Origin of the sequence: Variovorax sp. VaC1 (assembly GCF_043658315.1) — a bacterium.
GTDB lineage: Bacteria > Pseudomonadota > Gammaproteobacteria > Burkholderiales > Burkholderiaceae_C > Variovorax.
Genome location: NZ_JBIGLT010000001.1, coordinates 1,450,870 through 1,499,027, shown reverse-complemented (window position 1 = coordinate 1,499,027; position 48,158 = coordinate 1,450,870). Strand labels below are relative to the sequence as shown.

The following is a 48,158-nucleotide window of genomic DNA, read 5'->3' as shown; positions in this document are numbered from 1 at the left end:
CCGAGGCCTTGGCGCCGCTGCCCCCCGTGCCGCCTGTGCCGCCAGCCGCGCCGTCGCCACCGGATCCTCCACCACCGACGGCGGTTGCACCGGCTGCTGTGGCGCTCGCGCCGGCGCCGCCCGTGCCGCCAGTCCCGCCGGAGTTGGCGGTGCCGCCGTTGCCACCAGCGCCCACTGCCGTTCCACCATCCGCTGTGACGGTGGCCGCGACACCACCGGCACCGCCTGCTCCACCGAAGTCAGTCGCCCCATTGCTTCCGGCTGTTCCGCCGACGAAGCCGTCGGCGAAGGCGCTGCCAGCCGCGAGCAAGGCGATGACGGGCCAGTACCTCGTCGCGCCCCGCGACCGTCGCAGGCCTTTCGTGGTTTTCGTCGCGGCGCCGCTGGCATCGGCCTCAATGAGCATGGTGTTTCCTGTGATGAAGAGCAAGAAGGGACGACGAGCGATCCGGACGCGGGCGAGTGTGTCCTTTCGTTTCCAGCGGGGCCATACCCGAAAACAAGTAAATCGGAGGCTTGCTGCAAGGGCTTCGTGCTCTGCCGGGACCGAGCTGCCTGCGCCCGGCGTTGCGTCGTACCCAGCAGCCGTCCTTGATCGCGCGAAAGCGCCCTAGCCTTCGCGGCTAGTGCGCCAGCCCCTTCGTCCGACGACGATCACCGAAGGAACGGATTTCGCCGTGACGCCTCCGGCGGATCGCTCCGTTCCGTCATTCAAGGAGTTGGCGACATGCGCAGGAGCTGCCGTAGGACCGCTTCATGATCGCCGTCAGTGCTGCGATCAAGCTCGAGCGGCTGCTCATCGCATACGTGAAAGACCGCCGCGCCTTCGACCAGACTGTGTGGGACTTCCAGAACACGAAGTTCAAGCTGGCCGACATCAAGGCCCAGTCGGTGGCGCTGCGCACGATGGTCGACTACTACCTCGCGGTGCACATGAGCCGGCGCCTCACGGTGGAAGAAGCCGCCATCGCCAAGCTGTTCGCCACCGAGACGCTGTGGAAGTGCAGCGACGACATGGTTCAGCCGCACGGCGGCTACGTCGCATGCAGTCGACCACACCGCTCTCCTGCACGGTGGGCATCGCCGGCATCAACGCGTGGCGCTTGCCCGACGACACGGCCAACCCCTGCACCCTGCCCGAGGCGATCAACCGTCTTCATGTCGCTGAGTCATGCGGCCTTGCGCAAGACCCCCCGTGCCGCCGTTGCGGTTCGGCGCGAAACCGTTCTAGGTCTTGGTCTTGGACAGAAAGGCGTCGGCATCTCCAGCCTCGCACTTCCAATCCGCGAACACGCCCACCAAGTGGCAGTTCGCACATCGGCAACCGATGTAGTACCAGCGAACGTCGTTGCTGTCCGCGTACAACGCGACGCCCGACAACAATTCAAACGCCTCCGCATCGCAGATGCACTCGTGACGTTCAACCTGCGCTTCACTTGCGTACTCAGCGCTGTCTCCCATGAAATGAATGACGCCGCAACGAACACAAGTTCGCCTTGCCACGCCTTCATCTTCATCGGACTCGAGCTTGAACAAGCTGCTGCCGCACGCGCATGCCGACGGCGAGAACTTGACGGCCATGTACCCGTTGGCCTTGCTGTAGGCGATGACTTCGGCCTCGATGTCCTGAGGGGTTGAGCCGTACCAGTACTTGCCCTTTTTCTGCAATGTCATGGCTGAGTTGCCGAGAAGCGGTTCGGCGTTTCGACTTCTGACAACACTACGGTGTATTGCAGGACATCGTGGCGTCGACGTAGTGCTTGCCGTTCGACAGCGGCTTTTCGAATGTCACCTTGAATGATCCAGCGACAGGCTGCCCCTTGTAGTTCTTGCTGCAGTTCGTCTCCAGGGTGACCTGCGCCTTGGCGACCGCGTCGCTACGAGAGGCCCCTTCTGCCGTTCCACTGACAACAACGGTTTCCGCGAGAGCCACCTGGCTGGCCGCAAATGCGATGAGGGCTACTGCGATGAAACGCAACTTCATGCGAACAAACTCCCTGAGGTTGTGGTGTGTGAATAGCATAGCCATGGAACCCGGCACGGAAGGTAATTGCCTGTAAGTGCCTTGGCTCCTGCCGATGCCGAATGCTGTTGCCGGGGGCCTCACGCCAGGCGTGCTGCTGGCTCCTTTGACTCAAGGGATGACGCGGATGGTGGTGCGCGGACGCACGTCGGCCGAAGGTACGGTGACGCCCTTGGCTTCACTGCCATCGGCCTTCCAGACCAAGGTAGCGCCAGGAAACTCTTCCTTGCGCGTCATCGCATCGGCCTTCTCGGCCAGCACCGCGATGCTGCCCTTTGCTTCAGGGTTCCAGGCCAGTACCTTGACGGCGCCGTACCAGACCACCGGCATCTCGGCATCGAGGCGGCGGTCGGGGCACAGGATCACATCATTCTTGAGCAACACACGAAGCGCATCGACCTTGACTGCGCGCACACCGGGCGTGGTGCGATCCTTGGAATGGCCAGGGCAGATGGCCGACGAACGTTCAAGCGTGGCCTCGTAGGTGGTGGTGTCGCTTTGTGCATAGGCGGTGCCTGTGATAGCCAAAGTGGCGGTCAAAGCGAGACGAGACCAAGAGTGGCGATGGGGCATCGATGCGTCCTTCCTGAATGCTTGTTGTGCGCGAATGCCGCAGCAGTATTGCAAAAGCCGCCTCCCGCCATGTCAGCCTGGCACTTACGGCGTTGTCAGTCGGTGCCTTACGCTGCGGCCACACGCCACAAGCGGCCGCACTCGATCATCTTGAAGAGCTCTCGACAAAGCGGAGCCGGTCGACGGTCATCGTTCGCCGCCCTTCTAGCTTGATTGTCAAGTTTCGTTTGCGAGTGCATCAATTCATTAAGGACTACTGGTCTGCCAATCAAAGTCCTAGGATCAAGCGCAATTTTTCGCAAGGAGCGATTTCATGAGCGACAACAACATCGATGGCAAGGTCGTCGTCATCACCGGCGCGAGCAGCGGACTGGGCGAGGCTACGGCGAGGCACCTCGTGGCACAGGGTGCGCGCGTCGTCCTGGGCGCGCGCCGCATCGACCGGCTGCAGGCCATGGTCGAGGAAATGAAGGCGAACGGTGGCCAGGCGATCGCGGTCGAAACAGACGTCTCCGACAAGGCACAGGTCCAGCATCTCGTCGACACAGCGATCACGGCCTTCGGCCGCATCGACGTCCTGATCAACAACGCGGGCCTGATGCCGCATTCACCACTGGAACGCCTGAAGGTGGATGACTGGGACCGCATGATCGACGTCAACCTGAAGGGCGTGCTGTACGGCATTGCGGCCGTGTTGCCGCACATGCAGCGTCAGAAGTCGGGGCACATCATCAACGTCTCGTCCGTTGCCGGCCACAAGGTCTCGCCCAACGGCGCCGTGTATGCGGCCACGAAGCACGCAGTGCGCGCGCTGTCCGAGGGGCTGCGCCAGGAGGTGAAGCCCTGGAACATCCGCACGACGGTGATTTCCCCTGGCGCCGTGGCCACCGAGTTGCCCGGCAGTGCGACCGAGCCTGACATCGCCGACGGCATGAAGGCGTTCTACGACGCCACAGCGATCCCGGCGGATTCGTTTGCTCGCTGCGTGGCGTTCGCGCTCAGCCAGCCCGACGACATGGACGTCAATGAAATCCTGTTCAGGCCGACCCGGCAGGCGTACTGAGCAGCCGCGCAGTCATTCACTCCCATCAGGAGCGGAGAACATCGAGGCCGCCACGCGGGCCCAGACGCTCATCAGTCGTCGATACCTCATCGTCGCGCGGCTGAAACCGGCGGCGCTTCATTCATCTTGGGTTGGCGGCAAGCCCGTCGAATACGCCGTGCGCGCCGCGGCATGAGACCTCTCATGAAAAAACTGTTGCTGCCATTGGTGTTGGCCGTTGTCTCGATTTCGGGATGGACTCAATCCACGACCGCATCGGAGCGAAGCGCTTCTTCGATGAAGAGCGGGAAGGAAGTGTTCGCGCGGCACGCGGCAGCGTTCCATCGGTGCGCCCCGCTGAAACGAGGGGGCTTCGCTTTTATTTTTCGAACTTCTTGACTTGTACCAACCAGGAATTTTCAGCTGACAACAGCGGTTGCGCACCGAGCCTGGAACGTTCGAGAACGGAAGAAGAGACGCCACGCAATATAGGTATGGGGGGTATGCTATTCTTCATCGCATGACGCATACGATCTACGAAAAGCAGAAGCTCATGGCGCGGGTTCGCCGCATCCGCGGCCAGGTCGAGGCCATCGAGCGGGCCCTCGAAAGCGAAGCAGGTTGCGAACAGGTGCTCCACCGGATCGCGGGTGTGCGTGGGGCGATGGCCGGGCTCATGGCCGAAGTGGTCGAAGAGCACATCCGCACCCACCTGGTCGATGCAGAGAAATATCCCGACGCCCTCGACCCCGACGCCACCGAGCAACTGCTCGAGGTCGTCCGCTCTTACCTCAAGTAAGGACCCTCATGGCCAGCCTTGCGGACACTGCAGCGCCCCTCGCGCACTCCCACAACTTCCTCGGTGCCACGCATGCAACGAGCGAGCGCAAGACCTGGATGGTCATATGGCTCTGCGGTGCCATGATGGCCGCCGAAATCGTCGGTGGCCTGGCGTTCGGTTCCATTGCGTTGGTGGCCGATGGCCTGCACATGAGTACGCATGCAGGCGCCCTGCTTCTTGCCGCGCTTGCCTACACCTACGCCCGCAAGCACGCCGGAGACCGGCGCTTCACGTTCGGAACCGGCAAGCTCGGCGACCTCGCGGGTTTCACCAGCGCCATCGTGCTGGCGATGATCGCGCTGCTGATCGCCTACGAATCGGTTCTGCGCCTGCTCGCGCCAGTGCCGATTCACTTTGCCGAGGCACTGCCGATTGCCATCCTGGGTCTGGGTGTAAACGTCGTCAGTGCCTGGCTGCTGAGCGGCGGAGCCCATCACCATGGGCATGGCCACGGCACGGCTGACAACGGGCACAGCCATGAAGAAGAAGCGCACGCGATCATGACCAGCGCCGGCCTCATGACCCTGTCGATCTTCGAGGACGGCGTACCGCCGCGCTTCCGGCTGCATGCGGAAACCGGCCCCGCCCCGGCGGCAAGATCGGTCCACATCGAAACGGTGCGCCCCGGCGGTGTACGCCAACGGTTCACCTTGACCAACCGCGGCAGCTACCTCGAATCGGCCGAGGAGATTCCCGAACCCCATGCCTTCACCGCGCAACTCCATCTCGGCGAAAGCGAAAGCCACGCGGTCGTGTTCGAGGAGCCCGAGGGGGAACACGCGCATGGCGCGGCGCACCGGGACAACAACATGCGCGCCGCGGTGGTCCACGTGATCGCCGATGCGGCCGTCTCGGTGCTGGTCATCGTCGGCCTGTTGCTTGCCCGCGCCTTCGGCTGGCTCTGGATGGACCCACTGGCCGGCATCATTGGCGCCTGCGTCATCGCGAGCTGGTCCTACGGGTTGATCCGCGATACCGGTGCGATCCTGCTCGACATGAACCCGGACAGCCGCCTTGCGGACAAGCTGCGGCAAACCATCGAGCGCGACGGCGACACGCTGTCGGACCTGCATCTCTGGCGCCTGGGTCCCGGTCACTTGGGTGCGATCGTGTCGGTGCGCACCGCTCAAGGACGCAGCGCCGATTACTACCGAGAACGGCTGGCAGCGTTTTCGTCGCTCTCGCACCTGACCGTCGAGGTGCAAGGCTGAGCCCGCTTCACGTGCAGCACAATCTGGCGATGCCACAGACGCTCCTTCGCCCCACCATGCAACAAACTCAAGCCGCCGATGCGATCGCAACGGCACCGGTCGCAATCCGCACACCTTCGAGCGCCCAGCGTTTGCGCCACGCCAGGCCCGCGCGAAAGTTCGGCCGCCGGCGCCCGAATGTGTCGGGCTATCGCTTCCTCATGCTGGTCGTGTTCGCAGGCATCGTCATGGTCGACAGCTGGTTCGACCAGCACCTGTCGTCGGTGGTGAACGCCGATGTCGTCGGCCCGGTCTCCATCGTCGTCTGGATCCTCATCCTGCTCGGATCGTTCGATCTCGGCCCCTTCGCTGAAATCAAGAAAGCGATGCGCTGACGCGGCTCCAAGAAGGGTCGGGCGTCAACTGAGATGCCAAACGGCGTCGCCCGCCAAGACGATAGCTTTCGATCAGGAGCGCGCGGCCGTTGCGGCCGCACGCTCCCGACGACAACAACCGCACTCGACTCAGGCGAGGTCGAACCGGTCGAGGTTCATCACCTTGGTCCACGCAGTCACGAAGTCATCGACAAACTTCTGCTGAGCGTCCGAGCCCGCATAGACCTCCGCGATGGAGCGCAATTGTGCGTTGGAGCCGAAGACCAGATCGACGCGCGTGCCAGTCCACTTGAGCGCGCCCGTCTTGCGGTCGCGCCCTTCGAACAGGTCCCGGGTGTCCGAGGTGGCCTTCCACTCCGTGCCCATGTCGAGCAGGTTGGCGAAGAAATCGTTGCTCAACGTACCGGGCTTGGCGGTCAGAACGCCGTGCTTTGTCTGTCCGACATTGGCATCGAGCACGCGCAGGCCGCCCACGAGCACTGTCATTTCGGGCGCCGTCAGCGTCAGCAGTTGCGCCTTGTCGATGAGCAGTGCTTCCGCAGCCACGCCGTAGCGTGCCTTCGCGTAGTTGCGGAAACCATCGGCGACCGGCTCCAGCGGAGCGAAGGACTCCACATCGGTCTGCGCCTGCGAAGCGTCCGCGCGGCCCGGTGCGAAGGGAACCTTGATCTCGCGGCCGGCGTTTCGGGCGGCTTGCTCCACGCCTGCGCCACCAGCCAGGACGATCAGGTCGGCGAGTGAAATCTTCTTGCCGCCCGTCTGCGCAGCGTTGAACTCGCCGCGGATGCCCTCGAGCACCTGGAGGACCTTGGCCAGTTGCTCCGGCTGGTTGGCCGTCCAATCCTTTTGCGGCGCCAATCGAATCCGGGCACCGTTCGCACCGCCTCGCTTGTCGGAGCCACGGAACGTGGACGCCGATGCCCAGGCCGTCGAGACGAGCTGTGCCGGGGTGAGGCCCGACGCGAGAACCTTCTTTGTGAGGGACGCGACGTCTTGCGCATCGACCAGCGGATGGTCGACAGCGGGGATCGGGTCTTGCCAGATGAGTTCTTCGGCAGGCACCTCCGGCCCCAGGTAGCGTGCGCGCGGCCCCATGTCGCGGTGAGTGAGCTTGAACCAGGCGCGTGCGAAAGCGTCGGCAAGCTGGTCGGGGTTCGCGAGGAAGCGGCGCGAAATCTTCTCGTAGGCGGGGTCCATGCGCAACGACAGGTCGGTGGTGAGCATCGTCGGTGCATGGCGCTTGGACGGATCGTGCGCGTCGGGAATGGTGCCTGCACCGGCGCCACCCTTGGCCACCCACTGATGCGCGCCGGCGGGGCTCTTCGTCAGCTCCCATTCGTAGCCGAACAGGTTTTCGAAGAAGTTGTTGCTCCACTTCGTCGGTGTGGTGGTCCAGGTGACTTCCAGCCCGCTGGTGATCGCATCGCCTCCCTTGCCGGTGCCGAAGCTGTTCTTCCAGCCCAGGCCCTGCTCTTCGAGGCCGGCGGATTCAGGTTCGTGCGAGACGTGCGACGCCGCGGCAGCGCCATGGGTCTTGCCAAAGCTGTGGCCACCGGCGATCAGTGCCACGGTCTCTTCGTCGTCCATGGCCATGCGCGCAAAAGTGTCGCGGATGTCGTGGGCTGCGGCGACCGGATCGGGGTTGCCGTCCGGACCTTCGGGGTTCACGTAGATCAAGCCCATCTGCACTGCGCCAAGAGGGTTCTCCAGGTTGCGCGTGTGCGCGTCGCCGTCGGCCTTGTCGTCGGACGCCAGCACCGCGCCGCTCTTCTCGACACCCTCCGAGCCGTGGGCATAGCGCAGGTCACCGCCGAGCCAGGTCTTCTCGCGGCCCCAGTACACGTCCTGGTCCGGCTCCCACACGTCGGCGCGGCCGCCGGCAAAGCCGAAGGTCTTGAACCCCATGGTCTCCAACGCAACGTTGCCCGTAAGAATCAGCAAGTCGGCCCACGAAATCTTCTGGCCGTACTTCTGCTTGATCGGCCAGAGAAGCCGCCGCGCCTTGTCCAGGCTCACGTTGTCGGGCCAGCTATTGAGCGGCGCGAAGCGCTGCTGGCCGCGGCCGGCGCCACCGCGTCCGTCACCGATCCGGTAGGTGCCGGCGCTGTGCCATGCCATGCGGATGAAGAGCGGCCCGTAGTGGCCGAAGTCTGCGGGCCACCAATCCTGCGAGTCGGTCATCAAGGCGGCGAGGTCTTTCTTCACCGCTTTCAGATCAAGGCTCTTGAACGCCTTGGCGTAGTCGAAGTCCTTACCCATGGGATCGGATTTCGATGAGTGTTGATGGAGCAGATCGAGACGCAACTCCTTCGGCCACCAGTCGCGGTTCGTGGTGCCGGCACCTGTGGCCTGATTGAACGGGCACTTCGCTTCGGACTTGTCACTACTCTTCATGTGGGGCTCCTGGTTTCTGCAATGCGGGGGGACTTGAATTCTGTGGCAGAAACCTCTTCGACGGGAATAGAAGCCTCTTATGCCGACGATAGTTCGCGCCTGCAGCCGAGCGCCAACTTCGCGCACCCTGGCAGCTGCATACAGAAGTTCGCGGGAGCCGTTCTGACCGCCAGGCCGACTACAAACTGCGACAGCTTTCTTTCGTGAGACGGGTATAAGCGCGAAACCCTTTGTCCTCCCTCCCCTTTGGCCGAAAGAACCCACCATGTCCAGACATCTGCTCAAGCTTCAGCACCTCTTTGCCAAGTTGCAGACCCGGTACGGAGAGGACGACGAGGCTGTGCGCGAGCTCGGTGCCCAGCTCGCGGCTTTGGAAATGATCGAAGCAAAAGGCGAAGAGCTGCAGGTCGATTCGCACACGCCGCAGGTGGCCGGCAGATTCAGGTCCGGCGCGGTCGCTGCCTCGCAGGCAGCCCGACTTCTATAGAGCGGCTCTGCAGCCGAGCATCGCGCTCGGTTGCGGGCCCCACGCCGGGCCCGCCTGAAGCCCTCGTGTGTCGCCTCAGCGATTGCGCCGCAGCGCACTTGCACCGATGCTGCCGCATGACCTCATCGACGACACCTTTCAGCGCATCCCCTGCCCTCTGCGGCCCGCTGCGCAAGCCGCGCCAGATGCTCAACGACCAGAGCTACGACGGCCACAAATCCATTCACGATGACAGCATGGCCGAGGGCCTGGGCCTTCGCGCCGGCCCCATCGAAGGGCCGACGCATTTCAGCCAGTTCGACCCGTTGCTGTTCGACGTCTTCGGCAAGGCCTGGTTCGAAACCGGCTGTATCAGCGCGCACTACCAGAACATGGTCGTCGAGGGCGAAGAGGTGCGCGCCTTCGTGCAGCGCCCCGCGCCGGGCGAGCGCTTCGTACGCCTGTGGGCCGAGAAGCGCGACGGCACGCCGGTGCTCACGGGCTCGGCCTCGGTGGGCGATGCGGCCGGCTTGCCGCATGAACTCGAGCAGCGCATCGCCAAGCTGCGCCCAGCCACCGGCCTGGTCATCAACCGCGACCTGAAGGTCGGCCAGCGCGGCGCCGTGACCGAGAAGGTGCGCATGGGCTTCGATCAGCACATGGGCAACTACTACCCCTTCAGCCTGGCCGACAAGCTGCAGGTCATCACCGAGCCGAGCCCTTGGTACACGCCCGAAGGGGCCGCCGGTTCGCCGTGGGGCCGCGCCATCATTCCGTTCGAGATGATCTCCGTGCTGTTGGGCAGCACCGTCGGCGAGGCCGGCTTCAAGGGGCGTGGGCCGGCCGTTGGCCTGTTTGCGGGGCAGCAGATCCGCCTGCTGAAGGGCCCGCTGTTCGTCGATCATCCGTACGAGCTGGAGCGCGAAATCATCGCGCTGAGTGAGAGCGCGCGTACCGAATCGTGCTGGGTGCTCACCCGCGTCTATGACGGCCAGCCCGGTGCGGCCCGCGAGCCACTGGCCGAGATGATCCTCAATGGCGCGGTGCTGAAAGCGTCTTACGCGAACTACGAGGCTGAGGCGCGCGAACTGGGCCTCGCTGCCTGACGGCACATTTCAACTGCAGCGCGCGGCCCCGCCGCGCTTACCAGGTGCCCCTGCGGTTCGTCGGGGCGCTATTGCAACGCCTCTCATGCTCTCCTGCTCCCGCGCAATCAGCATCCCGTGGGCCATTCAATTCAAACGGCAGCGTCATTGCGACGATGCGCAAAGCGAGCTCGATACATCAAGGGCGTGACGCCTAACTGCTGGCGAAAGATTCGGTGGAGTGCATCGGGTGTCCCCAGCCCGCTTCTTTCCGCGATGCGCTCCAACGGCCATGACGATTGTTCGAGATGGCGGCACGCATGGTCGAGGCGCATTTCCAGCACATAGCGTGCAGGTGTCTTGCCCACTTCGCGCAAGAAGCGCCTTGCGAAATTGCGAGGACTCATGGCAGCGCGCTCTGCAAGAGCGGGAACACGCAAGTCGGCCTGGGGGTTGTCCAGCATCCAGGCCAGCAACTCATCGAACAGGTCGCCGCTGGCGGCTTGCGCAGTCAGCGTCGAACTGAATTGCCGTTGCCCACCCGGCCGGTGTACGAAAAGCACCAGGTCGCGAGCAATGGCTGCAGCGACTGCCCGCCCCAGGTCCGCTTGAACCAGGGCCAGCGCCAGGTCAATGCCGGTAGTGACTCCGGCGGAAGTCCAGACGATGCCATCGGTGCGATAGAGCGAATCCGTGTCCACCACCGCGTTGGGGAAATAGCTCTGAAGCGCCTCGGTGGCGGCCCAATGCGTGGTCACCTCGCGGCCATCGAGAAGGCCCGCTGCGCCGAGTATGAAAGCACCCGTGCAGATGCTGCAGGTGCGTCGGGTCCGAGGCGCGCGCTCCCTCAGCCAGGAGACAAGGGACTCATCATGGGCGGCCTGTCGTATGGCAGCTTCCGTTCCACCTACGACCAGCAGGGTATCGATGTTCCCGGTTACGTTGGACAGCGGTTCGATACCCGACAGGCTGAGCGGGGAGCCCGTGCGAAGTGGCAAGCCTTGAGTCGATGCCACCTGAATGTCATAGCTGCCTGGGCATTGCTGCTCTGCGCGCGTAAAAACCCCCAGGGGACCGGTCAGGTCCAACGGCTCTGCGCCCTCGAATGCAACGAACACAACTTTGCGGGGAGATGCTCGCGGGATGTCGCGTGGCAGAAAATCAGAGTTCTCTGTCGTTGTGCTCATGCCATCGCCAGCCTACGCTGCTCGCATCTGAAAAACGGTGTCACGGCGATATGCAAAGGCGAGAATTCTTGAAGGAAATAGCGACCACTGTCGCGACGGTTTCGGTGATTGTAGGAACGTCAGGTGTCCACGGCGGCACGCGATTTTCAGAGGTGGGGCAAGCCTTTGCCACCGAGTTGCGGACGCCGAAAAGAGCTCGACCCGTGGTGGCGATCCTGGCGGACAACCGCGGAGCCGAGCTCACCGATTGCCTGGTGCCCCACGCTGCACTCTCTCGCTCCGGCGTTGCCGACGTCATCCTCGTGGCTCCTACGGCGGGCAAGATCGATCTCATGCCCGCGCTGGCCATCAAGGCGCAGCAGACGCTGGGCGACTTCGATCGCGAGCACTCCATCGGCGCTGACTACGTCATCGTGCCGGCGATGCACCACGACGACCGTACAGGTCCTGTTGTCGAATGGCTGAGGCGCCAGGCAGCGCTGGGCGCCACCATCATCGGCATCTGCGAGGGAGCCAGGGTGCTGGGCCGCGCCGGGCTTCTTGACGGACGGTGCGCCACTTCGCATTGGTATGCACAGTCGGACCTTCGTTCGGCCTATCCATCCATGAAGTGGGTGGCTGACCGGCGCTACGTGGCGGACGATGGCGTCGTCACAACCACTGGCGTCACGGCTTCACTGCCTGTGTCTCTGGCCCTGGTCGAGGCGATTGCCGGTACACCGGCGGCGAAGAAGCTGGCCGATGCGCTCGGCGTCGAGAACTACGGCGACATGCATGACAGCTCTCGCTATCGCTTGAACGCTTCGCACGTGTGGCGCATCGTTGCCAACAGCGCAGCCTTCTGGCGCCACGAAACCATCGGCATTCAGGTCTCCGAAGGCGTCGACAGCATCGCCTTGGCGCTCACCGCCGATGCCTGGGCCAGGACATACCGTTCCAAGGTTCTTGCGCTGGGAGGGGCTGCATGTATCAAGACACGCGATGGAATCGACCTCATGGTCGATGACCACAAGGGCAAGACTTCATCGGACTTGTCTATGACTCTCGACCCGGGCTTGAGCGCGGCTGCGCATCTGGACCGAGCACTTGAAGAGATCTCGCATCGCTACGGACAAGACAGTGCGCAACTGGTCGCCCTCCAACTGGAATTCGCGTGGCAGCCGACATTGCTGTCGTCCGTCAAGTCGTGAATGGAGGGGTGCTCCTGCACGCCGGCGGATCAAGCGGCCCGAAGGTGACGGCGCCGTGGCACCGCACGACGCGGGAGCGCCTCGTGTCGTGAATCCAACTGGCCCGAAGAATGAAATGCACCCACTCATTTCTCAGCGCAATCGCGCGGCCTGCTCGGCAGGCCGAACACCGCGCCTCTACGCACCAGATGCGGGCATCCATTCCTGCTGGCTCAGCTTCTCCACCGCCATGTCGGCAAACATGGAAACGGCGAGCGGACGTTGCTGGCGACTGGGGTAGACGACGTTCATGCCGCGGCCGGCCCGCGTGTATTGCGGCAGCACCCGCACCAACCTGCCGGCAGCGATGTCGGAGACTGTCAGGATCGACGGCAGCGATGCGATCCCGAAGCCTGCGCATGCGGCCTTGCGCAGCACCTCCGGTGCGTTGCTGTTGAAGCGCCCTCGCACGTGCACTTCCCTCTCGGCGCCCTCCGCGTCCTGCAGGCGCCACGTGGCATTGCCACTGCTGTCGGGCTGCACCAGGCACTCGTGTTCGCTCAGGTCTTCAAGCACCATGGGCACGCCACGCGCCGCAAGGTAAGTTGGGCTGGCCGTCAGTTCGCCATAGCTCGCGAAGATCCTTCGGGCCACATAGCTTGAATCGCGCAGGGGCCCGCTGCGAAACGCAATGTCGATGCGATCGGCGATCAAGTCGGCCAGGAGGTCGCTGAGAACGAAGTCCAGGCGCACCAGCGGATGCTCGGCCAGAAACTGCCGCACCCATTCCATCTGGAAGAAATCGAAGAAGCTGGTCGGCGCGGCCACCCTCACGGTGCCGCTCGGCTCCGCGTTGTCCGCCACATGCAGCTGACCGGCCTCGATGAGTTCTTCAATCGCTGCGCCGCACCGCTCATGAAAGGATTCGCCCGCGCTCGTCAACGTGAGCTTGCGGGTCGAGCGCTGCATGAGCCGCGTGCCCAGCCGCACTTCGAGTTGTTGGACGCGGCGGCTGATCGTGGCGGAAGGCACGCTCAGCCGTCGGGCCGCCTCGGCAAAGCTGCCACTGCGAGCCACCTGCACAAACATGGCCACTTCATTCAGGTCGAGCACAAGGATTCTTTCTGTCGTTGTCGTCGTAGGGTTCACAGCGCCTTCGTTCGATGCCTTCGAGGGCAGCGCAAGAAGGCACCAATTCAAGGCGCTAGCCATGCACCAAAGATGCGCGCCATCGCGTGTGCCGCGCGCGTTTCGCGGATCACACTGAGCAGCAGCTGACAACCCGCAGGCGCGATGTACTTTGCAAAAAAAAGCTAGTCGTCCGTTTCGGGTTCCAGCACATTTCGCGCTGTTGCTGGTTATAGAAACATAACTATCAATTGACCTAATCAACTACCCGGCAGCTTCACTTCCGCCTCGTCACGAACAAACACCTGATCCGCATGCAAGCCTTTCCTGACACGACGGCATTACGTGCGCCGCGCACGCTGAACGATCTCCTCCTGTACCGCCTGTGGCACGCCACACGCGCAAGCAAGGCCATGGCGACGCGTATCGTCGAAGGCGGCTTCGGCATCACCCATCGCGAGTGGGGAATGATCGGAATGCTTGCGCAGGTCGGAGAGATCAGGCCCTCGGCACTCGCCGAGCAACTGCAACTGGATCGCGTGAGCACATCGCGCGGCCTGCGCAGTCTTCTCGACAAGCGCCTGATCGAACGACGCCGCAACGCCGAAGACGGCCGCGAAGTCCATGTGCAGCTGAGCGCTACCGGTCGACAACTCTTCGACAAGCTGTTTCCGTGCATCGCCAGGCTCAACGTCGCTCTGCTCGACGGTCTCGATGCCGAGCACCATGAAGTCTTTCTGCATTGCCTGCGCCAACTCGAATCGCGTGGCAATGCATTGAATGCCCGGCATGCCTTGTCGGAGAAAGTCGACCGTCGCTCGGGTGGCACGCGTCACCACTGGTCGAAGCAGATCAATATCGCTTGAGCGCGGGGCGTGGCTGGGGCAGCAAGCTCCAGCCACGGCACGAACCGCTACATGAACTGATGCGATGCGAAGGCATTTCTCAATGCCCTGCACCCCGCCAGCGGTGCCCCCCTGCTTTGGCTTCAGGTCGCTCGCGCCGTCAGCCATTTGTCCGAGGACAGCGGCGCGCCGACGATCCGGATCTCTCCCATGTTCCCCAGGAAGCCGGTGGACATGTTCCCGGCCCATTGGCCGCAGCCAATCGCGATTTGCTGGGTCGGCGCCACAAAGCGGATGCCCTTCATGTTCGTGTTGTTCCGCAGAACCGGAGCGCCCTCCACATACATGGTTGTCGAATACGAGGCAGCTGGATCATTGACGATGGCAACGTGCAGCCACTGGCCTGCCGATACGCCACCAGACCAGCAAGTCAGATTGGTGTTTTGGTCGAGCGGAACAATTTCCCACTGGAACTCCATCAGGTTCGAGAACGCGAACATCAAGGCGCAATCGCCATCGCCCGGACCGAAGCCGGACAACTGCGATTGCGCGCCCAGCCGATAGAGGATGCCCATCCAGCCATTGCGGGTCGCGTCGAAAGCCGGATCGATATTGACGAAGGCTTCGATGGTGTAGCCGTTCGGAAAAGTCTCGACGTTGAGCGCGGAGTTCTGGTCGGTCGTGAAGTAGGTCGACCGTGTCTTGGTGGCGTTCAGAAAGCGCAGGCTTCCAGGTGCCGACGACAGGGGGTGATGGCTCTTCGACCACACGAGATCGCCCGGGCTGCCCATCCAGGTGTTCACTGAAATCGGATTCTTTCCCCCGACCGATGAATCCAGGATTTGTTGCCCCGGCTGATAGGGAAAGAGATCTCCTTCTGCAGCCGCCGCGTTGAAGAAGCGCCAGTGCGCGAGCGTTCCGTCCACCTTGGGGTAGTCGTCCGTGCTCGATGGGAGCTTGGCCTGCTTTTGCGGAGGCTGGCTGAAATTCGTCAGGATCAGGTTCTTCGCCGCATCGGTCAGTGCGATTTCCGACGATCCGTCGGGTACAGAAAAACTTGCATTGAAAGAAGCAAATCTTTTTGCAAAATCCATGTCCAGAGAGAAGGACTGATTCGAGTCCGTCAGCCACGCTGCATCGAATTCATTGAGGGTGTCCGCGGGCTTCAAGGGCACCCACGGAGAGAACGAGCTGGCAACGATCTTCTTGTTGGTGAGATCGAACTCGAACATTCGCATGAGGCCATTGCCGCCCATGTAGGCCATCTGATAGTCCACCACCATCAGGTAGACGTCGTTGCCGAGCGCGTTTTTCTTCACGCTGGTGCAGGAGCCGTGGTAATGACCGCTGACCGCCATGAAGATCTGGTCGTTGCCCTTGATGAGCTTGTCCCACATGTAATTCGAGTAGGCCGTATCGGCGGCGGTTTTGCCGTCTGTCCCAATGCCAACCAGTTGATGGTTCACCAGAATGACCGGAATGCTCTTGTTGGCCTGTATGACGTGATTCGCCCAGCTGATGGCATCGTCCGACGCTCTCCACGACATCGAGAGCACCAGGAATTGATTTCCTTCGGCTTGAAAAATATGGTACTCGTGGAACCCGGATGCATGCCGGCCTCCGAATGTCGCCTGCTTCTTGGCGCGCTCCGGCGGAAAAACCTGCAAATACGGTTCAAAAAGGCCGGCGCGGTGGCTGCCGCCATCTTGATAGCCGTCGTCATTGGCAAAGCCGGTAACGCCCACGCCCCAGTCGGGGCCCCATTGCATATCGCTTCCAATAGCGCCGACATCATGATTGCCGGCGCAGATTGAATAGGGGCACTTTGCCGCCTCAAGCACCTGCATGGCCTGGCTTGCGAGTTCCCATTCTTTGGTGACCTGGCCGTTGCCCAATTGCCCGTTGCCCACGAGATCGGTCGCACTGCTCCAAGGTGTTGAACCTTCCGAGGTGTAGTACCAGGATTGGTCCACGACATCGCCCAAGTGAATCGTGAAAGGCATCTTCAGCTTTTGAGCATTCTGCGCAATCCATTGAGTTTGAGTTTTGAATGGATTGTCGTATTGCGAGTTTATCTTTGCATACAGCTTCTGATACAGCTCGCCCATCTTTTCCGAAGCGTATCGCGGATAAAACTGCGTGTCCGGAAGCACCGCAATGCTGAAGCTCGAAATCTTCTGTGCGGGAGGAGGTGAAGCTGGCGGTGTTTGAGCCGCAGGCGCCGGGGTCGACGGGTCCTGGGTTCCTGCTGCAGGGCCGACACTTGGCGAACCACCTGTGCCCGCTATTGGAGGCATTCCGATATTGGTGCCGCTTCCTCCGCCACCACAGCCGGACAGCGTTGCAATTCCTGTCACGGAGCCGGCAAACATCAATTTCAAAATTTCTCGCCGCCTATTTTCCGGTACAGAGGCAAGCGCGTTTAAATCAACAGAAAATTCCTTTACATCTTTTCGATTCATCATTTATTTAATTCCATGGCTGCATTGAGTATTTCCGGACCTTGGACGATCTCGGACGGCCATGACTCTATCGGCGGCATATGATGCTTTTATGAAATAATTGCCTCGTAAATCCGCGTATTCACGAGGAATTCTCTCAAAATTCAGCGCAATCTCTTTCTGCCTTCATTGGTTTTTGCGGGAGAGAAATGAATGCTGACCCGATCCTGACCAGATTCAGCGTTTTAATTGAAGCTGCCATATCGCATTTGATATGGCTTTCCAATTTGAATTCGACAATTTGCGCCAATGGTGAAGCACTTTTGTCGCAAGTGCGACTGAAAATGTCACACCTTCGATTCTTTGAACGCCGATAGCTCGAATCGTTTGCTCGGCCCGGGGTTTGCTGCGGTGCGGCAGCGCTAATGCGCACTTTCGCAATGAACGCAATGAAATGGGCAAGAAGGAATGAGCAAGTTAGAGATCAAGGGCACACCGATGGCGTCGAGCGCCCGGCGGCGATTCATGCAGGAGGCCGGCGCCCTCATGGCGATGATGCTGCCGGCATGCGGCGGTGGAGGTGGCGGACAACCATTCGGGCTCGGCGTACCTCTCACGTCAACGTCCACTTCTTCTTCGACGCCTGCCTTGCCGCCTGCGTCGCCCTCCTCGCCGCAGCCCGAGGTCGTGTGTGAAAGCAGCGTCGCAACCGAACCTCAACGGATCGCCGCACGCACTGCGTTCGTCCATCCCGGACTGCTGCACAACGAAGAAGACCTCCTGCGCATGCGCGCCAAGGTCGAAGCACAGGCGCAGCCATGGTTCAGCGGTTGGCTGCAATTGACCAGTGGTGACTACGCCAGCCTCGGCCGCAAACCCAATCCACAAGAGACCGTCGTTCGCGGAGGCTCGGGCGCGAACTTCGGAACGATGGTGTTCGATATGCTCACCACCTACGAACTGGCCATCCGCTGGCGGGCGTCCGGAGACACCGCCTACGCCGATCTGGCGGTCCAGTTCCTGGACCAGTGGTCTTCGAAGATGAAGACGCTCACCGGCGATGCAGACCGGTTCATCGCGGCCGGCCTGTATGGCTACCAGTGGGCCAACGCCGCCGAGATCATGCGCACCTACAAGGGCTGGCCTCCCGCGGGCATCGCACGGTTCCAGGCGCTGCTGAAGGAGGTTTTCTATCCGCTGTGCCACAGCTTCCTGACCGACCACAACGGCACCAACACGAGCAACAGAACAGTCACCAACTACTGGGGCTCCTGGGACCTGCTCACGGTATGCGGGGTGATGGCCATCGGGGTCTTCTGCGACGACCTTGCGCTCTATGACGAGGCGATCACCTATTTCAAGAGCGGGCTGGGCAACGGCGCGGCGCAGCACATGGTCTACCGGCTGCATCGCGGCCACCTGGGGCAATGGCAGGAAAGCGGGCGCGACCAAGGGCATTCGACGCTGGGCGTTGCCTGCCTCGCCTCTGCCTGCGAGATGGCCTGGAAGCAAGGCGACGACCTCTATGGCTACTGGAACAACCGCGCACTGTCCGGCGCGGAATATGTCGCGGCCTCCAACCTGCAGGACGCGAGCGGTGCGTACCCGGACTTGCCTTTCTCGGTGTACGCGAACATCCAGGGCACCTTCACGGCCGTCTCGATGTCTGGCCGGCCTCTTCTGCGACCCTGCTGGGAGATTCTCTACAACCACTACGTGAATCGAAAGGGGCTTTCGGCGCCTTACGTTTCAGCCATGGCCGCCAGGATGCGGCCGGAAAAGCGCGACACCGGCGGCGACGAGCCGAGCTTCGGCACGCTGACGGCAACGCTGGAGCCGATTGCTGCGGGGGCAGCACCCAGTGGGCTGACCACGCACATCGTTCAAGACACCGTCGAGCTGGACTGGTGGGGCAGTTCCGACGCAACGGCCTATGAAGTCCAGAGGGCGCGCGCGGCGTGCGGTCCCTTCACGGCCTTGGCCTCTGTCGCGGAGACTCGCGCGTACACCGACCGTCCGGGGGCAGGCACGTGGTCCTATCGCATCGCAGCGATCACCCCGTCGGGCAAGCGGATCGGCAAGCAGGTGCACACCCTGTCGATGCCTGGCCAACCGGTGCTTCATGTTCCGTTGAACGAAGGCACGGGATCATCGTCCGCCGATGCGGTGGATGTGCGGCGAACCGCACTGCTTTCCGGTGGCGCAACGTGGACCGACGGCCGGCTCGCGGGAGAGAAAGCAGTTCTCCTGAATGGCAGCGGTGCGTTCGTCAAGCTGCCTGCCGGTGTCATGGCGAACCTGCACGACTTCACCTTGTGCCTGTGGGTGAACGCCACCGCATCGACGAAGAACAGCTGGCTGGTTGCGATGAGTTCGAGCTACGTCTCGTACTTCGGCGTGCTTCCCTCCGATGGAAGCGCGGCCTTGCGCAGCACTATCACCGGCACCTTGTACTTCGGCGAGCAGAACGTGTCGGCGCCTGCAGCCCTTCCCGTTGGCCGCTGGGTGCACCTGGCCGTCACGCTCTCCGGGTCGACCGGCACGCTCTACCTTGACGGAAACATCGTCGGGACCAATCCGAAGATGGATTTCGCGCCATACCAGTTGGGCGAAACGCCCGACAACTGGCTGGGCCGGTCACCCTACCCTTCGGACCCTTTCTTCAAGGGAGCCGTGCAGGACTTGCGCCTGTACAGCGGTGCGCTGACACAGGCCGCGATCGCTGGCATCGCCGCGGGGTAACGAGCTTTCAGCCCATCGGGCTGGAGCCCCGCGACGACGCGGCACGCCGCCGCGTTACCCGTGGTGCTCTTCCTTCCGATGAGGAGGTTCGCCGTGTGCGTGCGGCGCTGGTGGGTGATCCACATGCGGATGCGGGGCAGGCTTCGGGTGTTCCTTGGGCGCCGGCGCCGGCCGTTGCGCGTGCAGCGCCTTCTGCTCGTTCGCTCGGCGTGCCGCATCGGCCTGCTGCTCTCGCGCAACCAATGCAGGATCGACCGGTGGCGGACGATGCTGCTGTTCGTTGATCGCAGGTACTTCCCTTCGGGGTGCTTCAGCATTCGCCTGCACAGGTGCCGGGTGCGGCACTGCGGGCTCCGCGCCCTTGGTCGCGACTGGCGACAAGAGGGGCTGGGGATGCGCCTGAGCCGACGCTGTCGGTACCTGCGGCGGCACTGCGGCCGCCGGCCGTACAGCCTCGGCGGATCGAGGTGCAGCGGACGGATGCCCCGGCATGAACGCCGCGACCGGCTTCGCGCTGGCGGGTACCGGGGCCATGGCATGCACGACAGGCGGCAGTGCAGCCGCAAGGTGCGCGCTTGCCGGCACCGCTGCTTCGAACGGGCGGCCACTGGCCGTTGCACTGGCGGGTGCCACCACCGTCACCGTGCGCGTGTTGTTGATGTTCGTGATGTTGGTGACGTTCGTCGTCGTGTTGTTCGTCACGTTGTTGATCGTCGTGTTCTGCACCCGCATGCCGACATTGGTGACCGGCGGTGCGCTGACGACCACCGCGGGCGGCGTGCCGATGGGCGCCGGCACGATCAGGCCGAGCCGCGAACCAGGTGGCGCAGGAACGAACACGCCTTGCGGTCCGATGGGTGCAAGCCCGGCCACCACGCCGACCGCTGCAACGGACACCGCCAGGCTCAAGCCCAGCGGCGGTGGAATGAATGCGACGCCCGGCGCCGACCAATGTCCGGTGATGAAGACCACGGTGCTGTCGCGATGCTCGTAGTAAGGCTGGACCCATGCGTAGCCCGGTTGCGGTGGCGCGGCCCAGCGGCCTGCGGCCCACACCCAGCTGCCCTGCCACGTCCAATAGCCGCCGGTCCAGATCGCGCCCTGAAATGGCAGGGGCGTCGGTACCTCCACCAGCATCGGTGGCGGCGCCCACGCCACGGCAATCGGCGGAGGCTGGTACAGCGGTGGATCGACATACACGCTGACCACAGGCGGGGCAACGGCTACTGCAGGCGCGGGTTGAACGGCGACATAGCGCACCGCTGGTGGCTGGACGACGCAGCCTGCGGCCAGGAGCGGCAGGGCCATGCCCGCGAGCTGGGCGACGGAACGTGAAGATGGTTTGTTCATTCAGTTTTTCGATTCGCGTGCGCTGCTGCGCGGGAAGGACCTAACGGGCCGTGAAAAATTGGCGATGACAGGAACGAGGAGAATTTCTCGCTGCAGCAAGTTTTCCTTTTTCGATCGCAAGCCGTCAGGTCGTGCTCAGGCGATCTCTTTCAGGCGAACTCGCAGCCTCATCAAACGGCTACTTCAACGTTGCGCCACCTCGCGCGAAGTACTGCCCCGACAGCCGCGCGAACTGGCCGCCATCGGTGTTGATCGTGGTTTGATGCGCTCCACCCGCGCTGAAGACAATCGCGAACGTGTGGATGTCGCCGTACTCCTGCGTGTTGCGCAGCATGTAGTCGACATGGTTGTCGCGATAGTGCTGATCGGTTCCACCGGGCGTGTCGGACGGAACACCCATCGGCGTCTGCCACCACAGGATCGGAAGGCCATTGCCCAGGGCCGCGCGATAGTCCGAGATCTGGTTCTGCGACTCGTGGAAGTTCGGGCTGGCAACGTCGCTTGCGTCCCAATAGAACGGACCGCTTCGCCCCGTGCATTCCGCGGGCGGCGATGCCACTTCGCGGCAGCCCGCATCGCGGTCGCTCGTCTGCGCGACGATGAAGTCCGCCTGGTCCGCCCCGACCGCCCGCATCTGCGCGCCGAGCGCGGCCGCGGTGCCGCTCCAGAAGGCAGGCGGGAACCCGACCAGTGCCTTGGGCGCGACCTGCCTGCCCATCTGCACCAGGCATTGGCCGATGCCTGCGGCGGTGTTCGGCAACGCGGCGCATTCGGGCTGGCTGTTCACGAGCGCCGTCATTTGCGTCGCATCGCGATTCGGTGCCTGCGAAACCACGAAGCCCCAGAAGTCCGGCTCCAGGTTGATGAGAACGGGTGTGCCGAGTGCGGCGATGCGCTGGTACATCAGCCGGACCTGAGCCCAGTAGTTGTTCATGAAGGTCGCGTCGGTGAGGTCGCTCAGATTGCCCTCGCCGTTCTGCGCCATCTGGTAGAGCGTGAACATCGGAACCGCACCGTAAGCCTGGATGGCCTGCGCGGCGAACGTGATGTAGGCGCCATCAGGGCTGTTCCACGTGGGCCAGGCGCCTGCGCCAACGCCTACGAGGTAGTTGTCCACGATGTCGGGGTGAATGTCCTGGCTTTTCATCTGATCGATGGCGTTGCCCGAGCCGAGTCCGACCAGCACCCGCGAGGGCTTGCCTAGCTTCGTCACCAGTGCGGCGGTTGCAGCGATGGGCGGCGTGCCACCTGTGCCACCTGTGCCACCTGTGCTGCCTGTGCTGCCTGTGCCACCTGTGCTGCCTGTGCCACCTGTGCTGCCTGTGCCACCTGTGCTGCCTGTGCTGCCTGTGCTGCCTGTGCTGCCTGTGCTGCCTGTGCTGCCTGTGCTGCCCGTGCCGCTGCCACCTTGGCCATCACCACCTTGACTGCCACCGCTGGGACCCAAGCCAATCAGGCCAGCCAAGCCACCGCCTTGATTGCCGCCACCACCACCACCACCACAGGCAGACAGGAGCACCGAAAGCATCAGCGCAGAAACACATCGTCGAGGAAACATCATCATGGGAGTCGTTCTTTGAGATTGAAGAGAAGCTGCCACCGCACGCGGCGCGTACTTCGCTTCCGGGATCTGCCGACGACCGCGTCCGGCCTCTGGCTGCTCAGCAGGCGCGGCCCTCTCCCCAATGACACGCTGCGCGATGGCGCGGCGATATTTGCAGGGAAAGGTGTTTTCGACTACGCCGATGAATGGGATGCAGCCACTCATTTTTCAAGGCAATGCGCCAAGCCTCGCTCGCAGGCTCTGCACGAAAAGCCTCTGCATCGGATGCAGGCTCGAACACCATCGAGGCAATGCGCCCCGGTGCCTAGACCCGCTCCGCAGCGAAGATGAAAAAGAGAAAAAGACGGGCCGTCGCCCGCCCCAGCATCAAGCGCAGAGCACTTCGCGCAGGTGCTCGACGAAAGCGCGCGCCGCGTCGGGCAGGCGCCGGCCCGCCATGCTCTGCACCTCGAAATGCCGCTCGTTCATCTCGCGGTCGCGCAAGGGGAGCGCAACGATCGTGTGGTTCTCGAGCTGCTGGCGCAGTGCAAGCTCGCCGCAGAAGGTCACAGCCTGGCCGTGGGCTGCGTAGTGCACGAGTGGATAGAGGTGGTCGCTGGTCAAGGCCGCTTCGAGCGGCAGGCTCTGGCGGGCGCAGCTGATGTTGAGCAGCTGGCGCAGCGTCGACGTGCTGGCCGGCAGCGCGAGCGGGTAATGCACCACCTGCGCGAGCGACACCTGCCGCCGCGCGGCCAATGGGTGAGACGGCGCCATGATCGCGCGCACGGGCGATGGGTAGCGGATCTCGACGTCCAGCCCTTGCTCCGAACCCAGGCTCACCGTCACGCCGAGATCGACCAGGCCTTCGCGCACGCGGCGCGCCACTTCGCGCTGCACGCACATGTCGAGCGAAAAGCGGATGCCGGGGCAACGCGCCTGAAACGCCGCCACCAGGGCCGGCAAGAACTCGTAGGCAAAGCCCTCGGTCGCGGCCAGGCGCACCTCGCCCTTGCGCAGGCCACGCAGCGCGAGGATGTCGTCGGTCACCCGTTCGATGTCGAGCCATGCGCGACGCGCGTGCGCCGCCAGCAGCTCGCCAGCCGAATTGAGCGCCATGCCACGGGCGCGCCGCTCGAACAGGAGGGTGTCGAGTTCGCGCTCCAGCCTGCCGATCTGGCGGCTCACGGCCGAAGGTGCCACGTTCAATCGCGCGGCCGCTTCGGTGACCGAACCGACGCGCGTCACCTCCAGGAAGTAGCGCATCGACTCCTCCTGCAGCACGCGCTGGTTGATCGCGCGCTTCGCGCGTGCGCCGGCGTTTTTAGGGGCTGAAGGCTTGGCGGTGGGGAGTTTCATCGGCGTTCTTCTGCATTGCGTTTGCGGCAACGCAACCTTCCAATCATTGTGCTTGCTACACGGCAGGGCGTGCTCCAGCATTTCCCCTCTTCCCTCTACAGAAGGATCTGTCCATGAACACTCCCCGTCCGCAAGCGCTGAACCGACGATGGTGCGGTGCCGTCCTCGCAGGCTTGGTCGCATCTCTCGGCACGGCCATGCCCGCCCTGGCGCAGCCGGCCTACCCGGTGCGCCCTGTCACGCTGGTGGTGCCGTATCCGCCGGGCGGTAGCGCGGACACGGTGGGGCGCCTGGTCGGCCAGCGCCTGTCGGTGGAGCTCGGGCAGCCGGTGCTCATCGACAACCGGCCCGGTGCCGGCACCGCGGTCGGCGCGGCCTTCGCGGCAAAGGCGGCGCCCGACGGCTACACCCTGCTGCTCGGCTCGGGATCGACGCTCACGATGAACCCGGCGATCCGCCCGAACCTGCCCTACGACGCGCTCGGGAGCTTCGACCCGATCGCGATCGTGGCGCGCATCCCGCTGATCCTGCTGGCCAACAGGAACGTGCCCATCGGCAACGTCAAGGAGTTCGCCGCGGCGGTGCGTGCAACGCCGGACAAATACTCGTACGCCTCGTTTGGCACCGGCACTTCGTCGCACTTCACGGGCGAGATCATCCTGCAGGCGGTGGGCGCGAAGATCATGCACGTGCCCTACCGGGGCAGCGCACCGGCCATGACGGACCTGATCGGCGGACAGGTGCCGTTCTCGGTCGACACCGTCACCGCCGCCCTCCCCCAACTCAAGGGCGGCAAGGTCAAGGCAATCGCGGTGACCACCGCGCAGCGCTCCTCCCAGTTGCCACAGGTCCCGACCTTTGCCGAGGCCGGCTACCCCGACGTCGATGCCGATACCTGGATCATGTTCGTGGCGCCGAAGGGCACGCCCGCGCCGGTGCGCGAGCGGCTGGAAAAAGCGCTCGCCAAGATCGTCGCCACGCCCGAAGCCAAGGCCGCGCTGCAGGCCCAGGGCGTGGAGCCCGCCTTTGGCGGGGCCGCCGCCTCGGTCGCGCAGATCGAGCGCGAACTGCCGCTCATGCGTGCCGTTGCCCGGCGCGCCAACATCCAGCCCGATTGATCGCGGCACATCACTGAACCCATGACCCACTTCTCTTCTTCCTCTTCCTCCGGGCTTGTCGAGCTTTCCGCGGTCGAACTGCGGCGGTTGATCGGCACGCGCGCCCTCTCGCCGGTCGAACTGCTCGAGGCATGCATCGCGCGCATCGAGCAGCTCAACCCCTTCGTCAATGCCGTGACCGCCACGTGCTACGAGCGCGCCCGCACCGAGGCCCGCGCCGCCGAGCAGGCCGTGATGCGCGGCGAGCCGCTCGGCCTGCTGCATGGCCTGCCATTGGGCGTGAAAGACCTTGAGCCGACGGCCGGGCTGCTGTCCACCATGGGCACGCCCACCCTGCGCAACCACGTGCCGTCGAAAGACATCGAACTGGTGCGCCGACTGCGCGCGGCCGGCGCGATCGTGGTGGGCAAGACCAACGTGCCCGAGATGGGCGCAGGTGCCAACAGCCGCAATCCGGTGTGGGGCGCCACGGGCAACCCCTTCAACCCCAACCTCAATGCCGGTGGCTCCTCGGGCGGTTCGGCCGCGGCACTTGCGCTGGACATGCTGCCGCTGTGCACCGGCTCCGACACCGGCGGCTCGCTGCGCATCCCGGCTGCCAAGTGCGGCGTGGTGGGCCTGCGGCCTTCGCCGGGCATCGTGCCCAGCGTGCGCAGAACCTTGGGCTGGTCGCCGATCTCGGTGGTCGGCCCGATGGGGCGGGACGTGGCCGACGCCTGCCTCCAGCTCGCGGCCACGGCGGGCCCGCATCCGGGCGACCCCTTGAGCTATCCGCTGGACGCGGCCGCCTTTCTTCGGCCGGAGCCGCAGGATCTGTCGCGCCTTCGCGTGGCCTGGACCACGGACTTCGGACACTGCGACGTCGACCCTTCGATCCGCCGCACGATGCGCGATCGCATGGGCGCGATGCGCGGGCTCTTCGCGGCCTGCGACGAGGTGCACTTCGACCTGGGCGATGTGCACCGCTGCTTCGACGTGCTGCGCGCGGAGGCCTTCGTCGCCAGCATGCGCGAGGCCTACGAACGTGCACCTGAAAGCCTTGGGCCGAACCCGCGCAGCAACTACGAGATGGGCGCACGCATGAGCCTGCAGGACGTGGCCTGGGCACAGGCGGAGCAGACGCGCATCCTCCAGCGCTTCCAGAAGGTGTTCGAGAACTACGACCTCGTGCTGTCGCCCACGACGCCGGTGTCGCCCTTTCCCTGGACGCAGCCGCATGCGGCGCAGGTCGACGGCCGGCAGCAGGAGAACTACTACCGCTGGCTCGCACTGACCTACGTCGTGACGCTGACCACCCACCCTGCGATCACCCTGCCCTGCGGGACCGACGAGGCAGGCATGCCGTTCGGCTTGCAGGCCGTGGGACGTTTTCGCGGCGACCTTGCGCTGCTGTCGGCCGCGCAGGCGATGGAGCAGGCCTTTGCACCCGATGCACGGCTGCGTCGGCCGCGCCCCGATCTCTCGCGGCTGCGCAAGGCCGAGCCCGCACTCGATTCGATCGTGACCGCGCCGCCCGATGATCGATGCGCCAGCGTGCCTACTGATGGCGCGGCCGCACCGGTCGTCTGAATCCCTCTCGCTGCGCCGTTGCACACGGCCGTGCGTGGCTCTCCGATCCAACGCGATTCAGGCGTTCGAGGGCCGCGCAAACTCGATCGGCAAATCCTTGAACTGCTTGCGCAACCCCGGCGCAGGCGCCCCGCCCACCACGATGCGCGCAAACGCATCGAGTGGGCTGAAGAAGGCGGGCCGCAGGCGATTGAGCTTGCTTTCATCCACGATCAGAAAGCTCTGCGATGCACTGCGGATCGCCGCCTGCTTCACCGGCACTTCGTGAAAGTTGGAGCAACTCACGCCCCGCTCCAGGTCCAGCCCGCCGGCTGAGATGAAGGCCTTGTTCACGCCCAAGCGATTGAGATATTGCAGCCCCTCGTCGGAAAAGAAGGTGGCCGACGACGCGTGGTACAGCCCGCCCAGCAGCATCAACTGCGTGTTCGGCCGGCGGCTCAGGATCGACGCGATGTTCGTGGAGTAACACACCACGCTCAACGGCATGTCGGGCGGCAAGGCCTCCGCGAAATGGGCCATGGTGGTGCCGCAATCGATGAACAGGCTGTCGTGCGCCTGCACCCACGTCGCGGCACGCTCGCAGGCCACGCGCTTGTGCGCCGCGTGCTGGTCGCTGGCCTCGTCGAGCGAGTACCTGTCGGCGCCCGGCAGCGTGGTCGCAAGCACGTAACCGCCGAGGGCCGCGAGCGGCGAATCGGCGGCCGACAGGTCGCGGCGGATCGTCATTTCCGTCACGTCCAGCCGCTGGGCGGCCTGCTTGATCGGCAACGGCCCGCCCGCTTCGACGAGCTCCTGCATCTTTGCAAGGCGCAAGGCCCGGGCCTCGGCGCCGGCGGTCTTTCGCATGTTCTGGTTCCTCTGGTCCACAAGCCCGAGTATCGGGCATCGAAAATGTTATTTCAAAAACATCTTGCGCAGTTAAATGTTATTGAAATAACATTCACAACGATACGCCGCCGGCCCTGCACGACGGCATGCACAACGACCGGAGACAAAGAGACATGCCCCTTGCCTGCCTGCCGCTCACGCGGCGCCTGCGCGCCCTGGCGCCCTTCACTCCATGACCTCCACTTCCCTCGTTCGCGCCAGCGGCGCGGTGCGTTCGCGCCCCGTCCCATCCGCCGCGCCTGCATCGCCCACGGCTGCTGCTGCCAGCGCCGTTGCGACGGTGCCCGACACCAAGCCGCACGCCATCGCACGCAACACCGCGCAACCCTTCGACAGCGGCTGGTTCGACAACCTCCGCGTCAACCTCTCTGCCGCCGAGCGCCGCGTGGCCACGCTGCCCGGTCGCCGCTCGGTCAAGAAAGATGCGCAGGCCGGCTGGCTGCTCAAGGCCATCAGCTGCATCGACCTGACCACGCTCAACGGCGACGACACGGCCGAGCGCGTGCGCAGGCTCTGCGCCAAGGCCGTGACGCCGGTGCGCCCCGACCTGCTGGCCGCACTGGGCTTTGCAGACCGCACCCTGCACACCGGCGCGGTCTGCGTCTATCACCGCTTCGTGGCCACGGCTGTCGATGCGCTCGCAGGCACCGGCATTCCGGTGGCTGCCGTGTCCACGGGCTTTCCGGCCGGGCTGATTCCGCACGAGCTCAAGCTCAAGGAGATCGAAGCCTCGGTGCGCGATGGCGCGGCCGAGATCGACATCGTCATCACGCGCGAACACGTGCTCACCGGCCAGTGGCAAAAGCTCTACGACGAGATGCGCGACTTTCGCCTGGCCGCGGGCGATGCGCATGTGAAAGCCATCCTTGCGACCGGCGAACTGAAGACGCTGCGCAACGTGGCCAAGGCCTCGATGGTCTGCATGATGGCCGGCGCCGATTTCATCAAGACTTCCACCGGCAAGGAAGGCGTGAACGCCACGCCGCTGGTCACGCTGGTGATGCTGCGCATGATCCGCGCGTACGAAGCCCGCACGGGTTTTCGCGTGGGCTACAAGCCGGCAGGCGGCGTGTCCACCGCCAAGACCGCGCTCGACTACCAAGTGCTCATGAAGGAAGAGTTGGGCCGCGCCTGGCTCGAGCCCGACCTGTTCCGCATCGGCGCCTCCACGCTGCTGGCCGACATCGAGCGGCAGCTGGAGCACCACGTCACGGGCCGCTACTCGGCCTTCCACCGCCACCCGATCGGATGACCCGATGAGCAGCAGCCAGAACAACAACAGCAGCAGCGTCGCACGCTATTTCGACACCATGGACTACGGCCCCGCGCCAGAGAGCGACACCGACGCCCGCCAATGGCTCGCGCGCCATGCCGAGGGCTTCGGCCATTTCATCAACGGGCGCTTCACCGCTGCATCGGCCGGCCCGCAGTTCGACACGGCCGAGCCGGCCACGGGCCAGCGCCTTGCAGGCATCGCACAAGGCTCCGCGCAGGATGTGGACGCGGCCGTTGCCGCAGCGCGCGCTGCGCAGCCCGGCTGGCTGGCACTCGGCGGCCATGGCCGCGCACGGCACCTGTACGCCCTGGCGCGCATGGTGCAGCGCCATGCACGCCTGCTCGCGGTGGTCGAGGCTCTGGACAACGGCAAGCCGATCCGCGAGACCCGCGACCTCGACGTGCCGCTGGTGGCGCGCCACTTCTATCACCACGCTGGCTGGGCGCAGCTGCAGGAACGCGAGTTCGCCGACCAGGTGCCGCTGGGCGTGATCGGCCAGATCATTCCCTGGAACTTCCCGCTGCTCATGCTGGCCTGGAAGATCGCGCCCGCACTGGCACTGGGCAACACGGTGGTGCTCAAGCCGGCCGAGTTCACGCCGCTGAGCGCCCTGCTCTTCGCCGAACTGGCGGTGCAGGCCGGCCTGCCTGCTGGCGTGCTGAATGTGGTGACCGGCGACGGCGCCACGGGCGCGGCGCTGGTCGCGCACGAAGGCGTCGACAAGATCGCCTTCACCGGCTCGACCGACGTGGGCCGCCTGATCCGCGAGGCCACCGCAGGCTCGGGCAAGTCGCTCACGCTGGAGCTGGGCGGCAAGTCGCCCTTCATCGTGTTCGACGACGCGGACATCGACGCCGCGGTCGAAGGCGTGGTCGATGCCATCTGGTTCAACCAGGGCCAGGTGTGCTGCGCCGGCTCGCGGCTGCTGCTGCAGGAAGGCATTGCGGCCGACTTCATCGAACGCGTCAAGCGCCGCATGCAAAGCCTGCGCGTGGGCTCGCCGCTGGACAAGGCGATCGACATCGGCAGCCTGATCGACCCCTTGCAACTCGAACGCGTGCGTTCGCTGGTGGCCACCGGCGTGCGCGAAGGCGCGGCCTGCTACCAGCCACCGGGCGCGTTGCCCGCGGGCGGCAGCTTCTTTCCGCCCACGCTGCTGACGGGCGTGCACCCGGCTTCCACCGTCGCGACCGAAGAGATCTTCGGGCCGGTGCTGGTGACCATGACCTTCCGCACGCCCGACGAAGCGGTGGCACTGGCCAACAACACGCGCTACGGGCTCGCAGCCAGCGTGTGGAGCGAGACCATCGGCCTTGCGCTGGGGATCGCACCGCAGCTGCAGGCCGGCGTGGTGTGGGTCAACGCCACCAACCTGTTCGACGCGGGCGTGGGCTTCGGCGGTTATCGCGAATCGGGCTACGGCCGCGAAGGCGGACGCGAGGGCTGCTACGAATACCTGAAGCCGCGCGCGTGGTCGGAGCGCAAGCCGCGTTCGGCCACTGCGACGCCTCAAGCGGCCAACGAAGCAGACAAGGCGCCGACCGCTGCCGGGCTCCCGGCCATCGACCGCACGGCCAAGCTGTTCATCGGCGGCAAGCAGGTGCGCCCCGATGGAGAGCTGTCGTATCCCGTGTTCTCTTCCACCGGCCAACGGCTCGGCGAGGTGGGCAGCGGCAATCGCAAAGACATCCGCAATGCCGTGGCCGCTGCGCGCGCCGCCGCAAGCTGGTCGACCGCCACGCCGCACCGCCGCGCCCAGGCGCTCTACTACCTGGCTGAAAACCTCTCGGCACGCGCCGGTGAATTCGCCACGCGCATCGCCAGCCTGACTGGCGTGGCCGCACGCGCCGCGCACGCGGAGGTCGATGCCTCGGTAAGCCGCCTCTTCGCCTACGGCGCATGGGCCGACAAGTACGAAGGCACGGTGCACGTGCCGCCGTTGCGGGGCGTGGCGCTGGCCACTGTCGAAGCCATCGGCGTGGTCGGCGTGGTGTGCCCCGACGAGGCGCCGCTGCTGTCCTTTGTGAGCCTGCTCGCACCGCTGCTCGCCATGGGCAACCGCACGGTGATCGTGCCGGGCGAAAAGCATGCGCTGGTCGCGACGGACTTCTACCAGGTGCTCGAAACCTCCGACCTGCCGGCCGGGGTGGTCAACCTCGTGACCGGCCCTGCCGCGAGCCTTGCGCAGACGCTGGCCGAGCACGACGACGTCGATGCGCTCTGGGTGTTCGGCGCGAAGGAGCTGTCGCGCACCGCCGAGCGGCTGTCGATCGGCAACCTCAAGCGCACGCTGGTCGACCATGGCCTGGCCACCGACTGGCACGACGGCGCGGCCGCCGAGGGCCCGCTGTTCCTGCGGCATGCCACGCAGATCAAGAACATCTGGATTCCCTATGGCGAATGAACGTGGCGTGCACACCGAAACCAAGGGAAATCCCCGAATAGCAAACGTTTGCGCAAACGTTTTCCTTAACTAAGAATTGCGACCACAAGAACAGTTCCATTTGCAGGAGACAACATGCTGAAGTCCATCCATCCACTGCTCAACGCCGACGTGCTGTACGCCTTGCGTGCCATGGGCCATGGCGACGAACTGGTGCTGTGCGATGCCAACTTTCCGGCCGACTCGGTGGCGCGCCAGACCACGCTGGGCCGGCTGCTGCGCATCGACGGCGTGGGCACCACCGAGGCGGCGCGCGCCATCCTGTCGGTGCTGCCGCTCGACGAGGCGGTGGACGATCCGGCACGCCGCATGGAAATCATGGGCCAGCCGCACGAGATCCCGCCGGTGCAGCAAGAGATGCAGCGCGAAATCAATATGGCCGAGGGGCGCGTGCGCCCGCTGGGCTCCATCGAACGCTTCGCCTTCTACGAAGCCGCGCGCCGCGCCTACTGCGTGATCGCCACCGGTGAGCGCCGCTTCTACGGCTGCTTCATCTTCAAAAAGGGCGTGCTTGCGCCGCAGGCCTGACCCCATGAGCGTCGTCACTTCCAGGCAGCACGGCGTGGCCGTGCTCGGCATCTTCGTCGCCGACCTCGCATTCCGCGCATCCAGCCTTCCGGGCGTGGGCCAGACCATCGCCGGCTCGGGCTTCGCGATGGGCCCGGGTGGCAAAGGGTCGAACCAGGCCGTGGCGGCCGCGCGCGCGGGCGCCGTCGTCACGTTCATCTCGAAGCTGGGGCAGGACGCCTTCGGCAACGACGCGCTCGCCCTGTGGTCGCGCGAAGGCATCACGCCGCGCGCGCCGCAAGTGACGACGCAGCCGACCGGTGCGGCGTTCATCTACGTGCATGAAGTCACCGGCGACAACGCCATCATCGTGGTGCCGGGCGCCGCGACGCTGATCGATGCCGCCGACGTCGATGCGGCGGCCGACGCGATCCGTGGCGCGCGTGTGTTCGTCACCCAGCTCGAACAACCGGCCGCCGCCGCGCGCCGCGGGCTGGAGATCGCACGCGAGGCCGGCACGGTGACGGTGTTCAACCCCGCGCCCGCCCTGCCCTTCGACGACGCACTCTATGCGCTGTGCGACTACATCACGCCCAATGAGCACGAAGCCGCAGCCCTGAGCGGCATGCCCGTCGAAACCATCGAGGACGCGCGCCGCGCGGGCGACTTCTTCCTGGCCAAGGGCGTGGGCTGCGCGCTCATCACGCTCGGCGACAAGGGCGCCCTGCTGCACAGCGCCAGCGGCTCCGAGCACATTCCGGTGTTCCGCGCCGGCGCGGTGAAGGAAACGGCCGGCGCCGGCGACGCATTCAACGGCGGCTTTGCAACCGCGCTGGCCGAAGGCGCCACCGCCCGCGAGGCGGCACGCTTCGGTGCGGCGGTGGCCGCCATCTCGGTGACACGTGCCGGCACGGCGCCCTCGATGCCCACGCGCGCCGAGGTCGATGCGCTGCTGAGCCAAGCCCAAACCGCCCAAGCCGTCTGACAGGACCAGGACCCTGCCCATGAAGCTCAAGTTTTCAGACCGCGAACTCAACTTTCTGGTTGGCATCAACGTACTCATCCTCGTGGTGGCGACGGTGCTCTCCAAAGGAGACTTTCTCGACGTCTACAACTTCCAGTCCATGGGCGGCCAGCTGCCCGAACTCGGCCTGCTGGCCATGGGCGTGGCGCTGTCGATGATCTCGGGCAATGGCGGCATCGACCTGTCGGGCGTGGCACTGGCCAACCTGGCGGGCGTGGTGGCCGCCACGCTCGCGCCGCAACTGGCCGCACCCGATGTGTCGCCGTGGCTCTACACCGGCTGGTTCGCCGCCGTTGCGCTGGCGGTGGGCCTGGCCGGCGGCTTGCTCAACGGCGTACTGATCGCGAAGGCGGGCCTCACGCCCATCCTCTGCACCCTGGGCACGCAACTGCTCTACACCGGCCTGGCCGTGGTGCTCACGGGTGGTTCGAGCCTGCGCGTGGGCGATGCCGAGGCGCTCTCGGCCATCGGCAACGAGATGGTGCTGGGCGTGCCGATTCCGTTCGTGATCTTCCTTGCCCTGCTGCTGGCCGTCGGCTGGCTGCTGCGGCAGAGCCCTTTCGGCATTCGCCTGTTTTTGCTCGGCACCAACGCCAAGGCGGCGCGCTACGCCGGCATCTCGCAGGCCCGCATGCTGATCGCCACCTATGCGCTGTGCGGCTTCCTCGCGGCCGTGGCCGGCGTGATCATCGCGGCGCGCACCGCAAGCGTGAAGTCGGACTACGGCAACTCCTACCTGCTGATCGCCATCCTCATCACGGTGATGGCGGGCGTGCGGCCGCAGGGCGGCTACGGACGCATGGTGTGCCTGTTCTTCTCGGCGGTGGCGCTGCAGCTGCTGTCGAGCACCTTCAACCTGCTGGAAATCTCCAACTTCTTCCGCGACTGCGCCTGGGGCCTGTTGCTGCTGTTCTTCCTGGCCTACGGGCGCTTCGGCCTGCAGGACCTGCGTGCCTTTCTTTCCACTTCGCGCACCAGCGCACCGCCGCATCAGCCCCCTCCTGGCGCGACGCAAAGAAACCTCGAGGGCTAGGAGACAAAAGAGATGCTGAAGAAAACAAAGATCGCCTACACCGCACTCGCACTGACCACCGTGGCCTTTGCCTCGGCACTGCACGCGCAAGGCAAGCCGCAAGACATCGTCACCGTGGTCAAGATCACGGGCATCAGCTGGTTCAACCGCATGGAAGTGGGCGTGAAGGAGTTCGGCGCCAACACGCCGGGCGTGGTCACGCGCCAGATCGGCCCGGCCCAGTCGGACGCCGCACAACAGCAGCGCCTGGTCGAAGACCTGGTGGCCAAGAAGGTCGATGCCATCGCCGTGGTCTCGATGGACCCGCCCACGCTCGAGCCCGTGCTCAAGCGCGCGATGGAGCGCGGCATCAAGGTCGTGACGCACGAGGCCGACAACCAGAAGAACACCATGGTCGACATCGAGGCCTTCGACAACACGGCCTACGGCGCGCGCATCAACGAGCGCCTGGCAGCCTGCATGGGCCAGCAGGGCAAGTGGACCTCGCTGGTCGGCTCGCTGGGCAGCCAGTCGCAGGTGCAGTGGGCCGACGGCGGCGCGTCGAACGCCAAGAAGTACCCCAAGATGCAGCTGGTCGATGCCAAGAACGAATCGCTCAACGATGCAGAAAAGGCCTACGGCAAGGCCAAGGAAATGCTGCGCAAGCACCCCGACCTGAAGGGCTTCCAGGGCTCGTCGTCGCTCGACGTGCTGGGCATCGGCCGCGCCGTGGAAGAAGCCGGCCTGCAAGGCAAGGTCTGCGTGTTCGGCACGGGCCTGCCGAGCGAGGCGGCCAAGTTCCTCGAATCGGGTGCGGTGGGCGGCATCGCCTTCTGGGACCCGAAGGACGCGGGCCTCGTCATGAACAAGGCGGCCAAGATGCTGATCGACGGCAAGACCATCACCGACGGCGCCGACATGGGCGTGCCGGGCTACAACAAGGTCTCGGTCAAGAAGGGCCCGGGCGTCGGCATCATCGTCACGGGCCAGGCCTGGGTCGAGGTCGACAAGCAGAACTACAAGAAGTACGCCTTCTGAGCCTGCGAACCATGACCCTTGCAGCAGCGCCCTCCCCACGCGCCTCGCACGCCCCGGCCGCGCCGGCGGGGCGCCGCGTCTTTCTTGAAGTGCAGGACGTGCACAAGCGCTTTGCGGGTGTGCATGCGCTGCGCGGCATCGACCTGACCATCGAGGCCGGCGAGATCTACCACCTGCTCGGCGAGAACGGCTGCGGCAAGAGCACGCTGATCAAGATCATCTCGGGTGCGCAGCCGCCGAGCCAGGGCCGCATCGTGATCGACGGCAAGCCGCACGATGCGCTGTCGCCGCTGCAGGCGCTCACGCTCGGCATCGAGACGGTCTACCAGGACCTCTCCTTGCTGCCGAACATGAGCGTGGCCGAGAACGTCGCGCTCAGCGAGCAGCTGGTGAGCACCAGCGGCAAGCTGGCGCGCCGCTTCGACCGCAAGGCGGTGGCGGCCACGGCCGTGCGCGCGCTGCAGACGGTGAAGCTGCCGACCGACGCCGCCTTCCTGGCGCGCCGCGTCGACGAGCTGCCGATCGCCACGCGCCAGCTGGTGGCGATCGCCCGCGCCGTGGCCACGCGGGCGCGCATGGTCATCATGGACGAGCCCACCACCTCGCTCACGCAGAAGGAAGTGGACAACCTTGTGCACGTGGTCGAGGCGCTGCGCGCGCAAGACGTGGCGGTGCTGTTCGTGAGCCACAAGCTCGACGAGTGCATGGCCATGGGCGGCCAGGCCATCGTGTTCCGCGACGGCACCAAGGTCGCGCAGGGGCCGATCAAGGACTTCACCAAGGCCGAGCTCGCGCACTGGATGACCGGCAAGCAGCTCGACGGCGCACGCTACCGCCACCGCTCGCACGACGGCGACGCGTTGCTGAAGGTCGAGGCACTGGGCCGCGGCACGCAGTTCAGCGACGTCGGCTTCACGCTGCACAAGGGCGAGATCCTCGGCATCACCGGGCTGCTCGATTCGGGCCGCAACGAACTGGCGATGGCGCTCGCGGGCGTGCAGGCCGCAGACCGGGGCCGCATCGCGCTCGCCGGAAAAGAGATCGTGCTGAAGACCCCCGTCGACGGCATCCGCCAGGGCATCGGCTATGTGCCCGAAGACCGGCTCAGCGAGGGCCTTTTTCTCGACAAGCCGATCCGCGACAACATCGTCACGGCCGTGCTCAACCGCCTGCGCGGCCGCTTCGGCGCACTCGATGCCCGCCAGTGCCAGGCGCTGGCCGAGCGCACGGTGGCCGACCTGCAGATCGCCACGCCCGATGTGGACCGCCCCGTGCAGTCGCTCTCGGGCGGCAACCAGCAGCGCGTGCTGATCGGGCGCTGGCTTGCCATCGATCCGCGGGTGCTGATCCTGCACGGCCCGACCGTGGGCGTGGACGTCGGCTCCAAGGACACCATCTACCGCATCGTGCAGCGGCTGGCCGAACAAGGGCTGGGCGTGATCCTGGTCAGCGACGACTTGCAGGAGCTGCTGCAGAACTGCGACCGCATCCTGCTGATGCGCAAGGGCCGCATCGCCCACGACTTCGACGCGCAAGGCCTGCCCGAAAGCGAGCTGTACCGCGCGCTGGTTTCCGATACCCCCTCTCCCGCATTCTCATGACGGCTTCCACCATGCAAGCGCACACCACCGCTGTGCCCACGGCGCCCGAACCCAAGGCCCGTACGTCCTGGCGCCAATGGCTCGCGCAACGCCCCTCGGTCTTCACACTGGCGCTGATCGTGCTGGTGAGCCTGGTGGTGGGCGCGATCAACCCGAGCTTCTTCCAGCTGCCGGTGCTGTTCGACATCGTGCGCGCCTGCACGGTGCTGGGCCTGTTCGCGCTCGGCGTGCTGATCGTGCTGGCTGCGGGCGGCATCGACGTGTCGTTCGCGGCGATTGCCGCGCTCACGATGTACAGCATCACCAAGCTCGTGCTGAACTACTTTCCGGAAGCACCGATCGCGCTGCTGCTGGTGGCGGGCGCGGCCAGCGGCGCGCTGCTCGGCGTGCTCAACGGCCTGCTGGTGCATTGGCTCAAGGCGCCCTCGCTGATCGTGACCATCGGCACGCAGTACCTGTACCGCGGCATCCTGCTGACCTTTGTCGGCACCGTGTTCTTCATGAACGTGCCGCTGCCGATGGACGCCTTCGGCAAGCTCGCGCTCTGGCGCTTCGACACGCCGCAGGGCCTGCATGCGGTGCTGCCGGCCACCGTGCTGGTGCTGGTGGGGGCGGCGCTTCTCACCTGGTGGTTGCTGAACCGCACGCTGATCGGCCGCGCGGTGTATGCCATCGGCGGCAGCCTGGCGATTGCGGAGCGGCTGGGCTACAACCTGCGCACCGTTCACATCTTCGTGTTCGCGTACGCGGGCTTCCTGTCGGGCCTTGCGGGCATCGTGCATGTGTCGAGCACGCGGCTGGCCAACCCTTTCGACCTGGTGGGCAACGAGCTGGACGTGATCGCCGCCGTGATCCTCGGCGGCGCGCGCATCACCGGCGGCAGCGGCACCGTGGGCGGCACGCTGCTCGGCGTGGTGCTGGTCACGCTCATCAACAACGTGCTCATCCTGGCGGGCGTGCCGAGCACCTGGCAGAAGGTCATCATCGGGGCCTTCATCCTCGTGGCGGGGGCCTGCTTCGCGATGCGCAAGCAGGGCTGAGGGCTGCTGCAGCGCGCGAGCGCAGTGAAAAGCCGGCCCGGTCTGGCCGGCTTGTTCGAAGGGGAATGGACCCACGCGCCGGCCACCGGCTTGCATCGGCACGGTCAATCCCGTACGCTGGCCCGACGTCCACGCGCCGTGCCCGGGCCCTAGCAGGCCGCCGGGCCGGCCTTCCGGACGTGCAAAGGAGTCCAGCCATGCCAAGCCGATCGAACGGCCTCGCGGCCGAAATGGAAGCAGTGCGAACGCTGGCGCTCGTTGGCGCAGCGGCCGCCGGCAAAAGCTCCCTCGCCGAGGCCTTGTTGTTCAAGGCGGGTGCCATCAAAGCTTGCGGCAGCATCGAGCGCGGCAGCACCGTCAGCGACCACGACCCGCTCGAGCGACGCATACAGCACTCGCTCAACGCATCGGTGATGCACCTCACGCACGCCGGCACCCGCATCCACTTCATCGACACGCCCGGCGGCCCCGACTTTCTCGGCCAGAGCCTGCCGGCCTTGGAGGCGGTCGAGACGGCGGCGGTGGTCATCAATGCCGCCACCGGCATCGAGCCGATGGCGGTGCGCATGATGGAATACGCGGCCTCGCGTCACCTCGCCCGCATGATCATCGTCAACAAGATCGACTCGCAGGGCGTCTCGCTGGCGGGCCTGCTGGCCGACATCCAGGCGACCTTCGGCCGCGAATGCCTGCCGCTGAACCTGCCCGACGGGGTTGGCAAGCAGGTGATCGACTGCTTCTTCAACCGCTTCGGGCAGTCCGACTTCGGCCCTGTCGAAGCGGCGCACCGCGCGCTGGTGGAGCAAGTGGTCGAGGTCGACGCGGCCTTCGTCGACCGCTACCTCGAAGAAGGCGACGTGAACCCGGCCGAGCTGCACGCGCCGCTCGAACAGGCGCTGCGCGAAGGTCACCTGATCCCGGTGTGCTTCGTCTCGTCGCGCAGCGGCGCCGGCGTGGCCGAGCTGCTGGACGTGATCGTCAAGCTGCTGCCCAACCCCACCGAGGCGAACCCGCCGGACTTCATCGTTGGCGAAGGTGCCGAGGCCAAGCCCATGGAGGCCAGGCCCGACCCGTCACTGCACGTGCTGGCGCATGTGTTCAAGGTCACCATCGACCCCTATGTCGGCAAGATGGGCATCTTTCGCGTGCACCAGGGCACGGTCACGCGCGACAGCCAGCTCTACATCGGCGACGGCCGCAAGCCCTTCAAGGTGGGGCACCTGTTCATGCTGCAGGGCAAGGACCATGTCGAGGTGTCGCACGCGGTGCCGGGCGACATCGTGGCGGTGGCCAAGGTCGACGAGATTCATTTCGACGCCGTGTTGCACGATGCCGCCGAAGACAGCCATGTCCATCTCGCGCCGCTGGCGTTTCCGGTGCCGGTGTACGGCCTGGCCGTGGAGCCCAAGCGCCGTGGCGACGAGCAGCGCGCCTGGGAGATTCTCGGCAAGCTCACGGCCGAAGACCCCTGCCTGCGCATCGAGCATGTGGCCGTGACCAACGAGACGGTGCTCTACGGGCTCGGCGAACTCCACCTGCGCATCGTGCTCGAGCGCCTGCGCGAGGTGTACCGCTTCGAGGTCCAGACGCGGGCGCCGCATATCGCCTACCGCGAGACCGTGACCGCGCCGGCCGCGGGCCATCACCGCCACAAGAAGCAGACCGGCGGTGCCGGCCAGTTCGGCGAAGTCTTCCTGCGCATCGAGCCGATGGCGCGCGGCGCGGGCTTCCAGTTCGGCGACGAAGTCAGGGGCGGTGCCATTCCGGGCCAGTTCATCCCCGCTGTCGAAAAAGGCGTGCGCGAGGTGCTGGCATGCGGCGCGATTGCCGGCTACCCCGTGGTCGATGTACGCGTGGTGGTGCACGACGGCAAGCACCACAGCGTCGACAGCAAGGACATCGCCTTCGCGACCGCCGGCCGCAAGGCCTTCATGGCCGCGATCCGCGAGGCCAAGCCGGTCGTGCTCGAGCCGATCGTCCAGATCGAGATTGCCGTGCCCGAGCATTCCGTCGGCGACGTCGTGAGCGACCTGTCGTCGCGGCGCGGGCTGGTCACCGGAACGTCCGCTGTGGGCGGCGGCACCGTGGCTGTCGGCGGACAGGTGCCCGAGGCCGAGCTGGCCAACTACCAGTCGCGGCTCAACGCGATGACCAGCGGCCAGGGCCGCTACACCATCGCGTTGTCGCACTACGAAGCTGTGCCGCCGACTGTCCAGCGAACGCTGATGGACCAGTACCGCGTGCACGAAGACGACTAGGAGAAGACCGGCGCAATTCGACCCGGCCCTGGCCGAAACGCTACGTCGGATTGATGCTGCGCTGGGTCACGAAGACCTCGACCAGCAGCAGCGCGTAAGTGGCGATCAGCGCGAGCATGGCCACGACGAAAAGCACCGCGACCGGACGGTCGAAGGCCAGCTCGAGTTCGTTGGCCACGAACAGCGAGCCGATCAGCAGGCAGACGATGACGCCGCACAGCGCCCCCGTCGAGATCGCCCCGTTGAGGATCTTGGCGCGGCGATTGAGCGTGCCGAGTTCGGTGTCGATGTCGATGCACTTGGCCGGCACGGCCTCGTCGCGTTCGTCCCGGCACTTGTGCATGCGGTCGTTCACCCGCGCAAGGCGGTTCGTGAGGACCGTCAGCGTGCCCCCGATGGCCGCCAGCATGAACGATGGCCCCACGGCCAGTTGGATCACGTGGGAAGTGTCTGCGTGAATACTGAGCATGAGAACAAGGGTAACCGGCGCAACGGTCGGGAACAAGATTCAAGGTTCATCAGCCATCACCAGACGCCGGGAAACAGCCGCCATCGAACACAGCGCGCATAGTCCGCGTACCCCGAAAGCCCGGCTTGCAGCAAGCGGTCTTCCAGAGCCGTCCGCACCACCAGAACCAAGGAGGCAAGCGCAGCCGGCACCAGCGCCCACCACGAACCCAGCGCAAGCGCCATGCCGAAGAACAACGCGAGCGCCGCGGCATACCCCGGATGGCGAACGAAACGGTAAGGCCCGGTGTCGATTACGCGCTGGTGCCGCTCGGACTGGATGCGAACGCCTGGCTCGAAGAACGGATTCACGGCCTGCGCCCATCCGGTCACGACGATCCCCTTGAGCATCAGGAAATAGCCCAGCACCACGACCAGATCGGGCGCGCTCGACCAGTGATAGCGCCCCGCATCGAGTGCCCCGACAGGCAATATCGCCGCCATCGCCGGCAGGATGACCGCGAGCAGCGCCTTGTCCCACCCCTTGGTGCCCGGCTGGAAGCGGCTGCGCGCGCGGTAGATCATCGGGTTGACCCGCGCGATCACCAGCGCCGAAACACCGAAGCCCAGGACCAGCACCGCAAGGAACACCCACCCCGGCCGCCAGCCGATCGAGCCCGCGGGCAAGAAGATCAGTGCAAGCAATGCCAGCGGCATGCCGATCGCGTAGGTGACCGCCATGCGCGGCGAGATCGGGGGCGGGTCTTTCGGCGCTTCCATGATGTGCTCGACGTGCTCTGCGAAGCACATCATCCGCCTCTTGCGGGCCTCGGTACAAGCCACCTCCGGCAGAGGTGTTGTCCCGAAATGGAACACAACGGCCCTCTTCCACGCTCTTCTCCATGCGGCCGTTCATCGATGTATTCTGTGATGCACAACGATTGCATCCGGCACACAGCCACCCACCAGGAGAAAGAGACATGCGCGACTACCTGAAGTTCTACATCGACGGCCGCTGGGTCGACCCCGCCCAGCCGAAGGCCATCGATGTGATCAACCCCGCAACTGAAAAATCGGCCGGCCGGATCTCGATGGGCTCGGCCACCGACGTCGACCGCGCGGTGCGTGCCGCGCGCGCCGCCTTCGCGGACTACTCGCAGACCAGCGTGCAGGAGCGCACCGCGCTGCTCGAACGCATCCTTGCCGAATACAAGAAGCGCTATGCCGACATGGCCGCCGCCATCACCGAGGAGATGGGCGCACCCGCCGCGCTGGCCCGGGACGCACAGGCCGCCATGGGCCTTGCGCATCTGCAGACAGCGCTGGAAGTGTTGAAGAACTACAGGTTCAACGAGGCACGCGGCAGCACGCTGCTGGTGAAAGAGCCGATCGGCGTGTGCGGCTTCATCACGCCTTGGAACTGGCCCGTCAACCAGATCGCCTGCAAGGTGGCGCCGGCGCTGGCCGTGGGTTGCACCATGGTGCTCAAGCCTTCGGAGATCGCGCCGTTCTCGGCCGTGATCTGGACCGAGATCATGGACGCGGCGCAGGTGCCTGCTGGCGTCTTCAACCTCGTCAACGGCGACGGGCCGACAGTGGGCGCGGCGCTCTCCAGCCACCCCGAGGTCGACATGGTGTCGTTCACCGGCTCCACGCGCGCCGGCATCGAAGTGGCCCGCAATGCCGCACCGACCGTGAAGCGCGTGCACCAGGAGCTTGGCGGCAAGTCGCCCAACATCATTCTGGAAGACGCCGACTTCCAGCACGCCGTGACGGCGGGCGTGCGCGGCGTGATGGGCAACTCGGGCCAGTCGTGCAACGCCCCCACGCGCATGCTGGTGCCCAACGCGCGCATGGCCGAGGCGCTGGCCATCGCAAAGGCGGCGGCGGAAGCCACCACGGTCGGTGACCCGGCCAGCGGCGCGGCGCTGGGCCCGGTGGTGTCGGCGGCGCAGTGGGACAAGATCCAGACGCTGATCCACAAGGGCATCGAGGAAGGCGCCACGGTGGTGGCCGGCGGCCCCGGCAAGCCCGTGGGCCTGGAAACCGGCTACTACGTCAAGCCCACGGTGCTCGGCCACGTGAACAACCAGATGACCGTGGCGCGCGAAGAAATCTTCGGCCCGGTGCTGACGATCCTGGGCTACGACACGGTCGAGCAGGCCGTCGAGATCGGCAACGACACGCCCTACGGCCTGGCGGCCTACGTGTCGGGCTCGGACCCCGAAGCGACCAGAAAGGTCGCCTCGCGTCTGCGCGCCGGGCAGGTGAACATCAACAGCGCGGCCCTCGATCTGAGCGCGCCCTTCGGCGGCTTCAAGCAGTCCGGCAACGGTCGCGAATGGGGCGATCACGCGTTCGGCGAATTCCTCGAAGTCAAGGCTATGCTGGGCTTCGCGCCGAAGGCCGCAGCAGCCTGAACTGAGCGCGGCCCGCACTGGGCCTGGGCGGGGATAATGGCCGACCGATGATCGTCCGACCCCGCCCCCATTGGCTGCGCATGCTCTTCGTGTGGCGCGGCTCGGTCCTGCCGGACATTGCGCCGCAGCTGCTCTGGACCACCGCCTTCGCGGTCCTGGTGACCGTGCTGCACGGGCAGGTGTTTCACTGGAAGGTGCCGCTCAATTTCGTGCCCTTCTCGCTCATCGGCCTGACGCTGGCCATCTTCCTGGGCTTTCGCAACAGCACGAGCTATTCGCGCTACTGGGAAGCGCGCACGCTCTGGGGCGCGCTGCTCAACGAAACCCGCTCGCTGGTGCGCCAGGCCCTGACGCTGACCGACGCGCCCGCCGAAGCCACCGTGTTGGCCACCCGGCTCATCGCCTTCGTGCATGCACTGCGCCATCAGCTGCGCGGCAGCGACCCGGCCGCCGACCTGGCGCGCCTGCTTCCGCCGGAAGACTGCGCGCGCCTGCAGGCCGCGCGCTTCAAGCCGGCCGTGCTGCTCTTGATGGTGGGCGAATGGCTGCGCGACCAGCGCCGGCAGGGCCGGCTCGACCCGATGCTGGCCCAGGCCATGGAAGTGCCGCTGGGGCGGCTGACCGAGGCGCTGGGCGGTTGCGAGCGCATCGCGAGCACGCCGATTCCGTTCACCTACGCCGTCATCATCCACCGCACCATCTACCTTTATTGCGTGCTGCTGCCCTTCGGCATGGTGGACGCCATCGGTGCCATGACGCCGGTGGTGGTCGCCTTCATCGCCTACACCTTCTTCGCGCTCGAAGCCCTGGGCGCCGAGATCGAAGAGCCTTTCGGCACCGAGCCCAACGACCTTGCGCTCGATGCGATGTCGCGCACCATCGAGGCGACCCTGCGCGAGATGATGGGCGAGCCGCAACCGCCGCGGCAAGACATCCCGCCCGACGCGTACATCCAGACATAGCCATAGCCCGCCACAGCAACCTGCCGCCAGGACCCGCCCGCATGACATCGCCCACCCCCGCCGCCCATCCGCACTATGACCGCCTGATCGTGGCAGCGCGCGAGCTGCCTGCCTTGCGCGTCGCCGTGGTCCACCCCACCAACGAGGTGTCGCTCGAAGCAGCGCTCGCCTCCGCGCGGCTGGGGCTGATCGCGCCCGTGCTGATCGGCCCGCGCGCGCGCATCGAAGCGGCCGCGCTGGCCATCGGCGCCAATCCTTCGGACCTCGTGATCGTCGATGCACCGCACAGCCACGCCGCTGCCGACCTGGCCGTTGCCATGGCGCTGCGCGGCGAGGTCGATGCGCTGATGAAGGGCAGCCTGCACACCGACGAACTGATGGGCGCCGTGGTTCGCCGCGAAGGCGGCCTGCGGACATCGCGCCGCATCAGCCATTGCTTTGTGATGGACGTGCCCGGCCATTCGCAGCCGCTCATCATTTCGGACGCTGCCATCAACATCGCGCCCACGCTCGAAGAAAAGGTCGACATCGTCCAGAACGCGATCGATCTGGCGCATGCGCTACGGATGCCGGCGGTGCGCGTCGCGCTGCTCTCGGCCACCGAGACCGTCAACGCCAAGGTGCCTTCGACGCTCGATGCCGCCGTGCTGTGCAAGATGGCCGACCGTGGGCAGATCACCGGCGCGCAGCTCGACGGGCCGCTGGCCATGGACAACGCCATCGACGCCGAGGCCGCGCGCATCAAGGGCATCAGCTCGCCGGTGGCGGGCCGCGCCAACGTGCTGATCGTGCCCGACCTCGACGCCGGCAACATGCTGGCCAAGAGCCTGACCTTCCTGGCCGGCGCCTATGCCGCGGGGATCGTGCTGGGCACGAAGGTGCCCGTGATCCTGACGAGCCGCGCCGACTCCGAGCCCGCGCGGCTCGCCTCGTGCGCCGTTGCCTCGATGCTGGCGAAGGCCGGGCGCGAGCGGCTCATCAAAGCGGTGGGCTGAGCGCCCTTCTCTCGCTCCCCCGGCCGCGCGGCGCCTGCCCCCGCCCACTCATCAGAGCGCTGAAGTTTCTTCGACGCCCTCTTCCGCTTCCGCCTGCGCCTCGAAGGCCTGCACGTCGCTCGCCGACAAGGGCTGGCCGATGGGCGCGGCGGCCCGTCCCACCCGCACCGCCGCCATGTCGGCATCGTTCGGGTATTGCCCGGAGATCCAGTAGTCGAACACGCGGCGCACGATGGGCGCCGCATGCGCCGCACCGAAGCCCGCGTTCTCGACGATGGCCGCCACCGCGATGGTGGGCGCCTCCGCCGGCGCAAAGGCCATGTACAGCGCGTGATCGCGCTGTCGTGCTTCGAGCGCCTTGCCGCTGGCCCGCGCCTTGGGCCCCAGGCTCACGGCCTGTGCCGTGCCCGTCTTGCCGGCCGAGGTGTACGCCGCACCGGCAAACACGCGGGTGCCCGTGCCGCCCTTGGTGACCGCCACCATCGCATCGCGTACCACGTTGACGTGCTTGCGCGCGTAGCCCAGGTCCTGGGCCGGCGGCTGCACCTGACGCACCACTTCTCCGGTGACCGTGTCCCTGATGGCCCGCACCAGATGCGGCTGGTAGCGCACGCCGCCGTTGGCCAGCGTGGCATTGGCCGAGGCGAGCTGCAGCATCGTGAAGTTGTTGTAGCCCTGGCCGATGCCCAGCGAAATGGTTTCGCCGGCGTGCCAGGTCTTCATGTCGGGGCGCCGGTACGCGGCACGCTTCCAGGCCTTGCTCGGCAGCACGCCGCGCGATTCGCCGATCAGGTCGATGCCGGTGAACTGCCCGAAACCCAGCGGCGCCATGAAGTCGTGGATCAGGTCGACACCCATCTCGCTGGCCAGCGAATAGAAATACGTGTTGCTCGAAAACTGGATGGCGCGGTGCATGTCGACGCCACCCAGCCCGCCCCGGTGGCTGAGGAAGGTACGGCCGCCGAAGTTGTAGAAGCCGGGGTCGTTCTCGACCTTCTCCGCCGAGCGCGTGCCGGTCTGCAGCGCCGCCATGGCCATGAAGGGCTTGTAGGTCGAGCCCGGTGGGTAGGTGCCGCGCAGCGCACGGTTCAGCAACGGATTGTCGATCGACTCGCTCAGTGCCTTCCAGCTCTCGGTGTCGATGCCTTCCACGAACAGGTTGGGGTCGAAGGTGGGCTTGCTCACGAAGGCCAGCACCTCGCCGGTCTTGGGGTCGATGGCGACCAGCGCGCCGCGGCGGTCGCCGAACATGTCTTCGACCAGCTTCTGCAGCTTGATGTCGAGCGACAGCATCACCGTCTGGCCCGGCGTGGCCGGGCGGCGGGCCAGTTGCCGCACGGCACGGCCGCCGGCCGAGGTCTCCATCTGCTCCACACCGGTCTGGCCGTGCAGGGCTTTTTCGTAGCTCTGCTCGATGCCGAGCTTGCCGATGTAGTCGGTGCCCCGGTAGTTGGCACGCTCCTCTTCTTCCCAGTCGTCCATCGCGTTCTTCTCGCGCTGGTTGATGCGGCCGATGTAGCCGATGACGTGCGACGCCACGTCGCCATGCGGGTAGGTGCGGAACAGGCGCGCCTTGATCTCGACGCCCGGAAAGCGATAGCGCTGGGCCGCGAAGCGCGCCACTTCCTCGTCGCTCAGGCGCGTGCGAATGGGGATGGAGTCGAAGCTGCGCGAGTCTTCGCGCAGTCGCTGGAAGCGGCGCCGGTCCTTGGCCGAGACCTCGACGATGGTGCCCAGCTCTTCCACCGTCGAGTGAAGGTCGCCCGCTTTCGACGGCGTGATCTCCAGCGTGTAGGCCGCGTAGTTCGACGCCAGCACCACGCCGTTGCGGTCAAGAATCTGCCCCCGGTTGGGCACCACCGGCACGATGGCCGTGCGGTTGCTCTCGGCCCGGTCGGCCAGCTCTTCGTGGCGCATGACCTGCAGGTACGCCAGGCGCGCCCCGATCAGCCCGAACCCGAACAGCACCACACAGCCGACCACCACCACACGGCGGCGAAAACGGGAAAGCTCGGCGGCGGCATCGCGGATTTCATTCATCGGAACAGCAGAAAAACTGGGTAAGAGGCCCACGCTGCCCGGAGGTTCCGCAATTCATCCGCCAGCCACCGTCTCCCTTTGAAGCTCGATGATGTTCACGCCGTCGCCGAACACTTCGCGCACGAAGGGCAACAGGTGATCGTGGTGCGTGAGAAACACGACCTGCGTTCGCGTCGACAGCTCGCGCAGCGACCGCAGCCCGGCCTTGGCGCGTGCGTCGTCGAAGTTGACGAAGAGATCGTCGGCCACGAAGGGCAATGCCTTCGCGTTCTCCAGATGAAGCTCCAGCGCGGCGATGCGCAGCGCCAGGTAGAGCTGGTCGCGCGTGCCTTCGCTCAGGCCCGAAACCTCGACCACCTGCCCGCTCTTGCGGCGGGCGTAGAGCGCGGGCGTGTCTTTCTCGTAGTCGACACCCAGCTTGGTGAAGTCGCCCAGCGTGAGTTCGCAGAACACCGTGCTGGCGCGCTGGAGCATCGGGCCCTGCTTGCGGTCGCGGTAGCGGTCGATGGCCCACTTGAGCAGCTTGCCCGCCGTCGCCACCTCCAGGTATTGCTCGGCAACCTCGCCCATCGCGGCCAGCGCTTCCTGCCGCCGTGCCTCGGCGGTTGCGGCATTGGCCTGGCCCGCGATGGCCGAAAAAGCCTGCTCGGCAGTCACGCGCTTTTGCACCAGCAGGTTCAGGCGTTCGGTCACGGCGGCAAGGTCATTGCGGGCCTGTTCGAGCAGCCCGATCACCTCGGTCGGGGCATGCCCCGAAATCTCGGCTTCGATGGCCTCGCGGGTCAAGCCGTCGCCGTCCTGAATGAGCGCCTCGCGCGCCTCGGCAAGCTCCTGGCGCAGCGCCCGCTGCCTGTCGGAACGCTCCACGAGCGGCAGCGCCGCGGCCGCGGACTCGACGCCGGCCAGGTCCAGCAAAGGTTTGAGCCGCGCGTGCACGGTGCGCACGCGAAGGCCGGCCTCGCGCTCCTGCGATTGCGCCGCTTGCAGCGCGGTCTCGGCCAGCGCGGCCTTCTGCGCCGCGCTGGTCGTTTCCTGCAGGCGTTGCGACAGGCGCCGGGACACTTCGGGCCAGTCGCCCAGCGAAAGCAACGCCGGGTCCAGTTGCGCCGCGAGCCGCCGCGCCTCGGCCTCCAACCTTTCCAGGTCGGCCCGCATGGTGTCGATGCGCTCGCGGCGGATGCCGTCCGCCTTGTCGAGCCGGTCGGCCGCCAGGTTCGCGAGTTCGACCGCGCCTTCGGCTTCGGCGAAGGTCGCGGAAGCGGCTTGCAGCGTCGCGCTGCGCAGGGCCGCGGACCACTGGAGCGTCCACGCCTCGTGCTCGCGCTTGGCCGATTCGGCGTTCGCCTTCAGGCTTTCCAGCGCGCGTTGCGCCTGCTTCACCTGCTGCTGCAACCCGCTCTTTCGGGCGTGCATCGCGTCGGCATGGCTCACATGGAGGCTGGCCGCCGTGCAAAGCGCAGCGAGATCGTCTTCGGCCTGAATGGCTACCGCCGCACCCTTGAGCGCCGAAGCCAGCGCCTCGCATGCGCGGCGCGAGGCCGAGGCTTCTTCGTCCAGATCGCGTTGCCGTTGCGCCAGCATGTCCTGCGCCTCGAGCGCCTCGGCCCGCTTGCCGAGCCAGTCGGCGGCATCGTCCAGCGGCATGTCCGTCCAGCCGGCAGCGGCTGCCGCCGTCGACCAGCTCCGGTCGATTTCTTCGAGCGTGGCCGTGCGTTCGGCAAGCTGCTGCGCGCAGCGCGGAACATCGGCC

General features: G+C 65.7%; 39 protein-coding genes and 2 pseudogenes (1 of these 41 running past the window's edge). 25 read left to right on the top strand and 16 right to left on the bottom strand.

The window, feature by feature from the left end; translation table 11 throughout:
• A pseudogene (locus ACGLHS_RS07005) lies at positions 1-406 on the bottom strand (hypothetical protein); the annotation flags it as partial.
• Between the two features lie 341 nt (positions 407-747).
• On the opposite strand from ACGLHS_RS07005, the pseudogene ACGLHS_RS07000 reads away from it, so the two are divergent.
• Positions 748-1,038, top strand: a pseudogene (locus tag ACGLHS_RS07000) (acyl-CoA dehydrogenase family protein); the annotation flags it as partial.
• A gap of 682 nt (positions 1,039-1,720) precedes the next feature.
• Here ACGLHS_RS07000 and ACGLHS_RS06995 read toward each other — a convergent pair.
• Both ACGLHS_RS06995 and ACGLHS_RS06990 read right to left on the bottom strand, forming a co-directional pair.
• The gene (locus ACGLHS_RS06995; protein ID WP_394478126.1) at positions 1,721-1,984 is read right to left on the bottom strand and encodes a hypothetical protein; all 264 of its coding nucleotides are present in this window, start codon (positions 1,982-1,984) and stop codon (positions 1,721-1,723) included.
• Between the two features lie 150 nt (positions 1,985-2,134).
• Positions 2,135-2,596 (bottom strand): hypothetical protein, encoded by a 462-nt coding sequence (locus tag ACGLHS_RS06990; protein WP_394478124.1) that lies wholly within the window; start codon positions 2,594-2,596, stop codon positions 2,135-2,137.
• A gap of 313 nt (positions 2,597-2,909) precedes the next feature.
• Here ACGLHS_RS06990 and ACGLHS_RS06985 point away from each other — a divergent pair, with 313 nt between their 5' ends.
• From ACGLHS_RS06985 to ACGLHS_RS06965, 5 genes are all read left to right on the top strand, one after another.
• On the top strand, positions 2,910-3,659 hold the full coding sequence (locus ACGLHS_RS06985) for an SDR family oxidoreductase (RefSeq protein ID WP_394478122.1): 750 nt from the start codon (positions 2,910-2,912) through the stop codon (positions 3,657-3,659).
• Positions 3,660-3,892: 233 nt separating this feature from the next.
• Positions 3,893-4,162 (top strand): hypothetical protein, encoded by a 270-nt coding sequence (locus tag ACGLHS_RS06980; protein ID WP_394478120.1) that lies wholly within the window; start codon positions 3,893-3,895, stop codon positions 4,160-4,162.
• A complete protein-coding gene (locus tag ACGLHS_RS06975; protein ID WP_394478118.1) occupies positions 4,159-4,437 on the top strand; it encodes a metal/formaldehyde-sensitive transcriptional repressor in 279 nt (92 codons plus the stop codon). Before ACGLHS_RS06980 ends, ACGLHS_RS06975 begins: the two co-directional genes overlap by 4 nt.
• 8 nt (positions 4,438-4,445) lie before the next feature.
• Entirely contained in the window at positions 4,446-5,690 is a 1,245-nt protein-coding gene (gene dmeF, locus ACGLHS_RS06970) for a CDF family Co(II)/Ni(II) efflux transporter DmeF (protein WP_394478116.1), read from the top strand.
• Between the two features lie 11 nt (positions 5,691-5,701).
• The gene (locus ACGLHS_RS06965) at positions 5,702-6,064 is read left to right on the top strand and encodes a hypothetical protein (RefSeq protein ID WP_394478113.1); all 363 of its coding nucleotides are present in this window, start codon (positions 5,702-5,704) and stop codon (positions 6,062-6,064) included.
• 129 nt (positions 6,065-6,193) lie between these two features.
• Here ACGLHS_RS06965 and katG read toward each other — a convergent pair whose 3' ends face one another.
• A complete protein-coding gene (gene katG, locus ACGLHS_RS06960; protein WP_394478111.1) occupies positions 6,194-8,458 on the bottom strand; it encodes a catalase/peroxidase HPI in 2,265 nt (754 codons plus the stop codon).
• A gap of 265 nt (positions 8,459-8,723) precedes the next feature.
• Here katG and ACGLHS_RS06955 point away from each other — a divergent pair, with 265 nt between their 5' ends.
• The gene (locus tag ACGLHS_RS06955; protein ID WP_394478109.1) at positions 8,724-8,945 is read left to right on the top strand and encodes a hypothetical protein; all 222 of its coding nucleotides are present in this window, start codon (positions 8,724-8,726) and stop codon (positions 8,943-8,945) included.
• Between the two features lie 116 nt (positions 8,946-9,061).
• On the top strand, positions 9,062-10,030 hold the full coding sequence (locus tag ACGLHS_RS06950; RefSeq protein ID WP_394478107.1) for a hypothetical protein: 969 nt from the start codon (positions 9,062-9,064) through the stop codon (positions 10,028-10,030).
• Between the two features lie 131 nt (positions 10,031-10,161).
• Here the strand turns inward: ACGLHS_RS06950 and ACGLHS_RS06945 are convergent, their stop codons facing one another.
• Positions 10,162-11,196 carry a GlxA family transcriptional regulator gene (locus ACGLHS_RS06945; RefSeq protein ID WP_394478105.1) on the bottom strand — a complete coding sequence of 345 codons (1,035 nt, stop codon included), beginning with the start codon at positions 11,194-11,196 and terminating at the stop codon, positions 10,162-10,164.
• Between the two features lie 68 nt (positions 11,197-11,264).
• On the opposite strand from ACGLHS_RS06945, the gene ACGLHS_RS06940 reads away from it, so the two are divergent.
• Positions 11,265-12,386, top strand: a complete 1,122-nt coding sequence (locus ACGLHS_RS06940) for a DJ-1/PfpI family protein (RefSeq protein WP_394478103.1) — start codon at positions 11,265-11,267, stop codon at positions 12,384-12,386.
• A gap of 177 nt (positions 12,387-12,563) precedes the next feature.
• Here the strand turns inward: ACGLHS_RS06940 and ACGLHS_RS06935 are convergent, their stop codons facing one another.
• The gene (locus tag ACGLHS_RS06935) at positions 12,564-13,478 is read right to left on the bottom strand and encodes a LysR family transcriptional regulator (RefSeq protein WP_394478187.1); all 915 of its coding nucleotides are present in this window, start codon (positions 13,476-13,478) and stop codon (positions 12,564-12,566) included.
• A gap of 329 nt (positions 13,479-13,807) precedes the next feature.
• Here ACGLHS_RS06935 and ACGLHS_RS06930 point away from each other — a divergent pair, with 329 nt between their 5' ends.
• Positions 13,808-14,359: a MarR family winged helix-turn-helix transcriptional regulator gene (locus ACGLHS_RS06930; protein ID WP_394478101.1), complete on the top strand. Its 552-nt coding sequence runs from the start codon at positions 13,808-13,810 to the stop codon at positions 14,357-14,359.
• Between the two features lie 122 nt (positions 14,360-14,481).
• On the opposite strand, the gene ACGLHS_RS06925 is transcribed toward ACGLHS_RS06930, so the two are convergent.
• Positions 14,482-16,803 (bottom strand): LamG-like jellyroll fold domain-containing protein, encoded by a 2,322-nt coding sequence (locus ACGLHS_RS06925; protein ID WP_394478099.1) that lies wholly within the window; start codon positions 16,801-16,803, stop codon positions 14,482-14,484.
• A gap of 444 nt (positions 16,804-17,247) precedes the next feature.
• Between ACGLHS_RS06925 and ACGLHS_RS06920 the strand changes: the two genes are divergently transcribed.
• The gene (locus ACGLHS_RS06920) at positions 17,248-19,521 is read left to right on the top strand and encodes a LamG-like jellyroll fold domain-containing protein (protein ID WP_394478096.1); all 2,274 of its coding nucleotides are present in this window, start codon (positions 17,248-17,250) and stop codon (positions 19,519-19,521) included.
• Between the two features lie 54 nt (positions 19,522-19,575).
• Here the strand turns inward: ACGLHS_RS06920 and ACGLHS_RS06915 are convergent, their stop codons facing one another.
• The 4 genes from ACGLHS_RS06915 to ACGLHS_RS06900 form a co-directional block, all read right to left on the bottom strand.
• Positions 19,576-20,871 carry a hypothetical protein gene (locus tag ACGLHS_RS06915; protein ID WP_394478094.1) on the bottom strand — a complete coding sequence of 432 codons (1,296 nt, stop codon included), beginning with the start codon at positions 20,869-20,871 and terminating at the stop codon, positions 19,576-19,578.
• A 178-nt stretch (positions 20,872-21,049) separates the two neighbouring features.
• Positions 21,050-22,084 (bottom strand): hypothetical protein, encoded by a 1,035-nt coding sequence (locus tag ACGLHS_RS06910; protein WP_394478092.1) that lies wholly within the window; start codon positions 22,082-22,084, stop codon positions 21,050-21,052.
• A complete protein-coding gene (locus ACGLHS_RS06905) occupies positions 22,081-22,323 on the bottom strand; it encodes a hypothetical protein (protein WP_394478090.1) in 243 nt (80 codons plus the stop codon). The genes ACGLHS_RS06910 and ACGLHS_RS06905 overlap by 4 nt, the downstream gene beginning before the upstream one ends.
• A 478-nt stretch (positions 22,324-22,801) precedes the next feature.
• Positions 22,802-23,770 carry a LysR family transcriptional regulator gene (locus ACGLHS_RS06900; protein WP_394478088.1) on the bottom strand — a complete coding sequence of 323 codons (969 nt, stop codon included), beginning with the start codon at positions 23,768-23,770 and terminating at the stop codon, positions 22,802-22,804.
• A gap of 113 nt (positions 23,771-23,883) precedes the next feature.
• On the opposite strand from ACGLHS_RS06900, the gene ACGLHS_RS06895 reads away from it, so the two are divergent.
• Positions 23,884-24,888 carry a Bug family tripartite tricarboxylate transporter substrate binding protein gene (locus ACGLHS_RS06895; protein WP_394478086.1) on the top strand — a complete coding sequence of 335 codons (1,005 nt, stop codon included), beginning with the start codon at positions 23,884-23,886 and terminating at the stop codon, positions 24,886-24,888.
• Between the two features lie 21 nt (positions 24,889-24,909).
• Positions 24,910-26,457: an amidase gene (locus ACGLHS_RS06890; protein ID WP_394478084.1), complete on the top strand. Its 1,548-nt coding sequence runs from the start codon at positions 24,910-24,912 to the stop codon at positions 26,455-26,457.
• 57 nt (positions 26,458-26,514) lie between these two features.
• On the opposite strand, the gene ACGLHS_RS06885 is transcribed toward ACGLHS_RS06890, so the two are convergent.
• Complete coding sequence (locus ACGLHS_RS06885; RefSeq protein WP_394478082.1) at positions 26,515-27,303, bottom strand: DeoR/GlpR family DNA-binding transcription regulator; 789 nt, start codon at positions 27,301-27,303, stop codon at positions 26,515-26,517.
• A 214-nt stretch (positions 27,304-27,517) separates the two neighbouring features.
• On the opposite strand from ACGLHS_RS06885, the gene deoC reads away from it, so the two are divergent.
• The 9 genes from deoC to fusA all read left to right on the top strand — a co-directional run bounded on the left by deoC (position 27,518) and on the right by fusA (position 39,544).
• Positions 27,518-28,597, top strand: a complete 1,080-nt coding sequence (gene deoC, locus ACGLHS_RS06880) for a deoxyribose-phosphate aldolase (RefSeq protein WP_394478080.1) — start codon at positions 27,518-27,520, stop codon at positions 28,595-28,597.
• A 4-nt stretch (positions 28,598-28,601) separates the two neighbouring features.
• Positions 28,602-31,025: an aldehyde dehydrogenase family protein gene (locus ACGLHS_RS06875; protein ID WP_394478078.1), complete on the top strand. Its 2,424-nt coding sequence runs from the start codon at positions 28,602-28,604 to the stop codon at positions 31,023-31,025.
• Positions 31,026-31,139: 114 nt separating this feature from the next.
• The gene (locus tag ACGLHS_RS06870) at positions 31,140-31,592 is read left to right on the top strand and encodes an RbsD/FucU family protein (RefSeq protein ID WP_394478075.1); all 453 of its coding nucleotides are present in this window, start codon (positions 31,140-31,142) and stop codon (positions 31,590-31,592) included.
• A 4-nt stretch (positions 31,593-31,596) separates the two neighbouring features.
• The gene (locus ACGLHS_RS06865; RefSeq protein ID WP_394478073.1) at positions 31,597-32,556 is read left to right on the top strand and encodes a ribokinase; all 960 of its coding nucleotides are present in this window, start codon (positions 31,597-31,599) and stop codon (positions 32,554-32,556) included.
• A gap of 19 nt (positions 32,557-32,575) precedes the next feature.
• Positions 32,576-33,628, top strand: coding sequence for an ABC transporter permease (locus tag ACGLHS_RS06860; RefSeq protein ID WP_394478071.1), 1,053 nt, complete (start codon positions 32,576-32,578; stop codon positions 33,626-33,628).
• A 12-nt stretch (positions 33,629-33,640) separates the two neighbouring features.
• Entirely contained in the window at positions 33,641-34,645 is a 1,005-nt protein-coding gene (locus ACGLHS_RS06855; protein ID WP_394478069.1) for a substrate-binding domain-containing protein, read from the top strand.
• Positions 34,646-34,656: 11 nt separating this feature from the next.
• The gene (locus ACGLHS_RS06850) at positions 34,657-36,246 is read left to right on the top strand and encodes a sugar ABC transporter ATP-binding protein (protein ID WP_394478067.1); all 1,590 of its coding nucleotides are present in this window, start codon (positions 34,657-34,659) and stop codon (positions 36,244-36,246) included.
• Entirely contained in the window at positions 36,243-37,286 is a 1,044-nt protein-coding gene (locus tag ACGLHS_RS06845) for an ABC transporter permease (protein WP_394478065.1), read from the top strand. The genes ACGLHS_RS06850 and ACGLHS_RS06845 overlap by 4 nt, the downstream gene beginning before the upstream one ends.
• Before the next feature lie 197 nt (positions 37,287-37,483).
• Positions 37,484-39,544, top strand: coding sequence for an elongation factor G (gene fusA / locus ACGLHS_RS06840; RefSeq protein WP_394478062.1), 2,061 nt, complete (start codon positions 37,484-37,486; stop codon positions 39,542-39,544).
• Positions 39,545-39,584: 40 nt separating this feature from the next.
• On the opposite strand, the gene ACGLHS_RS06835 is transcribed toward fusA, so the two are convergent.
• On the bottom strand, positions 39,585-39,983 hold the full coding sequence (locus tag ACGLHS_RS06835; RefSeq protein WP_394478060.1) for a DUF2721 domain-containing protein: 399 nt from the start codon (positions 39,981-39,983) through the stop codon (positions 39,585-39,587).
• 86 nt (positions 39,984-40,069) lie between these two features.
• On the bottom strand, positions 40,070-40,771 hold the full coding sequence (locus ACGLHS_RS06830; RefSeq protein WP_394478058.1) for a methyltransferase family protein: 702 nt from the start codon (positions 40,769-40,771) through the stop codon (positions 40,070-40,072).
• A gap of 200 nt (positions 40,772-40,971) precedes the next feature.
• Between ACGLHS_RS06830 and ACGLHS_RS06825 the strand changes: the two genes are divergently transcribed.
• From ACGLHS_RS06825 to ACGLHS_RS06815, 3 genes are read left to right on the top strand one after another with little or no spacing between them, the layout of a single operon-like run.
• Positions 40,972-42,411, top strand: coding sequence for an aldehyde dehydrogenase family protein (locus tag ACGLHS_RS06825; protein ID WP_394478056.1), 1,440 nt, complete (start codon positions 40,972-40,974; stop codon positions 42,409-42,411).
• A gap of 47 nt (positions 42,412-42,458) precedes the next feature.
• Positions 42,459-43,373, top strand: a complete 915-nt coding sequence (locus ACGLHS_RS06820) for a bestrophin family protein (protein ID WP_394478053.1) — start codon at positions 42,459-42,461, stop codon at positions 43,371-43,373.
• 41 nt (positions 43,374-43,414) lie between these two features.
• Positions 43,415-44,368, top strand: coding sequence for a phosphate acetyltransferase (locus tag ACGLHS_RS06815; RefSeq protein ID WP_093239843.1), 954 nt, complete (start codon positions 43,415-43,417; stop codon positions 44,366-44,368).
• A gap of 51 nt (positions 44,369-44,419) precedes the next feature.
• Here the strand turns inward: ACGLHS_RS06815 and mrdA are convergent, their stop codons facing one another.
• Positions 44,420-46,408, bottom strand: a complete 1,989-nt coding sequence (gene mrdA / locus ACGLHS_RS06810; protein WP_394478050.1) for a penicillin-binding protein 2 — start codon at positions 46,406-46,408, stop codon at positions 44,420-44,422.
• Between the two features lie 54 nt (positions 46,409-46,462).
• On the bottom strand, positions 46,463-48,158 hold the 3' portion of the coding sequence (locus ACGLHS_RS06805) for an AAA family ATPase (RefSeq protein ID WP_394478048.1). Its footprint extends 1,799 nt past the window's final position; 1,696 of the gene's 3,495 nt are visible here — the last part of the coding sequence; its start codon lies beyond the right edge, outside the window; its stop codon occupies positions 46,463-46,465.

Bases quoted from the DNA above. Each gene is read 5' to 3' on its own strand.
- ACGLHS_RS06995 (WP_394478126.1), bottom strand. From the start codon at position 1,984: ATGAAGTTGCGTTTCATCGCAGTAGCCCTCATCGCATTTGCGGCCAGC.
- ACGLHS_RS06990 (WP_394478124.1), bottom strand. From the start codon at position 2,596: ATGCCCCATCGCCACTCTTGGTCTCGTCTCGCTTTGACCGCCACTTTG.
- ACGLHS_RS06985 (WP_394478122.1), top strand. From the start codon at position 2,910: ATGAGCGACAACAACATCGATGGCAAGGTCGTCGTCATCACCGGCGCG.
- ACGLHS_RS06980 (WP_394478120.1), top strand. From the start codon at position 3,893: ATGGACTCAATCCACGACCGCATCGGAGCGAAGCGCTTCTTCGATGAA.
- ACGLHS_RS06975 (WP_394478118.1), top strand. From the start codon at position 4,159: ATGACGCATACGATCTACGAAAAGCAGAAGCTCATGGCGCGGGTTCGC.
- dmeF (WP_394478116.1), top strand. From the start codon at position 4,446: ATGGCCAGCCTTGCGGACACTGCAGCGCCCCTCGCGCACTCCCACAAC.
- katG (WP_394478111.1), bottom strand. From the start codon at position 8,458: ATGAAGAGTAGTGACAAGTCCGAAGCGAAGTGCCCGTTCAATCAGGCC.
- ACGLHS_RS06955 (WP_394478109.1), top strand. From the start codon at position 8,724: ATGTCCAGACATCTGCTCAAGCTTCAGCACCTCTTTGCCAAGTTGCAG.
- ACGLHS_RS06950 (WP_394478107.1), top strand. From the start codon at position 9,062: ATGACCTCATCGACGACACCTTTCAGCGCATCCCCTGCCCTCTGCGGC.
- ACGLHS_RS06945 (WP_394478105.1), bottom strand. From the start codon at position 11,196: ATGAGCACAACGACAGAGAACTCTGATTTTCTGCCACGCGACATCCCG.
- ACGLHS_RS06930 (WP_394478101.1), top strand. From the start codon at position 13,808: ATGCAAGCCTTTCCTGACACGACGGCATTACGTGCGCCGCGCACGCTG.
- ACGLHS_RS06925 (WP_394478099.1), bottom strand. From the start codon at position 16,803: ATGATGAATCGAAAAGATGTAAAGGAATTTTCTGTTGATTTAAACGCG.
- ACGLHS_RS06920 (WP_394478096.1), top strand. From the start codon at position 17,248: ATGAGCAAGTTAGAGATCAAGGGCACACCGATGGCGTCGAGCGCCCGG.
- ACGLHS_RS06915 (WP_394478094.1), bottom strand. From the start codon at position 20,871: ATGAACAAACCATCTTCACGTTCCGTCGCCCAGCTCGCGGGCATGGCC.
- ACGLHS_RS06900 (WP_394478088.1), bottom strand. From the start codon at position 23,770: ATGAAACTCCCCACCGCCAAGCCTTCAGCCCCTAAAAACGCCGGCGCA.
- ACGLHS_RS06895 (WP_394478086.1), top strand. From the start codon at position 23,884: ATGAACACTCCCCGTCCGCAAGCGCTGAACCGACGATGGTGCGGTGCC.
- ACGLHS_RS06890 (WP_394478084.1), top strand. From the start codon at position 24,910: ATGACCCACTTCTCTTCTTCCTCTTCCTCCGGGCTTGTCGAGCTTTCC.
- ACGLHS_RS06885 (WP_394478082.1), bottom strand. From the start codon at position 27,303: ATGCGAAAGACCGCCGGCGCCGAGGCCCGGGCCTTGCGCCTTGCAAAG.
- deoC (WP_394478080.1), top strand. From the start codon at position 27,518: ATGACCTCCACTTCCCTCGTTCGCGCCAGCGGCGCGGTGCGTTCGCGC.
- ACGLHS_RS06875 (WP_394478078.1), top strand. From the start codon at position 28,602: ATGAGCAGCAGCCAGAACAACAACAGCAGCAGCGTCGCACGCTATTTC.
- ACGLHS_RS06870 (WP_394478075.1), top strand. From the start codon at position 31,140: ATGCTGAAGTCCATCCATCCACTGCTCAACGCCGACGTGCTGTACGCC.
- ACGLHS_RS06865 (WP_394478073.1), top strand. From the start codon at position 31,597: ATGAGCGTCGTCACTTCCAGGCAGCACGGCGTGGCCGTGCTCGGCATC.
- ACGLHS_RS06860 (WP_394478071.1), top strand. From the start codon at position 32,576: ATGAAGCTCAAGTTTTCAGACCGCGAACTCAACTTTCTGGTTGGCATC.
- ACGLHS_RS06855 (WP_394478069.1), top strand. From the start codon at position 33,641: ATGCTGAAGAAAACAAAGATCGCCTACACCGCACTCGCACTGACCACC.
- ACGLHS_RS06850 (WP_394478067.1), top strand. From the start codon at position 34,657: ATGACCCTTGCAGCAGCGCCCTCCCCACGCGCCTCGCACGCCCCGGCC.
- ACGLHS_RS06845 (WP_394478065.1), top strand. From the start codon at position 36,243: ATGACGGCTTCCACCATGCAAGCGCACACCACCGCTGTGCCCACGGCG.
- fusA (WP_394478062.1), top strand. From the start codon at position 37,484: ATGCCAAGCCGATCGAACGGCCTCGCGGCCGAAATGGAAGCAGTGCGA.
- ACGLHS_RS06830 (WP_394478058.1), bottom strand. From the start codon at position 40,771: ATGGAAGCGCCGAAAGACCCGCCCCCGATCTCGCCGCGCATGGCGGTC.
- ACGLHS_RS06825 (WP_394478056.1), top strand. From the start codon at position 40,972: ATGCGCGACTACCTGAAGTTCTACATCGACGGCCGCTGGGTCGACCCC.
- ACGLHS_RS06820 (WP_394478053.1), top strand. From the start codon at position 42,459: ATGATCGTCCGACCCCGCCCCCATTGGCTGCGCATGCTCTTCGTGTGG.
- ACGLHS_RS06815 (WP_093239843.1), top strand. From the start codon at position 43,415: ATGACATCGCCCACCCCCGCCGCCCATCCGCACTATGACCGCCTGATC.
- mrdA (WP_394478050.1), bottom strand. From the start codon at position 46,408: ATGAATGAAATCCGCGATGCCGCCGCCGAGCTTTCCCGTTTTCGCCGC.